The organism is Candidatus Nitrosopumilus sp. (genome assembly GCF_965262695.1).
Lineage (GTDB): Archaea > Thermoproteota > Nitrososphaeria > Nitrososphaerales > Nitrosopumilaceae > Nitrosopumilus.
In genome coordinates this window covers 552,771-608,291 of record NZ_OZ253550.1, presented here as the reverse complement: position 1 = coordinate 608,291, position 55,521 = coordinate 552,771, and the positions used below count along the sequence as shown (strand labels likewise).

The following is a 55,521-nucleotide window of genomic DNA, read 5'->3' as shown; positions in this document are numbered from 1 at the left end:
ACTGTTGCTTTGTGAATAACATCCATACCTGTAAAGTCTGCCAGTTCAAAGATACCCATAGGAAATCCTAGTTTGAATTTGACTGCTGAATCAATCTCTTCAAGAGTTGCATCTGTTCTATCTTTAACAAAACATGCTTCATGAACCATTGGAATGAACAATCTATTGATAATAAAACCTGGAACATCTTTTCTACATAGAACTGCTTGTTTGTTAACAGACTTTACATAATCTTTAGTTAAATCAGTAATCTCTTGAGATGTTTTTTCACCTGGAATTACTTCTACTAGTTTCATTAGTTGTGGAGGATTAAAGAAATGAATTCCAATGAACTTGTCTGGTCTTGATGTTGTGTTTGCAATCTCTGTAATTGGTAATGTGCTTGTGTTTGATGCAAAGATTACTTCTGGTGCTGCTGCTTCATCAAGTTCTGCATAGACTTTTTTCTTCAAGTCCATAATCTCTGGAACTACCTCAATTACCATTTCTGCATCTTTTACTGCTTCTTTCAAATCTACAACTGGTTTAATTCTACCAAAAATTGCATCCCCTTCTTCTTTTGAAATTTTTTCTTTTGAAACTAGTTTATCTAAACTCCATCTTATCTTCTCCATGGCTTTATCCAAAAATTCTTGTTTGATATCTCTAAGAACAATATTGTATCCTGCTGTGGCTGAAACTTGAGCAATTCCGTGTCCCATTACACCAGAACCCAAAACTGTGATATTTTTTATCGTCATGTTTCTCCAAAAATCACGTATCCTTTATAATGTATTTCAAAATTTTAAGAAAATATGGGTTTGTTCAAACGTAACAAAGACGATGAAAGTAAAACCAAATGTGATACTTGTGGCACAGAACTACATGATCCTGAACGTCTGAAAAGACATATGAAAAAGGCACATGGAAACGTTCCTGCAAAGAAGTTAGATCCTAATGCCGGCGATGGCGGTACCTGGTAGGATGGAACTTAGTTCAAGTCAAAAGGCTGGATTAGTTTTTGGAGGCGCTTTTGTAGTGGCAGGATTAGTATTATCTACTATAGTTTTCCCATTTTGGAATTTAATTCGAGAAGACATTTCTGAAGATGTTGAAATTTTGAGCAATGATAATGGAATATGTTATGTTGAAACAAGTGATAATATTCCTAAAACTATTGAAGATTGCACCTTAGAACCTGGTGATGTGGTGAATATTACGTATGGTGAAGGTTTGGCATGGGCAACAATTACTGAACCATGATTAATGATTTAATATTAAAAAAAATATGAAATACTATGGATTGTATCTTTTGTAAAATCATTGCAAAGGAGATTCCATGTAAAATTCTCGGGGAAACCACTACATCAATTTCCTTTCTTGATGCATTCCCTCTAGCAAAAGGACATGTTTTGGTAATTCCAAAGAACCATCATCAAAAAATTCAAGATATGTCAAATGAAGAAAATACTGACTTGTTTTCTCTTGTTCATAAGATGATTTCAAAAGTTGATTCTGTAACTGGTGCAACCCTTGTTGCAGTTCATAATGGAAAAGAAGCAGGACAAGAAGTACCTCATGTACATGTTCATTTGGTTCCAAGATCTTCTGCTGATTCTGCATCTGCAATACACAGTATGTTTGATGGTGCCTTGAAATTACCTGAATCTGAATTAGATGAACTTTATGAGAAATTGAAAATCTGATTTTAGTAAGGATACATTCGTTCTTTTGTATCAATATCTTCTACAATTATTGCCTTTGTAGGGCAGGTCATTGCTGCATCCATAATCTTGTTTACTCCTGCACCTTTTGGATCAATAACTGATGATTTTGGGTTCATCATCCTTTCCTTGTTAATTTCAAAAACATCTGGAGCAATTATTTCGCAACTGCAACATCCAATACACAGACTCTTGTCTACATCTACAAAGAGGTTAGGCTGTTTTTTGGGCTCTTTTGCCTTCTCGTATTCTCCATTTCTTCCGTCAGGACGAACTCTGGCATTATACTCTTCCCAAAAATTTTTCTCGTACTCTTTCCAAAAATCAGGATCTCCTTCTTCAAACTCTTTTGTGTATTTTCCCCAGTCTTGCTCTGGAATTGTCTCATCATCTGGTGCTCCCCATGGTTTTCTTTTAAAATTAGATTTTGGCTTTGATTGTGTTTTATGATAAACATCATTTCGCTGATGATGGTTTTTCTTAAGAAATTCATATGCTTCTGTAATTTTTTTAAATTCTAAATCTTCATTCTTGTTCTTATTTTTGTCTGGGTGATGCTCTAATGCTTTTTTTCTAAATGCTGATTTTATCTCTTCTTGAGATGAATTGGAATCTACGTCTAATACTTTGAGCGCCTGATACGTATTCACTATGTCTTTAGGGATTCACCATATTTTAAAAATAATTTCATATTGTTTTGCGTAGGAATAGTTTATTCTAGCATGATCTCATCTTCTGCTTTCCATGCTGGCTCTACAATACACAAAAATCTCAAATCTTTCCCCCCAATGTTTTCAATGTTCTGTTTGGCATTTGGTGGGACATATGCAGAATCGTCTTTCCCAATCTCTATGTTCTCCTCATCGATTCTCAAATTTGCTTTACCTTCTAGTATGTAGTAGATTTCAGATGATTTCATTTGATGTAGTTTTGATTTTTTTCCTGGTTCTAGTGTGAATTGTGCAAGGCTGTATCCTATTCCTTCTAATGTATTGTGAGGATGAAAGAATTGTTTGATACTAGTTCCTTCTGCTCCTTGAATTGACTCTATTTCTGAATTTTTTCTCAGTGACATCTTTAGATTATTGTGGTTGCTTTAGTTTTAAAATCTGATTCCCACCAAACTGTTTTGTATTCAGAATTCTTTTTTGGCAATATGTTTATCGCAATATGAGAAAATGTCTTTTTCTTATCTGTAGAGCCATGAGTGTGAAGTGTTTTTGCTGGAATGTGTATGATATCTCCTTCATTAAGAGTAATTTTCTGTGTCTTTTTTATCTTGAAATTATTTTTGCTTGTTCCGTATCTTCTAAAAATCTCTAAACTACCTTTACCCTTTATTGCAATTAATACTTGATTTCCATTATGTGCGTGTAGTTTAGTTCTGGAACCTTTTTCAAAATGAACATGATAGATGTCTTGATCTTTTGACTTTATTTTTTCAGATAACACCTTCATCCATGTTTTGGATGTAAACCAATTTGGATTTACATTTCTTTTATCGTTTGTTCCTTGAATGTTTGTTTTTTTCATGATTATATTCGTCCTAAAATTTTCTTTTTCTTTGCTTGGAATTCTTTCTCTGTAATTACCCCTGACTTTCTGAGTTTTCCTAGTTTTTCAAGTGTTGCCAAATCGTCTTCTGTGCTTGATGTAACATTTTTTGCAACACTGATTCCTTCAGTAATTTTCTTAACTCCTCTCTTCTGCAATTGTTCTCTTTCCTTTTTTGCTTGACTGCGAAGTTCTTTGCTTGCCTGTGCTGCTTGTTTTGCAGTCATTGTTCCAAATTCTACTGCATCTTCCAGTACTTCATCTGCTCTTTTTACTCCGTCTTGAAGTGCCTTGTCTGCTTTTTTTAGAAACTTTTCAATGTATCCTGATTTTTTTGCAGTCATACTTTTTGATTAATCTTAAATCTATTATTCTTTTCCTAGTAGAATTGGTTTAATAGATAGAATTGTGTACTTTGTATAGTTTTGAGCAAGACCTATGATGTAAAGACTGTAGTCCTTAGAAAAAATATTGAATTAGAAGATGCAACTGAAATTGTAGAAGAAAAGAAAACAAAACCCTTCAAATCATTGTTATCTAGACCAAAAAAAGAACAGGTTCACATTCACTCTGTCAAATTATACTATGAATGTATCTTGATGGTTTCTGGAAAATACATCGCTGATTATTACCGAAAAGCAATTCATACCATTTCTGTTCCATCAAACGTAAAAGAAGTCGAACTTGGTGATGGTGTATTTCAAATTCGCTCAAAATCTGGATTTGAGAGAGCATTTGTTGGAAAGAGAGGTAAAAACAAGATTGACATGAAATTAGAAGAGCATGTGTTTGTTGAAGAAGAAGATGAACTTGCATTTGATCATCATGGACGAGAGATAAAATTCCCATTCAAGGTTAATTCTAAAACTGTTGAGAACTATCCAAAAAGACTGTTACAAAAAAATGAACCTAATGTAAAAAGACCTGAAATGACATATGATGCTGCATTAGACAAGCTTCAATCCCTATTAAAAAAACCACTTGAAACTGATGTTAGAGAATTATCTGAAGAATTTGTATTGCGTGAAATTACCGAAGTATTTGTTCCAATCTTTGAGGCAAGAGTAATTGGTCCAAAAAAGAAAGTTGGAATAATTAGAATAGATGCAGTACGTAAAAAGATTCTATAATTTTACAATCTTTCTAAATTGATCATTGCTGTGTAATTTTGTAAAAATTGGTTCTTCTTTTGCCCATGCTCGAATAACTTTTGGGCTCACTGCCACTGCTTTTTTTAGTAATTCTAATGACTCGGGATATTTCTCAAGTGCTGCCATACTACGTGATTTTGCATAAACTACATTTACATTATCTTTGAATTTTTTGGATATTTCATCAAAAACATCTAGTGCTTTTTTGTGCTGACCTAATTCTGCTAATTGAACGCCTTTTTGGAAAAACGCATCAAGATTATTTGGATATTTTTTACAAACGTTTGAAAAACAATTCAGGGCTTCTTCATTTCTTTTGAGTTTGCCTAGAACTATTCCCTTGTAGATCATGGCATTTGGTTTTCTAGGATCAAGTGATATTGCTTTTTCTAAAACAGGTAATGCCTCTTCATGTTCTTGGAGTTTGTCTAGTAGAACACCTTTGTTGAAATAGGCTGATGCATATTTAGGGTCTGCTTCAATTGCCTTGTCATAATATTCTGCAGCTCCTTGAATGTTTCCAGTTTCTGCCATGGATATCCCTCTGTTGTTAAGGGCCTGAGCATCTTTAGGATCAATTTGTATGAGTTTATCAAAACAGGTTATCGCATCTTGATATTTTTTTATCAAGTTTAATGCCAATCCCTTTTGAAGTAACGCTTCTGTACTTTCAGGTTCTTGTTTTAGGACCTTGTTGAATAGTGAAATTGCTGCTTTTGGCTGATTCTTTTCCAACATGCCTATTGCATCATACATCAAATCTTCTGGATCTTCTTTTTTTCCAAACAATCCCATGACTTTTTACACTCTTTACTCTACTATCAAATATTACTAATTATTCAATGATTTGAATTTCTTGATTGCCTCTTTTGCCATGTCTTCTTGAGATTTTGCATCTGCATTTGTTGGGTCATCTGTGGCATAGGCCTCTTTTTCTTCTTTCTTCTTTTCCATGATTTTGGAAACCACTTATTTTATAAAAACATGCAACTGAAATTCTGATGTTGTCTGAATTTTCCTTTTTTGCAGAAAAAGTCTTTGTTCACAGATGGCCACATGATACTCCCCTGTGGAATGATTCAGTAAAACAGGAACTAGATGACACCATTTCAAAAAACCCTGAATCAAAGAAAATCACGGTTTCTGAAAAATCCATTCAAATTCAAGATTTTCAATTTTCCAATCTCAAAAAAATTGGCATCTCTGTTCCATTTTTCAAAGATGAATGTAGGATGATTTTTGAATCTCAATTTGGGGAACTGTATGCTCATATCCACATCACAGTAAAATCCTCTGAATACATGGAAATTTTTTCCAAGCTAAAATCTTGGAAATCTGAATTTTTCCCAAATGATTCTAACAAGTAAATTCTTCTGATGCCTTTACCATTTTCTTGATATCTTCTTTTGAATGAGAGTCTGATATCGCACCAAGCTTTCCTGGCAAAAAGAAGATTCCATCATGGGCTATCATTTTGAAATGATATTTTGCCAATAATGCCCCATCACATTTTGCTGCCTGAGTAGAATTGGTAATCTCTGAAATCCCATCTTTTAAGAAATGAGTCATAAACAAAGAGCCTTTTCCAGTAATTGCAACTTTCCCATCAAATGCTTTTCCTATCTCTTTTCTTGCAAATTTACCTAAATCATTAATTTTTGAGTAAACTGACTTTTTTGATTTGAGATGGTTTAGTGTGGAATACCCTGTTACCATTGAGGCTGGATTGGCTGAAAATGTGCCTCCTCCAACATAACTTCGCTCAGATTTTTTCTTGTCAGTGGTGTCTGCAAATTCCATAATTTCCTTTTTACCACACATCACACCAATTGATAATCCTCCCCCAACAATTTTGCCCAATGTGACAATATCAGGATCCAGTCTCATTGTAGGATAGAGACATCCATATCTAAATCGAAATCCAGTTACTATCTCATCTAAAATGAATAGTGAATTATTTTTCTTACAAAATTCTTGAATCCCTTTCAAGTAATCTGGTTCAGCTGGAATACATCCTCCTCCACCTAGAACTGGCTCAATAATCACCCCTGCCAAATCTTTAGAATATTTTTTCAAAATGGATAATGACTTTTCTAAATCATTATAGGGAATTGAAACAATCTGTTCTTCATTTACAACACCTGAACTTTCAGATTCTGAAAATGGCCAGTTTACTGACTTTAGCAAATCTGACGTATATCCGTGCCATCCCCCATCAATCTTGGCAATCACTTTTCTTCCAGAAACTGAACGGGCTAATCTCACTGCATACATTGTAGCTTCAGTACCTGATGTGACATAACGAATTTTCTCAGCTACTGGAACTGCTTTTGAAATTAATTCTGATAATAAAATGGTCTGCTCATTTACTGTTCCATACATCCAAGATTTTTCAATCTGCTTTTGCAAATTTTTCTTAACATCTTTTGGACCATGTCCTAAAATCAAAGCCCAATGACCCATCCAATAATCTGTATATTTGTTTGAATCAACATCAATCAAATTTTTCCCTGCAGATTTTTTTACAACAAATGGATATGGTTCATAAAATCTTATGTTGTGAGAAACACCATTGACATGCAACTTTGCAGATTTTGAAAATAGTTTTGCTGAAGTCTTTGTTTTCTTTTTGTACTCTTTAGTATAATCCAAAACCAAATTCACAAAATTGCTTCCATCATTTTAACTATCAAAAATGGCATAGTTTGGCATAGTTACTAGCCTCAATTCTAAAACTGCATAGTTTTGCATAGTTAGAACATTGTAAAAATTACAACAAATGGGGTCGATCAGGCATAATTTCTCGCATGGTTTATATGGATTCTGACATGTGATGCTTTTGCATACGTAACGCAATAGGCGGCGCTTGTGATGAAGTATGGTATTATGCCATTTTGTGATTCATGGGCCTCCAGTTACGCATACAAAAATGAGGATTTGATCAAGTGATCAATATCTGAGATGTGAAGATTATGTGCATCCGTCAATTCCAATTAAAGTACAAATGTACTTCAATAATCAAAAATCAAAAATTCAGAATCCGGTTGATCCTGCCGGACCTGACTGCTATCGGATTGATACTAAGCCATGCGAGTCATTGCAGTAATGCAAGGCAGACGGCTCAGTAACGCGTAGTCAACCTACCCTATGGACGGGAATAACCTCGGGAAACTGAGTATAATGCCCGATAGAACACTATTCCTGGAATGGTTTGTGTTCCAAATGATTTATCGCCGTAGGATGGGACTGCGGCCTATCAGTTTGTTGGTGAGGTAATGGCCCACCAAGACTATTACAGGTACGGGCTCTGAGAGGAGTAGCCCGGAGATGGGTACTGAGACACGGACCCAGGCCCTATGGGGCGCAGCAGGCGAGAAAACTTTGCAATGTGCGAAAGCACGACAAGGTTAATCCGAGTGGTTTGTGCTAAACGAACCTTTTGACAGTCCTAGAAACACTGTTGAATAAGGGGTGGGCAAGTTCTGGTGTCAGCCGCCGCGGTAAAACCAGCACCTCAAGTGGTCAGGATGATTATTGGGCCTAAAGCATCCGTAGCCGGCTCTGTAAGTTTTCGGTTAAATCTGTACGCTCAACGTACAGGCTGCCGGGAATACTGCAGAGCTAGGGAGTGGGAGAGGTAGACGGTACTCGGTAGGAAGGGGTAAAATCCTTTGATCTATTGATGACCACCTGTGGCGAAGGCGGTCTACCAGAACACGTCCGACGGTGAGGGATGAAAGCTGGGGGAGCAAACCGGATTAGATACCCGGGTAGTCCCAGCTGTAAACTATGCAAACTCAGTGATGCATTGGCTTGTGGCCAATGCAGTGCTGCAGGGAAGCCGTTAAGTTTGCCGCCTGGGAAGTACGTACGCAAGTATGAAACTTAAAGGAATTGGCGGGGGAGCACCACAAGGGGTGAAGCCTGCGGTTCAATTGGAGTCAACGCCAGAAATCTTACCCGGAGAGACAGCAGAATGAAGGTCAAGCTGAAGACTTTACCAGACAAGCTGAGAGGTGGTGCATGGCCGTCGCCAGCTCGTGCCGTGAGATGTCCTGTTAAGTCAGGTAACGAGCGAGATCCCTGCCTCTAGTTGCCACCATTACTCTCAGGAGTAGTGGGGCGAATTAGCGGGACCGCCGCAGTTAATGCGGAGGAAGGAAGGGGCCACGGCAGGTCAGTATGCCCCGAAACTCTGGGGCCACACGCGGGCTGCAATGGTAACGACAATGGGTTTCGAATCCGAAAGGATGAGGTAATCCTCAAACGTTACCACAGTTATGACTGAGGGCTGCAACTCGCCCTCACGAATATGGAATCCCTAGTAACTGCGTGTCATTATCGCGCGGTGAATACGTCCCTGCTCCTTGCACACACCGCCCGTCGTTTCATTGAAGTGAGCTTTTAGCGAGGTGACGTCTGATTGGCGTTATCGAACTTGAGGTTCGTGACAAGGGAAAAGTCGTAACAAGGTGACCGTAGGGGAACCTGCGGTCGGATCACCTCCTTAGATAAGGAAAGTGTACGGATGCACTAATCTTCACATCAAATCATCGATGCAATGCATCACGAAAGTGATGTATGAAGGATGTAGCAGGTCCCTGCCAGGGGGCTTGCAATGATCGTCGTGCATAGTCGTGTAATATGTGGCTGAATTTGCCGGTGTAAAGACGGTAATAGGTGGATTGCTAGGCTTGAGGAGAGATGAAGGACGTGGCAAGCTGCGATAAGCTCGGGGTAGGCGCACGCATCCTATGATCCCGAGATGTCCGAATGAGAATCTTGCACTTATGTGCATTCCAGTACACTAGTATTGGAAGTCGAACCGTGGGAATTGAAGCATCTTAGTACCACGTGGAAAAGAAATCAATTGAGATTTCCCAAGTAGAGGCGATCGAAAAGGAAAGAGCCCAAACTGAATCCTTCGGGAGATGTGGTGTTTTGGTATGATAATATGGAATCTTGAAACACAGCTGAAATGTTCTGAAAAGTACTGACATAGAGGGTGATATCCCCGTAAGCGAAATGGGAAGAGTCCTATTCATACCCGAGTAGTTGTCCTTGGTAGTGGGCAATGAATACAGGTGAAAGTAGCATCTGAGGCTAAATATCTCTCAAGACCGATAGTGGACTAGTACCGTGAGGGAAAGCTGAAAAGTACCCCGGAAGGGGGGCGAAAAGTGCATGAAACCTATTACTTACAGACGTGCATGGCATGGAAGGTGATTTTTTCATTTTGGAGATTCTAGCAATAGAGTTGAAGATTTGATGTTCAAGTCATCAGTGTCATGCGTTCCGTCTCGAAACACGGGCCAGGGAGCTAACTGTCATGGCAAGCTTAAATCTGTAAAGATGTAGGCGAAGGGAAACCGAGTTCTCGCAGCATTGTGAGGAGAAGCGTGTGAAAGTGCGTAGAGTCATGGCGGCTAGGCTAGAAGCCAGTCGATCTATTCCTGGGCTAGATGAAGGCGGGCGAAAGCCCGCTGGAGGTCTTAAGACGTTCTGACGTGCAAATCGTTGTTGTGACCTGGGAATAGGGGTCAAAAACCAATCTAGACTGGCGCTCGCTAGTTCCAACCGAAGCGTCTCGCAGGGCGTGCTTTGTGGAGATAGTGTTTCCGGTAGAGCACTGATAGAGCGGCGCGGGGGAGAAATCCCTCACCGCTCATTCAAACTCCGAACGGATATACATCGTAGAAGCAAGGACACGGGTTCATGTGGCGTAAGGCTCATGACCGAAAGGGGTTTAACCCAGACTGAAGTTAAGGTCCCCAAATTTTTGCTAAGTGTCAAGCTAAAGAGCGTGTTCTCGCCAAGACAGCAGGGAGGTAAGCTCAGAAGCAGCTATCCTTTAAAAAGTGTGTAACAACTTACCTGCCGAGGGGGGATGCCTCAAAAACGGACGGGGCTAAAGCAAAGTACCGATACTTTAGATAAACATCAATGGATGTTTCGTGGTAGGTTGGCGTAGTGATTGGGTCGAAGCAGGGCGGTAACGTCCTGTGGACCGGTTTCTATTGCAGATCCTGGCGGCAGTAACAGCATAGTATGGTGAGAATCCATACCACCGTAAGCGCAAGGGTTTCCAGGCAATGCGTTATCAGCCTGGAGGTAGTCGATCCTAAGATGTACCTCAACAGAGTACACCGAATGGGAAACTAGTTAATATTCTAGTACCTTGCATTGAGCGTTTGAGCTATATGGTTCGCTTCCGGATAGGGATTGTACAACCGTCGTTGTATCTAACTATTCGAGAACTGGGGAGTGTCGTAATGACGAGAACCAGTTCGAGGTAGGAATGGCTCCGCGTTAGCGGAGTTTTCTCGATTCCAGGAGACCATGAAAGACTGTGTAGTTAGCAAAGTGCAAGCTCGTACCCAGAACCGACACAGGTGCGCTGGCTTAGTAAGCTAAGGTGCTACGGGTATACCGTATGGCGAGGGAATTCGGCAAATTAGTCCTGTAGCTTAGGTATAAGGGATGCCTGCGATCTTCATGAGGAATGGGGACCGCAGGTTGCAATGACAAGGGGGTTTCGACTGTTTAATAAAAACACAGGCGACTGCTAGTCCGAAAGGATTTGTATAGTCGCTGAATCCTGGCCGGTGCCGGTACCTAAAACTTGGGTTCAACCGAGCTAAGGGCCGGTTAACGCCGGGAGTAACTCTGACTCTCTTAAGGTAGCCAAATGCCTTGTCGGGTAAGTTCCGACGCGCATGAATGGAACAACGAGAGCCCCACTGTCCCCGCCTACAACCCGGTGAAGCCACATAAGGTGGACGAACAGTCCATCGCCTTCCATCGGGGAGAGAAGACCCCGTGGAGTTTTACTGCAGCTTGTGCTTGTGGTATAGTAAGAATTGCACAGGGTATCTGGGAGCCATGCTTAACACTCTCCGGGGTGTTGAGAAGCAACGATGTAACACCAGACTCTTTTTGCAGTACCACTTATCCAGTGAAGACCGGAGACACGTGCAGGTGGGCAGTTCGGCTGGGGCGGCACCCCTTTGAAAAGATATCAAAGGGGCCCAAAGTTGAGTTCAAACGGGGCAGAAATCCGTTGAAGAGGGCAAAGCCAAAAACTCGACTGAATGGATTTCCAAACGCACGGAATTCATAGACGAAAGTCTGGCTTAGCGATCCTTCGTGTGCCCACTATTGGGGCCCGGAGGTGACAGAAAAATTACCCCAGGGATAACAGGCTCGTCGCGGGCGAGAGCTCCTATCGACCCCGCGGTTTGGTACCTCGATGTCGGCTTTTCCTATCCTGGTCCTGCAGCAGGGGCCAAGGGTGAGGCTGCTCGCCTATTAAAAGGGAACATGAGCTGGGTTTAGACCGTCGTGAGACAGGTCGGTCTCTGCCTGATGGAAGCGTGAATAACTGAGGGGAAGTTGCTCCGAGTACGAGAGGAACAGAGCAGCGTGGCCACTGGTTTACCGGTTGTCTGACAAGGCAGGCCGGGCAGCTAAGCCGTTTAGGCTAAGTGCTGAAAGCATCTAAGCACGAATCCTATCCCGAGACAAGTTATTCTTTCGTAAGATGAAGGTCGGCAGCAGAAGACTGCGTTGATAGGAAGGTGGTGTAGATCACAAGCTTCGGCGAGTGGTGAGCCAGCCTTTACTAATAGACCAACACATCGGTTCAGCCACTTACATAGAGACTATGCGCGATGAATCATTTTCATTCATCAAAGTGGAAAATATACACGACTTGTACGATGATTTATTTTTAATCACTCTTAGCGAACGCTATGCATAATTTTGTGATTTTAAAATCCCTAGTGAAAACTATACACGACTATAATGTGATTTAATCATTTTTTCTGAATTCTGGTTTTGTAATTTACTCTTCTAACTCGATATCGTTTTGAAATTCTTTTGGTAAACCAACCCACCATTCTTTTTGATTTTCAGACATCAAGAAAACAGATCGAAGGTTGCTAATAGATCTGTTGGTAAAATCTTCAAAGTAATGATTAAAGAAAATCTGACAATCTTGTGATAATTATCTCAGATTAAATTTTACGCGTAATTATCAATTTCTGAACTCTAAAACTATCTGAATCTTATATGATTCAAACCAATAAATGAAAATCTACATAATATGATAGTCATAAAGTATCATTTCCATTTTTGGCAGGCTCTGCTTAATAGCAACAGGGTTCTAGTATGTGCATGGCAAAGAGAGTCACAATAGTACTAGATGATGAATTAGATAAGAAAATAAGATCAATTCAAGCAAAACAGATTATACAATCTGCAAAATCCGTGAGTTTTTCTCGTTCATTAAATGAGATATTGCGTAAAGGTCTAAAAAATTCATAATCAAATTTTTTAAAATATGTTAATCATTAGTTAACACCAATTACAACACATTTGATTTATCTCTCTAAAATTATCAAAAATACATGAAAGCAAAATTTGCAACATCTTGTGTCTCTTGTGGTGATAAAATTCAACCAGGAAAAGAGATATCTAAAAACAAAGATGAAAAATGGGTTCACAAACATTGTGCTGAGGATTCTGAAGGATTACCCTAGAAATTAATATGACTCTGTTCAATTAATTTTGAATTTATTTTTGGTATCAATTAACCCTCTTGATGTATTATTGTGGACTTTTCGTAGAAATGAAAAAGACGTTGTCCATCTTTACAATACTTTATCCCCTGTAATGCAACTTGCAACTGGTGGTTCTATGCTAAATTTTGGATATTGGTCATCAGATCACTCTGAACCAATATCTGCTCAGGAAAATTTGTGCATGATTTTTGCAGATCTTGCTGAATTATCTTCTGCAAAACATGTAGTAGATGTCGGTAGTGGATTATCTGCTCCATCTCATCTTTGGCAACAAAAATTTCCCCATATTTCCTTGTATGATGTAAACATCAACTATTCTCAATTATCCTTTGGAAAAAAACAAAAAATTGAATTTCTAAACTCCTCTTCTACAAAACTCCCGTTTGCCAATAATTCTATGGATCGTGTCTTGGCATTAGAATCTGCACAACATTTCAAACCCCTTTCTGATTTTATCTCTGAATCAAAAAGAGTACTGACAAATTCAGGATTACTTGTAATTGCAATTCCTATAACTTTGGGACATCCTTCTCTCAAAGATTTGGGTATGCTGAAATTTACTTGGTCTTCTGAACATTATCCTTTAGATGATGTAAAAAATACCCTCCAATCTTCTGGCTTTGAAATTAAACATGAACAACTAATTGGAACTTCTGTGTATGATCCTCTTGCAGATTATTATGTGGAAAATAGAGACCGACTCAAAAAATCTATTTTAGAAAAATACCCAAACTATGTTGAAAATATACTGTACAAATCAATCATTAAAATGAAAACTGCATCTGAAAAAGGAATTATTGATTATGTCCTTCTAAAATGTACTCCAAAAAACTAGAAATGATTCTTCTCTCAAGCATGTATTCTGGGATTGAATGTATTCATCCTTGACACTTATTGACTAGGTTTTTATTTTTGATATCTTAAATTGTATTATCATGGCAAATTCTGAAGGTGCTTTGAATCTGTATGCTGAAAAATGCAAAAAACTACTAGAAGAATCTGAGATTAGATTTGCTGGAATTGTTGACAAAGATGGTCAATTGATTTCAGGTGGTTTCAAAGAAGGATTAACTCCTTATGAAGGGGATGAAACTAGACTGCAATCCTTTTTGGATTTTGTCTCAAAAGCATCTATTCGAAAAGAATATGATGAAAGTTTAGGTCCTATCAACTACTTGGCTGCAAGAAGAGACAAGGCAGTTCTTGTAAGTTTCCCATTTCCTATAACTCAAATTCTCCTGTTGATTTCTGCCGAGCCTACTGCAAACATTGAAAATTTGGCTAAAAAAGTAGTTGAAATTTTTACTGATGTTAGCAAAAAAATGACCGGAACTTAGAAAAATTCTATAATCTTTTTAATTGAAAAACCAACCTGTGTCTTTTGAACAAATAGTTTTAATTCTGTTTATGTTTTAGAATTTTTGAATTGAAAGCAACATTTGGTGCAGGATGTTTTTGGCATGTTGAGGACTTGCTTAGTAAAACAAAGGGAATAAAATCTACACAAGTTGGTTACATTGGTGGTAATCTTCCAGACCCAACTTACGAAGAAGTATGTACTGATAGAACAGGACATGCTGAAGCAGTCGAAGTGGAATATGACCCTAATGAAATTTCATATGAAGAATTATTGGATGTTTTTTGGAACAATCACAATCCTACAACACTTAATCGTCAAGGCCCTGATGTTGGAATACAATATCGCTCTGCAATTTTTTATCATGATGAAAAACAAAAAGAGGTTGCAGAAAAATCAAAGACACAACTTGATTCTTCTAAAAAATATGATAATCCAATTGTAACTGAAATAACCCCTGCCCCTACATTCTACAAAGCAGAAGAATATCATCAAAAATATTTCAAAAAGAACGGATTTTGAATTACTTTACAACTAGAACTGGAATCTTTGCAGTGTGTATGACATAATTTGATACACTTCCAAAGAACAATTCTTTTGTAGAACTTCTTCCACGTGAACCAATAACTATCATGTCGAATTTCTCTTTGCCTTGTGCAAGCTTGACAATATTGTATCCGATATCTCCTCGCATTAACTTCTCTTTGAATACTATGCCATTTTTTGCAGCCAAAACCTTGGATTCTTCCATGATTTTTTTTACCTCTCTGTTTAGGGATTTTTCAACCGATCCAATACCTCTGAATTCTGAGTGTGGGGGTGCATGAATTGAGAACACTCCTGTAATGGTTGCCCCACATTGTCTGGCTAGCATGATTGCTGTCTCTAACCCTCTTTGAGAGTTTTTAGAACCATCTAAAGGAACTAGTATTTTTGAGATTTTTTTCTTTATCACACATTAACGATAATTATGGTCCTAAAAAACATACTTGAAATCACTAAAATTTTTCTAAAAAATCCTGAATTTCAATGATCGCAAAATTAACTAAAACTTATCTACCGATAATAGTTGAAGCTAAATTAGTGAATGAAAAATTTCTCCAAATTGATGGTCATAAAATTCGCTATTTGGAATCTGGTAATTCTGAAAAAACTCTAGTGTTGATTCATGGACTAGGTGCTTCTGCTGAAAGATGGGAGCAGGTAATGCCTATTTTTGCAGAAAAATTTCGTGTAGTGATACCTGATCTGATTGGATTTGGATATAGTGATAAACCCCTTGCAGATTATACTATAGACTTTTTTTCAGATTTTCTTGGGAAATTTATGCAAACTGCAAATATTGAATCTCCTTATCTGATTGGCTCTTCTTTGGGTGGTCAAATTTCTGCTGAGTATACTGCTTCTCATCAAAATGATGTTGATAAACTCATTTTGGTTTCTCCGTCTGGAGTAATGAAACAGTCTACTCCTGCGCTTGATGCATACATAATGGCTGCATTATACCCTAATGAGCAAAATGCAAAAAATGCATTTGAATTGATGGAAGGTTCTGGTGAAAGTGTTGATCAAAGAATTGTTTCTAGCTTTATTGAAAGAATGCAATTACCTAATGCAAAACTTGCATTCATGTCTACTATACTTGGTTTGAAAAATGCTGAAGTCATTACAAAAAAACTACCTTCAATCTTGACCCAAACAATGCTAATTTGGGGTACTGATGACCCTGTGATTCCAATTCATCATGCTGATGATTTTGTCTCATCTCTTAAGGACTGTCGTTTTGTACGTATGGATGGGTGTGGTCATACTCCATACGTTCAAGATCCTCGTGCATTTTCTGAAAAAGTATTGGACTTTTTAGATGTCCATTAGGTGCACTTAAATACCTGCTAACTCCAACAGTTACCAATGAATGGCAATGAAAACCCATATGATCCAACCACTATGTTCAAAGATTGGATCCAAAAAAGTGGACGTGCTCAAGCCGAGTTTATGAAAAATTTTGGTGCTTTGATGACTAATCAAACTAGCAAAACATTCAACCCACTTGATACTCTAAAAGAAGTTTCAGATAACACTAGACAAGCTCAATCAAACATGATGGAGAACATGTCTTCTATGCAAAACAAAAGCATGGATACCATGTTTAGCATTGGACAAATGCTTCCATCCTTTATGAATTGGGGTGCATACAAAACTACCATTAGTAGTAACGGTAGAATTTCAATCCCAGAGGCCGAACGTAATGCCCTTGGATTAGGCGAAGGTGACTTGGTTCAAGTCATTGTTCTTCCAATAGCAAAAAAATCAAAAGCTAGGGAGGTGAAAAATTGAGTAAGAACGAACAGACACAATCAAATCCAAAAGATCTATTTTCTGTATATCAACAAAACGTAGATAAATTCTTCAACGGTATTAGAACATCAGTACCACAATACCATCAAGCAATTACAAACGTACAACAGGAATTCATACAAGCTTATGAAAACATTGCAGATTCAACCCTAACACTACAAAAAGAATTTGCAAAGAAAGCAGGTATTGCAGCAAACATTCCTGAAGCTACAATCAAAGTAATGCAAGATACAACAGAAGAAGTCGTAAAGGCTACATCAATTCATAACCAAGTAACACTTGCAACTATTGATGCAACACAACAAAACATCAAAACCTTTAACGACAACGCAAAATCCTTTGCTGAGTTAAATAGAAACATTCTACAATCTTGGATTTCTGCATTCACCACAAAGAACAACTAGTGGCGAATCAAATTTTTTAATTTTTTCTTTTTTTATTTTATGATCTTTCAGCTAACCATTGTCCTAGCTCAGGCAAGACCTTCTTTTGAGATAGTGAACTTGCAATCATGCCTACATGTCCTGTAGGATACATCCTCAATGTTTTGTCTTCACTACCTACTGCATAGTGGAGAGGCATACTACACTCTGGTGAAACCAAATGATCTCCTACTGCAACTTGCGTAAATATTGGCATGTCTATATTCTTCAAATCAACTAGTTGACCTTCTACATGCATCTTATTTTGAATGAGTAAATTCTCTTGATAGATATCTTTGATCCATTGTCTAAACAATTCCCCTGGTATTGGCGGTGTATCTCCTAGCCATTTTTCGACTCTTAGGAAACTATCAACAAATTTCTTGTTTTCAATATTTTTGAAGAAATTAACGTATTTTTCAATTCCTTGCTCAAATGGTTTGAGAACTGAAAAACAATAGTACATGAATTCTGGAGGCATATTTCCGATAATTTCTACCATTTTATCTACGTCCATGTGCTTTGCAAGATTGCTAATCACCGTGGTGTCTCTCCATCCGTCAATTACTGGTGCAGTTGCTATGTAATTTTTGACGTTTTCAGGATGCAGTGATGCATATGTTGTAGCAATTGTTGCCCCTGTACAATATCCCTGCAATGAAATTTTTTCAGTATCTGTTTCATTTTTGATATATTCTACATATGCATCAAGATACCCATTTACATAATCATCAAAATCAAGATACTTATCCATGCTAGTTGGCGTTCCCCAATCAAGCATGTACACATCAAATCCTTGTTGAAGTAGATTTCGCACCCAGCTTTTTTCTGGTTGTATGTCTAGAATGTGAAATCTGTTAATCAGTGCATATGAAATTAGTAATGGTGTCTTGTGTTGTTTTTCTGTAATTGGTTTATAGTGTAACAAACGTGTTTTGTCCATTTGTTGTACTACATCATGTGGTGTAACTTCTAAACTAATTTCGTCTGGTGCAGAAACCAATTTTGGAGCTTCGATTACATTTTTACTAAATTTTAAAATCTCTTCAATAATTTTTGGGTCAACTTTTGATTCACTTTGCATTTTTCTTCATCTCCTTTTTCTTTAATTCTAGTTCTAATTTTGCAACTCTTTTTTTCAATGAGTGTATCTCTTTGTATACTTCATCAATCTCTTCTTTACTTGGTAGATTTACTGATTGTAATATGACATTTGTAATATTGTTCCAATGTTTTGTTAATTCTAATTCTTTTGAAACTAGTTTTCCATAATTATCTCCAAATTTTCCTGAATCAAATAGTTCTGTAAAGTCATTATCAAAAATATCAATCCAAATTCTTTTGACTGCTTCCATCTGTTCAATGTCTTGTGGAATTTCTGGTGCTTTTAGATTGACTTTTTTTTGTGCATCTGTCCATGTATCTGCAAGTTGCTTGTAGTATTCTGTTAGGTGCTTGTTAAATTCCATCAAATCTTCATTAATCTCAATTAGTTCAGTTGATATTTTCTTAGAATTGGCTGCAAATGCTCTCATTGGACCTATTGATGCTAATGCTTGTGGTTTACTTGACATCAAATGTACAATATCTGTCCAGAATAACGAAAGATGTTTGTAATAATCAGTAATGTCTTTAGTTGATTCTGATTGCATAGACACCTATTGAAACAGATCGCAATAAATAGTTCGCTTGTATAATTAGACAAATGGACAACGTCGAAGAACTTGAGAAACTATGTCAAAAAATAACAAAACTGGATCCTAAGATGCGTTCTGCTAGGCTCATTAACAGTAGGGGTCATTTGATGGCTGGTGGAATGAAAGAGGGATTGCTTTCACTTGAGGCTCAAAAACAAGACGAAATGATGTTTATGGAATTGGCATTACGTGTTCGAATGAGACATGAATTTGATAAAGAGTTTGGTGTGGTTCATTTTTCAATGTCTTATCGTGACAAAGTAATTGTCATGAGTTTTCCATTATCTGGTGATGATGTATTGTTGGTTTCTTGTGAGAAAGATATCGATTTTGGAAAAATACCATTTAAGATTCTCAAATTAATTGAACCTCTGAAAAATTCCCCTACAAAGACATTCTAAACATAACAACTTAATTCCACTCTTTGTGGTTTTTCAGTATTGCCTCAAGATGTTGATTGGTCTGAAATTGAATCTCTTGTAAAAAGACTCTCAAATAAAATCTCAAAATTGCCTAGAACTTTTTCAAGTATTACTACTCTTAGTCGAGGTGGTCTTGTTCCTGCACGTTTAGTTGCAGATCAATTAGGAATAGAAAAAATTTTTGTTGATAAAAAGAAAATATCTTTTGATTCTTTGTTTATTGATGATATTTTTGATAGTGGTGATACATTTAATGAAATTATCAAACGAGTAGATATTCCTTCAAAATTTGTTTATGCAACGTTATTTGCAAGACGTGGAAAAAAATACCCTAAACAATTACTGTATGGCAAAAAGACAAACAATAATGCATATGTTGTATTTCCTTGGGATAAATTAGAGTTTGAACGTTCTCAAAAATGATTTCTAATCATTAATCATTTTTCTTAATCCTGCACATCTGTTTCTAATAGTAACTTCTGTTACCCCTGATGCTATGGATATGTCTTTTTGAGATTTTACTTCTCCAGTACTAATACATGCAAGATAAAGTGCTGCAGCAGCTATCCCCATTGGGTCTTTTCCTGCAACTACTCCCATCTTTTTTGCTTCATTAAGAATTGCAATTGCTTTACGTTTACTTTTCTCACTAAGTTCTGCAATACTTGCAATCCTTGAAACTCCTTTTACTGGATCAACTACTGGCATTTTTAGTTCTAATTCTCTGAAAATCAATCTGTAACATCTAGCAACATCTTTTCTTCTGATGTTGATTCCTTTTGCAACGTCATCTAGGGTTCTTGGAGTTTCTGTATTTCTACAAGATGCATAAAGACATGCTGCCACTAATCCTTGAATTGAACGACCTCTGACTAGTTTCTTCTCCATTGCCTTTCTGTAAATGTAAGCTGCTTTTTCAATAACTGCATCAGTTAATGCTAGTTTGTCTTTTAGTTTGTCCATTTCATTAAGTGCTTGTCTTAGATTTCTGTCTGCTGAAGAATGTGCTTGACTTCTACTATCCCAAGTCCTTAGTCTCTCAATTGAACTCTTGACACTTGCAGATAGCGGTTTTCCTGTTGAATCTTTGTTTGCTGCACCAATTACTGTTGATAATCCCATGTCGTGCATTGTAAGTGATGTACCTGCACCTGTTCTTGCTTTGTTCCCCTCATCATTTGAAAAAGAACGCCATTCTGCACCTGTATCTGCAATTTTATCAGATACTACAAATCCGCATTTTCCACAAAATAATTCACCTGTATTCTCATCTGTAATCATTTTTTTATCACCACAGGCTGGACATTTTGATCCTGTGACCATTTGATTTCTAAGCATAATGATTGAATTTCTGCAATTGCCTTATTATCCATTTTACATAATTTCTACCGGTTATTTGTGTGTAGGTTGAGCTAATTGTGATTTTTTAAAAAAAACATTCCTAAAGTTAACTCAATAAACAATATGCGTATGTGGGTGTAAGTGATGGATACATTATGTTGGTTTTATCATCGACATGTTTCAAACCTATAGAATGACCTAATTCATGTGTCATGATCGTTTCCACACTATACACATCATACAATTGAAAACTTCCATCACAATTGAAATCTCCTAATGTGACTTCTACAACTCCTTTACCAAGATGTGCATGTCCTAAAACACCATCACCAATATTTCGAACTACCCATGTTACCCAAACATTTGCTTCGTGTTTCTTGTTTGTAATTTCAAATTTCATTTTTGCTTTTTGACCATTAGTTGACAATTCTTGATCTTCCCAAAATGCAAATGAATTACTTAATGTGCTAACATGATCTAATGGCAATCCTGAAGGTTGTTCATTAATGTAAACTTTGTAGTAGATAATGTATGTGTCATCAATGATTTCATAAGTGGGGTCTGGAAAATTACTGGCTGCTCTTTTTGCTTCTTGTTCGAAATTCCATTTTACATAATCTCTAAGGAATTTTTTGATTACATCTTGACTAGGATTTGGATATTCTATGTATCGTTTCTCTTTTGAAATGTTGTTTGAAATATCTCTGAGATATTTTTCAAATAAATCAAATTCGTAATCCAACTCTTCTTGTGTTCTTTGTGTTGTATCTTCAACTTTGATTACGATTAATCCATTTTCTATCATGTATTGTATTCCTTGAACAAATGCATCATCGTCAATCTGATCATCTGCCCACCAACCTGCGTTATTTTTTATCCATTCTGGAATTTTTTCCTCAGAAACACTTTGAGTCTCTACTGGTGGGATTTCAATAATTTTATTGTTAATCAGGTATAGTAACGCTGAAACAAATTCTGAATCTGCAATGTTGCCTGTTGACCACCATTTTGCTATTGGTTTTACCCAATTTGGTATGGATGAAGTTGATTGTTTTTCTAACCCTTCGGGTTTCTCTGTAGGTGTGTATGGGTATTTTGAAACTACCTTGTCTATGAATTCCTTGTAGTTTTGTATGACTGTGCTATTTGGCCTCTCTATTAGAGCTCTTTCAAAATATGTGGTTGCTTCTTGATATTCTCCTAAATACCCAAATCCTACACCCATACCAGTTAATGATATGACATCATTAGGTCTATGTTGTAAAACTGTAAAGAATTGCTCTAATGATTTTTTATGATCTCCTAGATTGCTTTGTGCTATTCCCTTCATCTTTAGTGTAGAGATATTGTTTGGCGAGATTTCTAATATTTCATCATAAATTGTTATTGCTTCTTTGTATTCTCCATTAGAAAATAATCCTGTTGCTTGATTAAACATTGCTTCTGGATCTTTTATTTGAGCAAATGAAATTCCTGTAACACTCTGTGTACTTAGTATGATGATAACTGAAAGACAAGAAATTATTTTAAAATGATTTAACATGATTAGTGACTGTTTCGCGGTTTATTTCTATTTTCTACTAATTTGTACGTGTACAGTATTCTTGTTTTTTCTATCTCTTAGAAAATCTTTAATTTATTCGAAGTCTGTGTTTTGATATTGGAAAAAGTTGGGGTAGGTAACGTCATCTATGATTTACGTAAAAAAATACAGCAGGCACAAGCTGATTTAGCACAATTGGGTGAGCCTGTATCTGATATTCCTGAATTAGTTGAGACTGCAAATCTCATACGATCTAATGAATATCTTCAGAAAGCAAATCTCAAACAAAATGAATTACTTGATACGTACGAAAAGTATTCCGATGCTCTTGAAGAACTACTTTCTACCGTGTTTGAAATACAAAACGATTTAAAAGAAATTGTGAAAGAACAGTCTTCATTACTTTCTAAACCAAAACGTACTGTGTCTAAAAGAAAAACAAAGGCCTCAAAAAAATAATTATTTTGCTACGTGGATAATATCTCCAGCAATCACCCTGCTTGTATTCTTGTTATTAGATACAACGAGTGCTCCATCCTCATCAATTTTGAGTGCTTTTCCCTTTATTTCTCCATCAACGGTGTTTAGTTTCACATTTTTTCCAATAGTTGATGATCTTTTTGTCCATTCAGCAATAATTTTTTTTGTTTGTTTTGAATCTAGTAATTTGTAGATTTTTTCTAATTCTATCAAAAATGATTGTACCAATTCCACTGGTCTGATTTTTGTTTTTTGTTCATTTAGTGATGCTACTCCGTAAAAGTTTGGAGTTCCTTTGAGATTTTTTTCAATTTGTTTTATATCCACATCAAAATTTATCCCTACACCTAAAACTAGATTTTGAATCTTGTTTGACTCTAATGATACATCGACTAACATACCTGCCAGTTTTTTTCCTTTGATTGTAATGTCATTTGGCCATTTTAGTTCTGGAGAAATTTTGAATGTCTTCTCTAATGCTATTGATAATGCTAATGCTGACGCAATCGGAAATAATGTTGTTATGGATATGTCAAATCTTGGATGTAAAATAATGGAAAACCATATTCCTCCTTTTGGAGAAACCCATTTTCTTCCAGATCTTCCTCTTCCTCCAGTTTGCTTTTCTGCTACTACTATTGCTCCATTCTTATCTGACTCTTCTGCCATTTTTAATGCCTGATTTTGTGTAGAATCTGTTGAATCAAAGTAAAATGCTTGTTGTCCAATTGTTTTTGTTTTCAATCCTGTAGTAATTTCCCAAGGAAGTAACGAATCAGAGTTTTTTGTTAATTTGTATCCTAGTTTTTGCTTTGATTCTACGGTGTACCCTAGTTCTTGAATTTTTTTGATATGTTTCCATACTGCAACTCTGCTAATTCGTAGGACGTCGCTCAAATCTTGTCCCGAAAGATATTCTGTATTGTGAGTTTGCAAAAATGTTAGAACTTTGACAAGTCCTGGATTATCAAAAGAATTGTAAATCAATTGTAATTTGTTTTTGTTTCAAGTATAAAATTTACACTAGAAACCAATGTCGATGTCAAAACCACCATCGTCCATACCACCATCGTCCATACCACCATCGTCCATGCCTCCATCAGCACCATCGGGCATACTTTCAGCTGGAACATAATCTCCCATACTAGCACCAATCATACTAAACATCATACTAAACATCATGATGTCTATGACTCCAAAAAACATCATCATTGGGAAAAATGATCTGTTGTCATCCATAAACCCTTGAAGCTTTTTCTTATCTCCACTTTGATACAATGCTTGCATTTGATTCCATTTGTCTTTAATTTCATGTAATCTATGGTCTAATTCGTTTGAACCTTTTTCAGTAACTTTTAATTCAATTTTCTTGCCTAACCACCCTTTCTTTTCTTCTACTGTAATGAATCCATTTTCTTCTAATTTTTCTAAAATTGAATTAAGCTCTTCAGGTTTAATCTGAGTTGATCTTTGAATTTTATCAAATTTCTTCTCTCCTCGTCTAATTGCTCCTAAAACAATGACATCTTTTGCCTCTTCTTCCATGTGGTTTGTTTTAATTTCCTATTAAAAAATTCTTTGCGTAATTTTTCAAAAATTATATTCATGATGATTGTAGATTTACTATGGAACAAGACGATCATTCTGACAAACAAATTCAAGATATCTTATCTCTAAAAAAAGTGGCAGTTATTGGAATGTCGCAAAATTCGTCAAAGGCTGCTCATTATGTACCTAGATATCTATCTGAAAATGGATTTGAGATAACTCCTGTGAATCCTTCTGCTGATGAGATTTTAGGAAAAAAATGTTATGATTCTGTATCTGATATTGATGACGATATTGACATCGTAGATGTCTTTAGACCTTCTGATGAAGTCTTACCATTTGTTCAGGAGGCAATCACGAAAAAACCTAAAGTCATTTGGCTTCAAGAGGGAATTCATAATCCTGAAGCAGAAAAACTTGCTAGAGATGCAGGTATTGATGTTGTCTTTAATCGATGCATGTTGGCAGAACACCAGAGATTATGTTGATATGGAAAACTTTGAAAATTTTTACCATGACTTGCTTGACTTGGCAAAAAAATACGAAACAAAAAACATTCCTCTAAAAGTTGAAAAAGATCTTGAAAATGATATTGTCAAAATATTTGGTGAAAGAATCACTTCATTGGCAAGAGCAAAAAATGGTCTTAATGATGTAACAGAGTTATCATATACAACTGCAGAACATCACCCCTATTGGAATTTACTGTATAATTGTTCAGAAATCGCTACTAGTGTTTTAGAAAAATGGAAAGATTCTCTTTCTGATGAAGATTTGTCTGATATAGAATGGGCAATCAAAGAACTGACTCAGTCACTTGAAAAAATCAAAAACAAAAATAATGTTGATTCCTAGGCAGAGATAAATATTCTGAGATGAAAATTAGTACATGCCAATCAAACTTGGATTAATTGGTAAAACCAATACTGGTAAAACCACTTTCTTTAACTCTGCAACTTTATCATCTGAAGAAATTTCATCTTACCCATTTACTACAAAGTCCCCTGTTTCTGGAATTGCCAATGCAATTACTCTTTGCGTACACCCTGAATTTAAAATCCAAGACAATCCAAATAATTCAAAATGTGTTGAAGGCTGGAGATACATTCCAATTGAATTAATCGATCTTCCTGGACTAATCAAAGATGCATGGAAAGGAAAAGGATTAGGAAATCAATTTCTTTCTATTGCGGCACAATCTGATGCATTGCTACATGTAGTTGATGCTTCTGGTGGTATAGACTCTACAGGAAAAATCACCGAAGTTGGAACTGGTGATCCTATTTCTGATTTTGCCGATATCGAAGAAGAATTGATCATGTGGTATCATAAAATCCTTGAAGGAAATAGGGAGAAAGTATCCAAGTTAATCAATTCTGGTTCAGAGTTTGTTGATGCAGTAACTGATCTTTATCGTGGTATAGGTGTGAATAAATCTCATGTCAAAGAGTCTCTTGTTACAACTGGACTTGAAGAGAAGAACTTTGATGATTTTGATATGGTTGATAGTAAAAAATTTGCGTCCTATTTGAGAAAAATTTCAAAACCAACTTTGATTGTGGCAAATAAAATAGACGTTGATGGGGCAGACAAAAATTTTGCACGATTAAGAGAACGATACAATGATTCTATTGTCATTCCTGTTAGCGGTGATAGTGAATTTAGTCTAAGACGTGCAGAACAAAAGGGACTAATAAAATACTCTCCTGGTTCTGAGCAGTTTGAGATACTAAAATCTGATGAATTAAATGAAAAGCAAATCAATGCTTTGAATTTTATCAAAAAAGGAATAATGGGTGAATACATGCGTACTGGAGTTCAATTTGCAATCAATGTTGCAGTCTTCAAATTGCTTAAAATGAACTCTATTTACCCTGTTGCTGATGAAACAAAACTTGCCGATAAGAAAGGAAGGATTCTGCCTGACTTGATTTTACTCAAAGACGGTGCAACAATTAGTGATCTTGCAAAAGAAATTCACACTGATTTAACAAAAGGACTTCTTTATGGCAAAGATTTGAGATATAATCTACGATTACCTGTGGATTACCAACTAAGAGACAGAGATGTTGTATCTCTAGTTAGTGCTACAAAAAAATAACTACTTTTTCTTACTTCTTGGTTTTGTTCTAAGCACTGCTTTACAACACATACATCTTGCGTCACATGTTGACATGAATATTCCACAAAACGTACATCTTTTTTGTCCAATCTCATATCTGATTTTGTTTGGTGCTGGCACTGCTTGATGCATTTCACAAATACCTCTACATGTTCTACCCATTAACTTCACCTCCTGTCTTCTTCAAAATTTCCTTTGTTCTGTCTCTGATTGTTACAGCACTAATTCCTGATACTTTGGAAATTTTTAGTTGAGAAATCTTTTCATTATTCTTTACAGATGCAAGATAAGTTGCAGCAGCTGCCATTGCCATTGGATTCTTACTTTCTAATACTCCGTTTCTTGCAGAAAGATCTAAAATTCTAAATGCTAACCTTTCAGTTTTCTCAGAAATATCTGCCGCTTTTGCGATTCGTGTTACAAATTCAGTTGGATGATAAATCTCAGGAGTAATGTCTAATTCTCTAGCAAGGAATCTATACGTTCGTTGGATGTTTTTCTTGTTTACATTTCCGGCATTTGCAACATCTTGAAGTGTTCTTGGTGTATTTGTCATCCTACATGTGATGTAAATTGTAGCACAAAGAATTCCTGCAGTAGATCTTCCTGCAAGAATCTTTTTTGCAGCAATTTTTCTAAATAGATAGGCTGTTTGCTCTACAACTGGTTCCGGCAGTCCTAATTTTGCACTAATTCCATCAAGCATGGTGAATGCCTTTTGGAATGATTTTAGGGAATTTGCAGAACGGCTATTCCTATCCCACATTCTTAGGCGATAAAACATTCTTTTATTCTCATTTGACAGCCCCTTTCCTGTTGCATCCTTATCCTTGGATTCAATGATCGTGGATAATCCCATATCTATCATTTTTAATGAAATTTTTCTTCCTACCCTGCTGTTAGCTTGATATTCTTCTCCTGACATTCCTAGACTTTCAGGACCACTGTCTACTGCCCTTTCAGATAACACAACTCCACAATTTGTACATGCAATTTCTCCTGTATTGAGATCAGTCACAATTTTATTTTTTTTACAAGTTTTTTGATGAACTAATTTTGTTATCATTTCTATAATGAAAATTGATTTTGAAAATATTTAAAACAAAAATAAATTTTTGACTAGTGCTAATTGTGATTTTTTCTTAAAATTTTTGGAATTTCTTCTAAACTTTCATTTTGAATAATCTCTCCTGCAAATTTAGGTGTGCTATTTGTTTGTAATGCATACCCTCCCACTAATATTGGAATGTTCACGTGTTCTTTTATTTTTTTGACTAATCGTTGCCCTGCTGCAAGATTATCTTCTAATGTTATTGAAACCAAAACTATGTCTGGATTATTGTTATCAATAAAACTCAGAATTGATTCTGTTGGTATTGATGTTCCCATATTGTAAATTTTAAATCCTTTGATGGTAAGATATGTTTCTAAAACATCACATCCAAGATGATGCTCTTCTCCTAATGGAACACAAATGAGAATCTTTTTCTTTTTTCCTGAACCTGTTACTTTATCCATGATTATTCTAACTAGTGTTTGAGCAATGTTACTTGCAACATGTTCTGTAGCTATGTTGATTTTTCCTGTTGCCCATTCGTCTCCAATTCTATACATTACTGGTTTTAGAATTTTATCAAAAAAATCCGTTGAACTAAACACATTTGTATATTCATCATAAGTTTTCAAACTTTCATGCAAATTTCCCTCTGTGAGTTTTTTGTATAATTTTTGTTTAGACTTCTTTGTTGCATCTTCTCTTTTTTTGATGTCTTTTGGGTTATATGCTGCTAAAACAGAGAGTACTTTTGGATCATTTCTATAATCTATCGGAATATCGTCTTTTACCACATCTGAGGCTTTACCAAGATATTTGATTATTTCCTGTTTTGATGTACTTTTTTTGGAATCCCAGACACTTTTTACTAAATACAGGTATTGATCTGACTTGACTTTCTTGGCTCTGATGTATACCATGCGTATTTTTTACATAAATATTATTTAACTAATGCTAAATTTACTTTCTAGTGCTAATTTGTACAAACGAATCACTTGAGAATACCTTCCTATCAAATTTGTCTGGATGAATAATACTTGCAAGTATCTCTACCCCCTCAATTGTCCTTATACTGGGTTTACTAAAAAATGAATTTGCATCAACTGCAAAGATTGCATTATTTTTTACTGCCTTGAGGTTATTCCACTTTTCATCTTTTTCTAGAATGTTTTTGTATTCTGAAACTGTACGTTTTGTGTCAAACCCACATGGCATGAGAATAATAATATCTGCATCAGAGTTTGATATCTCTTCAAAACCCATACGCCGTGAATGCTCTCCTATTTTACTTATCAAATTTGTTCCTCCTGCAATTTCTATCATTTCTGGAACCCAGTGGCCAGCTGTAAAAAAAGGCTCTACCCATTCAATTGCTAGGATTTTTGGTATGTTATTATGTTGGACATTTTTTATTTTTTGAATTCTTTTTTGCAATGTATTTGAAATCTCTTTTGCTCTAGTGGTTTCTTCTAGAATTTCTCCTAATTTTATTACTGAATCTAAAATCTCTTGTATGTTATGTGGATCCATAGAATGGATTATCGGTTTTTTATCAAGAATTTGAAGTGCTTTGTTTACCTGATTAGTGTATGCCGCACATACTTCACAAGTTTCTTGCGCAATGATCAAATCAGGATTGGCATCTTTTAGATCTTTTTCGTTCAAAATGAAAATGTCTTTACCTTCGTTTAGAAGTTGACATGTCTGTGTATTGATTTCATTGCTAGATAATTTATCAGAATCTATTACAGAATTAATCACATGAGGTTTAGAACTTGCTTCTTGTGGAAATTTACATTCATGTGTAACTCCATAAATCTTATCTTGAATTCCAAATTCGTAAAGTAGTTCTGTTGCACTAGGCAAGAATGAGACTATTCTGTTTATTGACATGGGAATTCTAGATATTTGGGAATAACAAGTGTTTACCTATCGTCAATTTCAACGATTAGTCAAGTTATTAGGCACAAATTAGGCATAAATTTCAATGTCTTCTGATTCTCAAGATATCCGCCGTTCAATTTTAACAAAATGGCATGAGACATTATCCAAATACGGAAATTTATTTTCCTCTGATTCTATCAGTGGAACTAGTCCCCCATCAGTGTTTGTTGGATCATACAATTACCCCAAAGTCTTTGTTGGCCCAATGGTCCCACCAATTCATGGCGATACAAGTTTACTTGACAGTCCTGAAAGATGGACAGGAAAGTCTTTAGAAGAAATTGTAAACTTTAGATTAAATCTAATTCGTGGCACTCAAAAATTATCCATTGACCAAACTGATGGACGATACATTGAAAATCTTCAAGAGGTTACAATGTCTTTAAAACCTACTGACTCTGATTTGATCTTTCAAAAATCTGTTTCTTCAAATATTTCTCTAGATGGAGAAAGTGCGCCATTTGGACCTGTTGGGGAAATTAAATCTGCAAAATTTTCTGGAACCTCTTCAGTAAAATCAATTGAAAGAACATTTTATGATAAAGATTTGAAGGCACAAGATGCAGTTATGAATTTATATAATTCTGGAATTGAGATTTCAAAAATTCAAAAATGCTTTAGTATTGGAATGCTTGGCCAAAAACGAAAACTTGTTCCAACTAAATGGAGTATTACTGCAACTGATGATATTATTTCAAAATCTCTTGCTAATGAAGTACTAGATTATAGTCTAATTGATTCCTGTAAGATTTTCTCATATGCTCATTTGGGCAATCATTTTTCTGTTGTTTTATTTCCACACAGATGGATATACGAAATGGTTGAGGCATGGTATTCTAATGGTATTCTTGGTTTTGGTTCTGATTATGAAGATGCTAGAGGTATTGATCATCCTCCTGCAATAGCCGGAGCCTATTTTGCTGCAAAATTAGGTGTATTAGAATATTTGAATGAGAAAAAAATTCAATCGGGAGTCATAATTTTAAGGGAAATTCGACCTGAATACGCAATACCTGTGGGTGTATGGCAGGTTCGTGAAGGAATTCGAGAAGCAATGAAACAAACTCCTATCATTGCAAACAATTTTGATCATGCTTTGAATTTGGCTTCAGAAAAAATGAGTATTAGTAAATCTGAATGGCTTTCTCATGGAAATATTTCAAAACTAATGAGACAAAAAACACTTTCAGATTTTTTCTAGGGTTATTTTTGTGATAACATCTGAAACAAGTTTCCTGCTTGTGGATCTGAGTACAGAAGAAAATATGTTTGACTTGCAAGGTATGTGTTATTGAATCGATAAATAATTGGATTTAATTCTGATAGAATTTTACCCACTGTTATTTCTTCTTTCTTGAACTCATTTAGTAATTTGAAAAACTGTTCTTTTTCTGGTTGACTAAAGTTTTTTGAAAAATAACCAAAAATATGCATTATCACATTAGAATGTGATTTGATAGTTGGTGGTTTTCCCAGTGCAACTTTTAGGTGCTTTTCATATTCTGACATTATGTCTAATAATGAAATTTTTTTGTAACTGGCAACGATATTTCCTAAAATTTTTAATTCGTTTTGATCATGTGCCATAATCATGTATTTGTTCATAGCTTGAAATGATACTAATTTTTTGATTTTTCTTTGTTTGACATCTTCAAATCTTTCTAAGACATATTCTTTGATATTTTCCTCAGATAATCTTGGTGCGCTTGTTATCTCTTGTTTTTCACTCACTTTCAAAGATCAATTTTGTTTGCATATAAAGAAGAACAATTTGAAATTTGTTTACCACTAGTTTTGATAAACACTTTCCATAATTTAGCACTAGAACCATTATTTAGCACTAGCTTATATACAATGAGAGCAAAAATGTATTAATGAAAACCGCAATAACTGCAATCGCCGTAATTTTACTGGTTACAACAACCGCCTCTTCTGCTTATGCAGATGTTCCTGGTTGGGTTAAGAACAATGCAGGTTGGTGGGCAGATGGAGTCATATCCGAGTCTGAATTCCTTACAGGAATTTCATTTTTAATTTCTGATGGAATTATTTCAGTTCCTGCCACTGCTGTGTCTTCTGAAACCGCAGATAATGTACCAGCTTGGGTTAAGAATAATGCAGGTTGGTGGGCAGATGGAACAATTTCTGATGGTGAATTTGTTAATGGTATCCAACATTTGATTCAATTTGGATTACTTTCTGTTTCTGTACATTCAGAACAACAAATGGTATCTGATGAACCAAAAAACATTGATTCAAAATTATCCGCATTAGAATCTGAATTAGAACAATGTTCTGAGATTACCAAAGCCTACAAAAGACTTGATTGTGAAAAACCTCTCAAACAAGCAATCCAAATACATGAATACAAATCTGATGCTCAAAAATTAGACTTGGGTCCAATCACATACTATTGGACTGGAGTTGGTTCTGAAGGAAATGAGTTTGAGATTACTGCTACTGGCCAACCCCTCTTGTCTATCCGAATGCTTGCTGAGAATACCAGTTCTGAAATTGCTGCGCTAAACTGTACTAGTCCACAAATATGTGCATATGATGTATGGGATGGCTCAAAGGCCTTCAAGTACTCTGGCATGGACTTTACCAGTGGGCAAATTGTGCTAAATCCTGGTGATGCAAGAGAATTCAATATTCTCTTTGGTCCAAATATTGGATATGGTGGAACCGAGTTTGAATATGATTCTTCAAAAGACTATGTCTTTAGAATCAGTGAAGATTTTGGTAGCGCAAGTATTCCTCTAAACATAGAGTAATCCCCACATTTTCTTATTTTTTCTAAAATTTTGAAACTGAATTCTTGATCTCTCTAAATAAGAGAGCATAAATTCTAGATTTCAAGTAAAAAAATGAAACAATGAGTGATGCTGAAAATTCTTTTTCAAACTATGGGCTGTATGATGTAAATGACTCTCTTGAGATCTCATTACCAAACACTGAGATCAAAATTGAGAGAATTGGAGAAAATGCTTTTTCATATTTTAGAAAAGACTCTGAAGGAAACATTGTTGAAAAGATGATTCCTGCAAAATCAAATGACATCAAAATTGAGGTAGCGCCAATAAGACCTCTTAATCATCCAGCTAGAAGGACAGGATATGTCTTTTTGAAATTTGATAAGGAAATTTACCTTAGTGAGAATTCTGCTGCAAGTATTTTTGTTCATTGCCCCATAGAAATTGGAATATTTCTGGTTCATAACTCTCATCATGATTCACTTGATTGGATTACTTGCAATCCATTAAATTCTAGATTTGGCCTTTATGGTCCTCCTGATACTGGAACCCTTTGTAAGTATGCACAAGTTTCATTGGCTACTGACTATAGTGATTCTATTCCTTACATTGAGGGCGTCATGAAGATTGTAATTGAAAACACTTTGGAATCTGGTCAAACAGTTAGTAAAGTAATTTTTCCCATAACTGATAATTCGTTATACTATGAAAATTCTAAAGCAATAATTGATGGAATTAAAGTTACTATGAAAAAACGTGCTGTGGTTAGTATTGCTGATGTAAAAACATCCCCTGTTTCAACTGATTGGATAAAGTCACCTACATGGGAAGATACCACTGTTAGTACAAGTATGGAGATGGGATTGGAATAATGCCTGTAGAATTCTTACAAAATCTTTCTGAGATGCAAATTGTTGGAACTCTAACTGTTCTTTCATTGTTAATTGGCGGAATAATTATGGCAGTGGGAGTAATTGTTGCAAAAATTGTTAAAGTATTATTTTACAAGTATTATGCCCCAACATTACCAAAAGACACTGCACAAAATCTTAGTAAATTAATCTATTTTGGAATAATAATAATTTCATTTCTTGCATTTACATCAAGTCAAGGAATTGATTTGTCTGGTTTGCTTGTTGCAGGAGGAATCTTTGCCGTAGTTATTGGATTTGCAACTCAATCAGTAGTTTCTAATTTGATTTCAGGCATTTTCTTGATGTTAGAAAAACCTGCAAAACAAGGAGACACAATACAAATCCCTGACATGTCTATTTCGGGAACTCTGTTAGACATTGGAACGTTTTCTAGTCGTGTAAGGAAATTTGATGGTACGGTAATTAGAATTCCAAATGAGAAATTCTTTACATCAAATATTCGATCCCTTACTGTTTCAACTGTCAGACGTGCTGATATTATGGTTGGAATATCTTACAAAGACGATATTGAAAATGCTATTTCTGTTATCAAAAAAGAGATTGAATACACCATGCCATTTGTCTTAAAAGTTCCTGAACCTGAATTTCGGATAGAAGAACTGGGTGATTCAAGCGTAAATATCCAAGTTTTAGTATGGCATCCTAAAGATGATTGGAGCCAAGCTCAGCCAATCCTGCTTACCACTGTAAAACGTGCTTTAGACAAGGCTGGAATAGAGATTCCATTCCCTCAACGCGTTATCTGGGAAGCAAAAGATTAGGTTATGCTGCTTTTGCCGCAAGTTTCTTTTTTGATTGTCTTTTCTTGAGTAGACTAAACATTATCATTCCAACATTTACAATTGAAATTATTTCAATCAAATCTACTCCGTACAAGAACCAATCAATAACTGGGTGAACTCTTGAAACAAGTCCTGCCTCTAACATGATGTCTGCATTCCATACCATGTGAGGTACTTGAATAAACTGAATAATTGCAATTACAATTATACTTCCAAGAATTTTATTCTCATACCATTTCCAAAATTTATTCCATGCATTCATAGATTAATTTTGTTTTTAATTCTATTAAACAACTCGAAAATTAGATGAAACTAATTAGACTGAACTAATTTTTTTAGGCACAAAAATAATTAGTACAAACTAATTTTTATTTCTCAGCTTTGATGTTTTCTTTTTTCATCCAGATAGTTTTTCCTTTGTGATCAATTAACTCCACATTCATCTCGTTGAGTTTGTCCCGAATTTGATCTGCTTCTTGGAATTGTTTTTCTTGTCTGAATTTTTCTCTGTTTGTAATCATGGTGTCTATTTCTTGTTTCAACTCTTTTGTCATCTCTGGAATATCTAGTCCTAAAATTTTCAACATTCTTTGAAATTCTGGTTTGATTATTCTTGCATCCTCTTTTCCCAACTTTTCTTCAGCTGCTAACCTGTTTGTTTCTTTGACTAGTTGGAAAAATGCTGATAGTGCTAGGTGTGTGTTAAAGTCGCCTTCTAATGCTTTATCAAATTCTGAGCCTAGATTCTGAACAATTTCAGTTACATTTTCACTATTTTCACTATCTGAATGAATCAACTCATAGTAGCACGTTTCTGCTTGTCTCCATTTGGTTAGATTCTCTTTTAGTAATTCTTCAGAATAGTCAATTGGTTTTGAATAGTGTCCTGACAAACAGAATAGTCTGATGATGTTTGGCCCCCAGTTTTCTAATACATGTTTGATTGATTTGATATTTCCAATTGATTTTGACATTTTTTCTCCATCAATTGTAACCATTCCTACATGCATCCAGATTTTTGCAAACTGATTTCCTGTAAATGATTCAGATTGTGCAATCTCATTTTCGTGATGAGGAAATATCAAGTCTCTTCCTCCTCCATGAATATCAAAATTCTCACCTAGATACTTTGTACTCATTGCAGAACATTCTATGTGCCATCCTGGTCTTCCTTTCCCCCATGGACTATCCCAAACAGGTTCAACCTCTGAGAACTTCCATACTGCAAAATCAAGTGGATTGTTTTTTGCCTCATCGACTTCAATTCTTGCACCTGACTCTAATTCACCAATCTTCTTTTTTGATAATTTTCCATATTCTGGAAATTTTGAGACTGCAAAGTACACTCCGTTCTTTGAGACGTATGCAATTTGTTTTACAATTAATTTTTCAATAAACTTGATAATATCATCAATGTGTTCTGTTGCCTTTGGATAGTTTGTTGCATGTTTAACATTTAACCCATCAAAATCTTTGAAATAATTTTCAATGTATCTTGTACTGATTGTCTCAGCATTAGTGTTTTCAGTTTGAGCACGATTAATTATTTTATCATCAACATCTGTAAAATTTTGTATAAATTCTATCTCTATTCCCTTGTCTTCTAGGTATTTTCGAAGAACATCAAAGACTATGATTGTTCTTGCATGCCCAATATGGGATTCATCATAAACTGTGACTCCACAAAGGTAAATTTTGACTTTTTTTGAAATGTCTAATTCTTGTTCTACATTTGATAATGTATCTTGTAGTTTCATCTTTATTCTCTATCTGGCTTTTGAGCTGGCAATCTTTTATGTTCACTGTTTTTGTTTAATTCTTGGATCTTTACTATTACAGAAACTTCAATTCCTGTTAATTTGTGAGTCTCATCAATAGAGAGTTTTTTGTCAAATAGACAATAAAGAATAGAGTCTACTTCTTCATATGATACTCCGAGTTCATTTTCTGCTTCATGATCCTTCCACAAATGTGGACTGCTCTTTTTTGCAATAACATTTTCTGGAATTCCTAAATATTTTGCAATCTCTCTTACTTGGAGTTTGTATAGTGATACTATTGGAGTAATATCTGATGCACCGTCTCCAAATTTTGTAAAATACCCAATCAAGTATTCACTTTTGTCACTTGATCCTAACACTAGATAGTTTTTGGCATTTGCATAATAATACAAAATGTTTGTTCTGACTCTTGCTCGGAGATTCCCCTTTGCTCTTTCATTTGGCTCTAGATACATAGAATATTCGTTGACTATTGGATTGATGTCAATTAGCTTGTATGGCATTCCTGTTAGTGAAATCATCTTTAGTGCATCTTCTGTTTCAGTTTTTGGTGTGATTGATGTATCTGGCATAACTATTGCAGTTGTCTTGTCTTTGAATTTTCTTTTGCAAATGTATGCTAAAACTGCAGAGTCTACTCCACCACTTAATCCTAGAATAAGTCCATCTGAATGATTTTTTTGCATTTGCTCTTCTAGAAAATTTTCAATTGTACTGGTAATGGATTCATAATCTTGATTTTTTATCTCATCAATAATTTCTTGGTTCAATGATTCATTTGTAAAAACTGAGAATAAAAATTGTGCCTACTGTTTTGATAAAAATCTTTGAAAATAATGTATATTCTCACTTTTTCAATCGTAAATTCCTTCAAATTGAATTTTTAATTTGTTTTTGGTTTTTAATATTATTTGTAATGTTTATTCTCATTTTTAAAAATAAAATATTTTGTAATGGCTCTATTTTTTTGAAATTATTTTTTTATGTATACTAAATATCCGCCAGATAACGCCCCTGTTAAACTTGCGGCTGCTAAGAATGCTGAATTTTTGTCAACATCTAATTCTGGTGCCAAAAGAAATGTTACAATTCCTATTCCTAGAAAGATTACAAATATTCCAAAATTTTTGAATGGCAGTGGTCTTCTTGCTGATTTCACAATTTTTAATTTAGGTTTGTCCTCAACTATTAGAATTTTTTCTGCGATTAATTCCTCTAACAATGACTTTGATGGTGATATGAAATAGGTCATCAATTTAATTAAATATGATTTTACTTGAGGAATATTTTGTTTATTACTGCTTTCAATAATTGGATAAATTTTATTGTCTAAAATATTCACTAACTCATTGATTGGATTAACGAATGGAATAATCCATTGTACTTTATCATCTGTATTGTCAATTTTTGATTGAATCTCTTCAATCAAATCTTCTAATTTCTCTTTTGCATTAGTTAGGTATTCTTCAGGCGCTTTTTCTCTTTGATATTCGATAATGTTTTCATATACAATTAATGTGTAAATTGCCCATTCTTGATTTGCTCGTATTTTGTATTTGCTGGCTTTTTTTGAAAGAATATACGCAACAATAATTCCTGCAAGAAATCCTATTCCCCCATATGGGGCATAAGGAGAAGTTGTGATGTCTAATTCTCCCTCCTCATTTTCAGTTGATGTTGGAACAAGAATTGCTATTGGAATAACTATTGCTAGTATTGTAATAATCATCGCTGGACGATTAAATTTTTTAAAAGTTCTGTCATTTAGTTGAAAATCTCTACATTTACCTACTATTTCATTTTCACTATGCATGATGAACTATTACTCTATTGACTATAATGTTTAACTATTGTTCATATTTCAATATTCTATGAACTTACAAGAACTGTTTGATGAATGTAAAAGAATAGATCAAAAACTAAAACAGATTAGGGAAAATTCAAATTTTGAAGATGATGATAATCGTAAACATGTTTTTGGAGTTTTACGCTCTCAACTAATTCATTATGAAATAATGGTACATCTGATGCATGCTAGACAAAATCAATCATTGCAACCTCCTGAAGTTTTTACAAATGTAATTGGAATTGGATATGATGAACAAGTTCAATGGGAAGAATTTCAGGTAATTAGTAAATTAACTCTCTTAACTATGTCTCATTTTGTGATTGAAAATTGTCTAAAAACACTTTTGTCCGCTCTAGATTCTTCTCAAGATCCTCCTTCTGGATTTTATAATATTGCAAAAAAATTATTGGATACAATTACTGTATCTGATAAAGTAAACAGTTTAGAAATTCTAAATATTCTTGCTATTGTTAGAAATTCATTACATAATAATGGCAATCATGCCCCTCTTCACCCTTCTTTGAATTCTGTCTCTAAAACTATTGGAACTACTCTTTTTGAATTTGAAAAAGATGAAAAAACCGAAATATCTGAATCTAAAATGGTGGTACTACTTGATGCTGTGGTTGACGTATTAGATGAAATTATTACTACTTCCGAAATTCAACAACTATCAAATGTGGAAAAAATATTCAGTCCTAGATTTTAATTCTGAGACTATTCTTCATTTGACATAAACTGAGAATTTGAATTATTTTCGTGAGTATTTACCTCAACAAAGTGCCTAAAAATTTCTAAACATCTACGTAAATGCCGTCATCTCTTGCTTCAACAGGATATGTTTCTAATTTTACATCTTTGAGATAATCAGTCAACTCACCTGTTTTGATGTTGTAATGCCAAAAGTGTAATGGGCATTCTACTATGTCTCCATCAAGTTTACCTGGTGCAATTGAACCGTCTTGATGTACACATAGATCGTCTATTGCATGATATCCGTCTTGATTAAAAATTGCAATCTGTTTTCCGTCAATTTCAAAGGCTTTGCCTTTACCTGCATCAATATCTCCTTTCTCTGCAATTTTCTTCCAGGCCAATGGTTTTTTGTTAATTTTGTCATTTATTTACATTCGCATGATAGGATTTTATATCTGAAAACGAGGGCTTGTTTATGAGCAAAGTAAAGTCTAGCCCAAAACTGATCAAAGAAGGAAAACTATCCTATGAATGGGCAAGATCTCATATGCAAATTCTAGATAACACAATTAATCGACTCAAAAAATCAAAACCTCTCAAAGGTATTACACTTGGATTTTGTCTCCATGTCACAAAAGAGACATCCGTACTACTAATGGGCGCAAAAGAACTTGGTGCAAATGTTGCATGTTGTGGTGGAAATCCGCTCACAACTCAAGACAATATTGCGGCATTTTTGGCATCTCAAGGAATTCATGTTTATGCATGGCATGGTCAATCTGTAAAAGAATATGATTGGTGTATTGATCAAGTCCTAAAACACAAACCAACAATTCTCACTGATGATGGAGCCGACATGAACGTCAAGGCTCACTTTGATAAACGATTCAAAGATATGGAAATCCTTGGAGCAACTGAAGAAACTACTGCTGGTGTAACTAGAATCAGAGCAGTTGAGAATCAAGGAAAATTACGTTACCCTGTAATCTTAGTAAATGAAGCATATACCAAACACATGTTTGATAATAGATACGGCACTGGTCAAAGTACAATTGATGGATATCTACGTGCAATGAACTTGCTTATGGCATCAAAACGTGTTGTAGTTGTAGGTTATGGTTGGGTTGGACGTGGTGTTGCATCAAGATGCCATGGAATGGGCTCCAAAGTAATTGTAACTGAGATTGATCCTGTAAAAGCTCTTGAAGCTCACATGGATGGCTTTGAAGTAATGCCAATGTCTCAAGCTGCAAAGCTAGGTGACATCTTTATCACTTGTACTGGAATGACTAGTGTAATTAGAAAAGAACACATTCTAAAGATGAAAGATGGCGCAATCATGGGAAATGTTGGTCACTTTGATGTTGAAATTGACAGTGAATTTTTGTTAAAGAAATCAAAATCTGTTAAAGAAGTCAGACCTGCACTTGATGAATGTGTTCTCAAGAACGGCAAGAAAGTCTATCTAATTGGACAAGGTCGTCTTGCAAACTTGGTTGCAGCTGAAGGACATCCTCCAGAAGTTATGGCACAATCATTTTCAAATCAGATTTTATCTGTGATGTATATCCTCAAAAATCACAAAAAGATGGAAAACAAAATCATCAATGTCCCTCAAGAAATCGATACTCAAGTTGCAGTTGATGCACTAAAGGCTATGGATGTAAAAATTGACAAACTTACTCCTGCGCAAGTAAAATACGCAAACAGTTGGTAAAACTTCTTAACCCTAATACTGCTTTTGAGAATATCTAATGAACAAAAAAGCTATCATTACTAGTGCATTACCTTATGCAAACGGTGAGATTCACTTAGGTCATGTTGCATCTACTTATCTGCCTGCAGACGTTACAACCAGATTTCTAAAACAAAATGGAGTTGAGGCATATTACGTATGTGCATCTGATGATTTTGGAACTCCAATCTTAATTCAATCTGAAAAAGAAGGAAAGACTCCTGCAGAATATGTTGCTCATTGGAATAAACGTGATTATGAGGATTTTAGCTCATTTGACATTGATTTTGATTATTTTTACAAGACTAGTTCTCCTGAAAATATTGAATTTGTTCAAGATGTGTTCAAAAAACTCAATGATGCTGGCCACATTTACGAACAAGAAATAATTCAGTTCTATTGTAATAATGACAAAAAATTCCTACCTGATAGATATGTCAAAGGCACATGCCCGTACTGTAAGGCTGAAGACCAATACTCTGATCTTTGTGAGAGTTGTGGTAGAGTTCCTGAAGAGATCACAAATCCAAAATGTTCTTTATGTGGTCAACCTCCAACAAAAGAAAAGACAACACACTATTTCTTTAAACTCAAAAACTTTGCAGAACCTCTATCAAAATGGTTAGATGAAAATGAACATCTACAAAAAGATGTAAAAAAATACGTACAAAATTGGATAAAATCTGGCTTAATTGATTGGGACATTACTCGAGATATTACTTGGGGTGTTCCTGTTCCACTTGATGGTGCAAAAGACAAAGTGTTCTATGGTTGGTTTGATAACCACTTGGCATACATCTCAACTGCTCTAAAATTTCTAAACGATAAAGGTATTGACGGAAAAGAATTTTGGAATTCTGCTGACATTTATCATTTTATTGGTAAAGACATTGTCTATCATCATTATCTGTTCTTACCTGCAATGAGGCTAGGTATTGAAAGTGAATACAAACTACCTGATTACATTCCAACAAGAGGCCATCTGACACTTCAAGCAAAAAAAATCTCAAAGAGTAGAAATTGGTATATCGGTCTTAAAGAGTTCTTAGAATATTATCCTGCAGATTATCTGAGATTTTATCTTGTGTCCATTAATCCGTATTCTCAAGATGACTTGAACTTTGATTGGGATGATTTTACAACTAGAATCAATTCTGAACTAATTGGGAACCTTGGAAACTTTGTTAATCGTGCATTAGGATTTACAAAAAAGACATTTGATGGAAAAATTCCTGACCCTGAGGATTTTGATCAAAAAGATTCTGAGGCAGAACAAAAAATAAAATCACTTGCATCTGATGTTGGTGCTTTGATGGAACAAAATCATCTTGATAGGGCATTAAAGAAAATTATGGAGTTTTCATCTTACTTTAACCAATATTTTCAGCACAAAGAACCTTGGAAGAAAGGTCCAGGAACTGCAAGTTGTGTCTATCTTGCAGTTAATGCAGTTCGAAGTTTGGCAATTGCGGTATTTCCATTTATTCCAAAATCTGCTCAAAACATATGGACTCAACTTGCACTAGATGGCAAAATTAATGAACAAAACTGGAATGATATGTCTGTTTTAGGAGTCTCTTCAGGTCATACACTTGGTGATGCATCTCCCTTATTTGCCAGAGTTGAACCTACAGACATTGAAAAATACAAAAAACAACTAGGACCTTCAGAATAAAATGAAACCTGTTCCTAGAATTTCAACTCGAGGATACTATGATCTGAAAACTGGAAAAACTCTAAAGAAAAACAACTATTACCTTTACCCAAAAAAAGATTTTCAGAAATTAATTGATTCAAAAGAATTAACCATAATGATTCATGGTTTGAGAAATGATAATGCCGGTGCCATTGCAAAAGCAGTTTTGGCACGTAACAGATTGCGCAAATTAGGATATTCTCATCCTGTTATTGGATTTAGTTATGATTCAAACACTACTGGTGCACATTTAATCAAACATGCAAAACATGCTTTGGCTGTAGGGCAAAATATTGCAAAAAAGAATGGACGAAATCTAGGAAAATTCATTGAAGATTTTAAAGAATCTAGTCCAAAAACAAAGATACGATTAATGGGACATTCGTTAGGCTCTCAAGTTATACTAAGTACAATCGAATATCTTGCAAAAAAGAAACAAAATTCTGGGATTTTAGAAAGTGTCTATTTCTTTGGTGCATCAATTACGGAAGATGTTCCTACATCTCCGATATATCGTAACATGTTAAATCAGATTGTCAACAAGAAAATTATAAACTATTTTGCACCTTCAGATGAGGTTTTGTACTGGGCAAATAAATCTGGCATGGTAAAAGGGCCACTTGGTTTAAATGGTGCTATTGGAAAACCTATCAAAAAGTATCGTCAAAAATTAGTCAAACCAAAAAATCACAGATTTGCAAGTTATGCTGCTGTGTTGAATACATTTCCATAGGAACATTTCGTATAGTTTTTAGTGCCTAATTCTAAAATTTCATTGTGGTAAAATCAATTAATTTTGTAGTTTTGGGCAAACAAGACATTGCATCTGAATTTGGAAAAAAAGGAACAGAAACTGATCTAACTCTTTATGATAGAAAAGAATCTGACATCATCAAAACATGGGTTGCGCCAAGTGGATTCCCTGACAAAATACAACCTTTGTTTCAGGCAATTAATCTTGCAGAATACGTAATATTTCATGTTGATAAATTAGATAAATTCACAGGAGAGCAAATCATCGCACTTGATTCTTTAAAAAAAGATAAAGGAATTTTATCTCACACGTTTGAAGTCGACGAATCAAAACTAGATGCAATGATCAAAGGTACTGTCGTTGAAAAGTATGTCAAAGTTGATCAGGAAAAAATTAAAGAAGAGATGGATAAACTTGAACCTATTTCGACTGATGGTATTTCTGAAATGGTCATAGACCATTGTTTTGATGTAAAGGGTGTTGGAACTGTAATCTTGGGCAAAGTCACAACTGGCAAAGTAAAACAATATGATAATCTAAAACTCTATCCTGCCGGAATTGATGTACTCATAAAATCAATTCAAATGCATGATGATCCTGTGGAGGAATCCCTATGTCCTGCAAGAGTGGGATTGGCAGTAAAAGGAGCAAAGCCTGATGAAGTTGGACGTGGAGATGTCATTTGCGAAGAAGGAGCAGTAGTCATCAAAACAGAAATTGAAATTGATTTTCAAAAAAGTCCTTTCTACAAAAGTGAAATTGCAGAAAACCAAGGCTGTTTAGTTAACATAGGCCTGCAGATCAAAGCAGCAAAATTTACTTCTATATCTCCACTTAAACTCACATTTGAAAAACCAATTGTATGCAAATCTGGACAAATTGCAATTATCTTAAAACCCGAATCTCCTACAATCAGAATACTTGGCAGTGGCCAAATAAAATAGTCTTATTTAATTAAATCAACTTTATTGATTCATTATGCGTGGATTGATGATGGGAAGGTTTCAGCCTTTTCATTTGGGTCATTTAGAATTAGCTAAACAGATTCTTGACCAATGTGATGAAGTAATTATTGCTATTACTAGTGCTCAATTCAATTATTTAGAAAAAGATCCTTTCACTGCGGGTGAAAGAATTGAGATGATTCACAATTCTCTAAAAGAAACAAACTTGGATTTGAAAAAATGTTTTGTCATATCTATTGAAAATCAATTTAACATTGCAACATGGAGTTCGTATTTGAAATCTGCACTGCCTCATTTTGATAAAGTGTATAGTGGCAATGATTATGTCTCTATGTTATTAGCTGATTCTGGAATTCCAGTTGTAAAACCTGAATTTTTAGACCGAAATCAATACAATGCAACTAAAATCCGTTCTATGATAATCTCTGGTGAAAATTGGAAAGACTCTGTCCCAAATGCAGTTCATGAGTTTTTAACAAAAATTGATGCCAAAAACCGATTATCCGTAATTTCTAAATCTGATACTAATCCTACTAAACACTGATGGAACCTGTACGTGCTTGTCCTATTTGCCCTGAATGTGGTTCTAAACGATTCATTAGATTACCTGGAGAAAAAGTCACTGTAAAATGCCGTTCATGTGAAAAAATCATCGAAATCTAGGTTTCATAGTTAATATTTGCAAAAGATTTTGCCAAAACCATGGCACAAACATGGAAAGATACCGATATCAGTCTTGATCCAATAAAAGATCAAACCATTGCTGTAATTGGTTATGGAATCCAAGGTGATGCACAAGCAAACAACATGAAAGACTCTGGTCTCAATGTTATAATCGGTCTCAAAGAAGGCGGTAACAGCTGGAAAAAAGCCGAAGCTGATGGTCACAAAGTAATGTCAGTAGCAGATGCCACAAAACAGGCAGACATTATTCACATATTGATTCCAGATATGATTCAAGGTCAAGTATACAAAGATGAAATCGGACCAAATCTTTCTGAAGGAAAAGCATTGTCATTTTCTCATGCAGCTGCAATCTATTGGAAATGGATTGAAGCGCCAAACAATGTTGACTTAATCATGATTGCACCAAAAGGACCTGGTTCCAAAGTGAGAGAAACCTATCTTGATAATTTTGGAACTCCTGCTATTGTTGCAGTTGAACAAGACTTTACAGGAAAAGCTTGGGATAGAACATTGGGAATTGCAAAAGCAATTGGAAGTGCAAGAGCTGGATTAATCAAAACTGCTTTCAAAGAAGAAGTAGAAACTGATTGGTTTGGTGAGCAAGCAGACCTTTGTGGTGGTGCAGCTTCTATGGTAACAAATGCATTTGAAACTCTAGTTGAAGCAGGATACCAACCAGAAATTGCATACTTTGAAGTCTTACATGAACTCAAACTCATTGTAGATATGATTCAAAGATATGGTATCAATGGAATGTGGAGACGTGTAAGTGAGACTGCCAGATATGGTGGTTTGACACGTGGCCCAATGGTTATGGATGCTGCAAACAAAGAGAACATGAAAAAAGTTCTAACCATGATTCAAGATGGTACATTCAACAACGAGTGGATTTCTGAATATCAGAAAAACGGTAAAGATGCATTTGACAAACACATGAAACAATATGACGAACACCAAATTGAAAAAGTTGGTAAAGAAATGCGTAAAATGATGTGGCCTGATTCCACAGAATAATTCTTTTTTCTTATATTTTTCTTAATTTACCTACGCCTGTATTGATATGATTGATAATTGTAGGTAATGGTGTTCCTGGCCCAAATACGTGGTCAACTCCTCCTTTAATCAAATCTTTATGATCAATTTCTGGAATTACTCCTCCTCCAACTACTAGGACATCATTGATCTTTTTCTTTTTGAGGGCTTTGACTACTCTTGGGAATAATGTTCCATGTGCACCATTAAGCAAACTCATTGCAATTGCATCGACATCTTCATCTTCTGCAATTTGTGCTACTCGCTCTGGTGTTGCAAATAGTCCTGAATAGATAACTTCCATCCCTGCATCTCTAAATGCTCTACACAAAACAAGTGCTCCTCTATCATGTCCATCAAGGCCTAATTTTGCAACTAGAATCTTGATGTTTCTTGCTTGTGCTTTTTGCTTCATGATGTTATTCTTTATTTTGTATATTTTAAATGCTTTATTTGATTTTCTGATTTGCATTTTAATAGAAAATCTACTTAAAGAGTATCAAAATGACCTGAATCGTGGACGTCAATCCCATAAATTATGAGTTAACATTTGAGCCAGATCTTAAAAAATTCATATTTTTGGGAACTGAAACTATTACAGTTTTTTGTAAAAAAGCAACAAATCTAATTTCCATGGATTGTGCAGAAATCAAAATCAAATCTTGTATTGTAAAGTCTGGCTCTAAAACCATAAAATCTATCCCGAAAACTGATGAGAATAAAGAAAGACTATCAATCAGATTAGGTGAAAAAATCAAAGGCAAGGCAACAATTCATCTTGAGTTTCAAGGAATTCTAAATGATAGATTATTGGGATTTTATCGCAGCCAATACAAACAAGGTGGAAAAACAAAATATCTTGCAACTACTCAATTTGAGGCAGCAGACGCTAGACGTGCATTTCCCTGTTGGGATGAGCCTGAAGCAAAGGCCACATTTGAGATTTCAATCATTGCAGACAACAAGTTTACTGCCATTTCGAACATGCCCATTTCAACCAAGAAAAAAATCAAAAATAAAACCCTATACAAATTTGGAAAAACCCCTGTTGTTTCAACTTATTTGATTTATCTTGGTGTTGGTGAGTTTGAATATCTAACTGGAAAGACAGGCAAAGTACAGATTAGAGTTATAACAACAAAAGGTAACAAATCAAAAGGAAAATACTCTTTAGAACTTGGAAAGAAATTACTGACATCCTATGAAAAATATTTTGGAATAAAGTACCCATTACCTAAATTAGATTTGATTGCAATTCCTGACTTTGCAGCAGGTGCAATGGAGAACTGGGGTGCCATTACATTTAGAGAAACAATCTTGCTTTATGATCCTAAGACATCTTCTACTAGAACAAAGCAATTCATTGCCGAAGTAATTTCTCATGAGATTGCACATCAATGGTTTGGCAATCTTGTTACCATGAAATGGTGGAATGACTTGTGGCTCAATGAAAGCTTTGCAACATTTATGGCAACAAAGTTTGTTGACAAATTTTATCCTGAATGGAATCTCTGGGACCAATTCATTGAAGATGCAATGAATACTGCAATGGGATTGGATGCTCTAAAAACAACTCATCCAATTGATGTTACTGTCAACTCTCCTGCTGAAATTCGTGAAATCTTTGATGCAATCTCATATGACAAGGGTGGATGTGTTTTGAGAATGCTTGAAAATTATGTTGGTGAGAAAAATTTTAGAGCAGGACTCAAGAAATATCTTTCTGCATTCAAGTATGGAAATGCCAAAGGACAAGACTTGTGGGATGCAATTGGCAAAGCCTCAAAAATGCCTGTCAGTTCCATGGTTAATTCGTGGCTAAAACAGCCTGGATTTCCTCAAATTGACATCTCTCAAAAGAATAATGATTTGGTTATTAAACAAAACCGCTTTTTGATGGAACCTACAAAGAAAACCCAAAAAGGATTATGGCATGTTCCAATTACTTATGGTTTGGGAAAAGAAACAAAGACGAATCTATTAACCAAAAAATCTACTACTGTTAAAGCACCAAAAGGACCTGGATTTGTTGCAAATATTGGACGCACTGGATTTTATCGTGTAAAATATGACGATGGAATTTTACTTGATCTCAAAATGTTAGTTGATCAAAAACAAATTACTCCTGTTGATAGATGGGCAATTCAAAATGATTTGTTTGCATTGTGTGTTGCAGGAAAAGAAGACGTGGAAAATTACTTGGATTTTTCTGATGCATATTTTGATGAAGACTCTTATCTTCCCCAAACAAATGTTGCAAACAATCTGAACTTTTTAGCATCATTGACTTTCTTTGAGGATTTCACAGAACAAATTAGAAGTTATGCTATCAATTACTTTAGAAAGATTTTATCTGATCTTGGTTGGATTCCTCAAAAAACAGATAGACACACTGATGCGTTTATGAGAGGCTATGCAATAATTGTGTTGGGTAAATTTGGTGACGAACATGTACTTGAACAAGCGCAAATTAAATTCAAAGAATTTTTGAAAAACCCATCATCACTTCATCCTGATATTAGAGAACCTGTTTTCTCACTTGTTGCTCGTACTGGTAATGCAAAGACTCACTCTCAATTTGTAACCTTATACAAAAAAGCAAAAACAACTGAAGAGAAATTAAGATTCTTAGGTGCAATGTGTAGTTTCAAGAATGAAAAATTATTGATCAAAACCCTGCAATTCTCTCAAACCTCAGAAGTACGTTCACAAAACATGCAGTTACCAATCATGAAGATTGCCGCAAATCCTTATGGCAAGAAGATTCTTTGGCCTTGGCTAAAGAAGAATTGGGGCAAATTAAGCAAAAAAGTAGGTTATGGCAATCCTTTGTTTAATAGAATTGTTGCAAGTATTGCACTAGTCGCAGATGATTCGATGGAAAAAGAAATCAAATCATTTTTCAAATCTCATCCCACACCTGGCACTGAAAGAACTCAAGCTCAAACATTAGAAAAAATACGAATTCACTCCCGATTCTTACGCCAAATGAGAAAAGAATTCAAATAACTATGGCAAGAAAACTTCTCTCCCCTATCTTTCTTGGAGTATTTACTGTTCTTGCAATATTCTTTTTGACTGGTGGAGCTGATGATGACAAGGATGAACTCCGTCAAACATTTCAAGTAAATGCAGTATACTATGATACAGGGCATGTTGAAGTTGCATTTTCTGATAAATCTGAAAAAACTGATTCTGTAGTTATGGAAATTCTTGGAATGGAAGAGACATATCAAAAAACATTCTCTAGTCCTGCATTCATTGAAATTGTTCCATTTCCAGGTGAGCCAAAATATGGTTGGGAAATCCACCCTGTCGTTTTAGAAATAGAACATCCAGAACTAGGACATGTTCAACTAAAAACAGAGATACACGAATTAGGTGATCCTATACCTCCTGTAATTTATTCAAGACCTTAGATCACATACAAGATTTTATTGCACCTCTAAAGATTACTTTGTATTGGATTTGCTTGTTGATTTAAAGAAAGGAAAACGTGGAGCAATTGCAAAAGCTATCACTGTAGTTGAAAATGATCAAAAAGAATCAAAAAAACTCTTAAAGAAAATTTTCAAAAATACTGGAACTTCTATTATTATTGGAATTACTGGTCCTGCAGGAGCTGGAAAAAGTTCTTTGATAAACAAAACAGCAGTGGCAATGAAAAAACTAGGCACAAAACCTGCTGTTTTGGCAGTAGACCCAACTAGCCATCTTACAGGAGGTGCAATTTTAGGTGATAGAGTTAGGATGACTGAGTCTACTGATTCTGGAACTTACATTCGTAGCATTGCATCTAGAGGTGCAACTGGCGCAGTATCTCGTTCTCTACGAAACAGCATTCGTGTTTTGGAATATGCAGGATTCAATCCAATTATTATTGAAAGTGTAGGAGCTGGACAAACTGAAGTTGAAATTTCTAACATTGCAGACATTACTGTTGTAGTCTTTAATCCAAATACTGGTGATAGTATTCAAACAATCAAAGCTGGTCTTACTGAAATTGGTGATGTGTATCTTGTCAACAAGAGTGACCTTAGTGGAACAAACCAACTATTTGATGCAGTACGTGATTTTATTGGGGATTCTGATAGAAACCCTGTAATTCTCAAGACTTCGGTAAAAAAGAACACTGGAATTGCTGAATTTGCAAAGACTCTCAAAAATATGATGGCATTAAAAAAGAAATCAAAGGAACAAAAGGACCAAGAACGATTAGAGGCAGAACTAAAAGATATTGTTTTAAATAACATGCGAGAAAAGATTGATGACATGTTGGATTCTGATAAAACATTTACAAAATACCTAAAGAAATTACAATCAAAAGACATTGATCCATTTGATGCAGGAGACAAAATTACAAAATCCATGTTAAAGTGATGAATAATGGCCGCAAAAAAATCAAAACCAAAACAACCTGAAAAGAAAATCTTTACTGACTCTAATTTTACAGTAAAACGAATTTACCAAAAATCCTCAAAGAAAAGGACCGTAGAGGATTCTGGTAAATACCCATTTACCCGTGGAATTCACCCTGGAATGTTCCGTGATAGATTCTGGACTATGAGACAATACTCTGGATTTGGTGATGCCAAGCTTACAAATGAGCGATTCAAGTTTATGCTTGAAAAAGGTCAAACCGGACTCTCTATGGCATTTGATCTTCCTACCCAAATTGGATATGATTCTGATTCTCCTCAAGCAGAAGGAGAAGTTGGCAAAGTTGGAGTTTCAATTACGTCCATTAAAGATATGATGACTGCATTTGATGGCATTCCATTAGGAAAGGTCAGCTCTTCAATGACAATTAATTCTACAGCATCAACATTACTTGCATATTATATTGCAGTTGGAGAATCCCAAGGATTCAAAAGCCATGAACTACGTGGAACAACTCAAAATGATATCCTCAAAGAATACATTGCAAGAAATACCTACATCTATCCCCCACAACCTTCAATGAGATTAATTGGTGATATGATTGGTTATTGTGCCGAAAAAGTTCCTTCATGGTATCCTGTATCTATTTCTGGTTACCATATGAGAGAAGCAGGATGTACTGCAACACAAGAAGTTGCATTTACTTTGGCAAATGCAATTGCTTACATTCAAACATGTTTAGATAAAGGACTAAAGATTGATGACTTTGCACCACGTTTGTCATTTTTCTTCTGTTGCACCATAGAATTCTTTGAAGAAGTTGCAAAGTTTAGAGTTGCAAGAAAAGTTTATGCAAAAATTCTCAAAGAAATGTTTAATGCAAAAAATCCAAAATCATTACAACTAAAATTCCATACTCAAACTAGTGGTGAATCATTAACTGCACAACAACCTGATAACAATATCATTCGTGTAGCAATTCAAACCATGGCAGCAGTAGCTGGCGGTACTCAATCTCTTCACACAAACTCTAGAGATGAAGCACTGGCACTTCCAACACAGGAATCTGCAAAAATAGCCTTGAGAACACAACAAATTGTTGCCCATGAGAGTGGAATCACAAAGACTGCAGATCCACTTGGCGGCTCTCACTATCTTGAGGAGTTATCTGATCAAATTGAAGATGGTGTTTGGAAATATCTTAAGAAAATTCAGAAAATGGGTGGTTCAGTAAAGGCAATTGAGAAAGGATTCTTCCAATCTGAAATTAGAGCAAATGCATATCGTTTGAAGAAAGAGGCTGATGATGGTGAAAGAATTCTAGTTGGTGTTAACAAGTATGTTGAAGAAGAAGAGCAGCCAGAACTACTTAGAATTGGCGGTAAAGTTGAGATTCAACAGAAAAAAGCATTAAAACAATTACGTGCATCTCGTGACAAAAAGAAATGGGAAAAAGCATTATCTGCAATGCAAAGTGCAGCTGATACTGATGAGAATCTTATGCCTTACATAATCACTGCAGCGAAATCTTATGCTACTACTGGTGAAATCAGCAATGCATTTCGTGAAGTCTTTGGTGAATATCGTCCAAAGGAGGTATTTTAGATGAAGATTGATCATATTGCAATAGCAGTAAATGATGTTGAAGAATCCGCCAAAGTTTACCAACAAGCTTTGGGTGTTGATTCTGTAGAATTTGAAACAGTAGAATCTGAAGGTGTCAAAGTTGCAATTATTCATTTAGAAAATGGCCGTGTTGAATTAATGCAACCAACAAATGATAACAGCCCCATCAAAAAATTCTTGGAGAAAAAAGGTCAAGGACTACATCATATGGCCCTTGAAACTGACAATATTGAAGGTGAAGTAGAAAGAATGGAAGGATGTGGCATTCAATTTTTAGGACAGATTAGACCTGGTTCTGCAGGTACCAAAGTCACTTTTATCCATCCAAAATCACTCCATGGCGTTTTGGCTGAACTTTGTGCTCATCCAAAATAGTTTGAAAAAACTATTCCATCATCTTTAATGTGTCTGAAGCTGTAATGATTCCTACAACTTTTGATTTCTTTGCTACAAGAATACATTTTGAATAACGAATCAATGGAACTAGGACATTTGCAGGTGTTTCAAAATCAACTATTGGTGGAACAGGATCCATTGTATCTGCAAGCTTTGCATTTTTCAATTCTGCTTCTCCAACATCTGCAAGGTGTTTAACAATTCCATCTTCTGATACAACCCCTGCTATCTCTTTTCCATCAAACACTGGAATCTGACTGATTGACAACTCATGCATTTTTTTGATTGCGTCATGCAATGTATTGGATGGTTTTAGTTTTACAATATCTTGACTACAAAAATCTCCTGCTTTATGAGATGATGATCTACTTTCCAAGTTTGACAAATTTTCAAAAATCTTTTTTGCAGTCTCATAACTTGGCTGACTTCTTCCTGACTCTATTTGATTAATCATAGATGTACTAACGCCTGTCATACTGGCAAGTTTTTTTTGGGTAATTCCCAATTTTTGCCTCATTTGCTTTATTGATTCTACATTTGGAAGCATTTTGGGTTTAGTAGAACTAAATCTCTATTAAACTATACTGGATTATTTTCTTTTTGGTTGCTCTATTGCAGCCTGAGCTGCTGCAACAATTGCAATAGGAATTCTGTGTGGTGATGCACTAACATAACTTAGTTTTGCTGCATGACAGAATTTTATTGAATCAGGATCTCCTCCGTGTTCTCCACAAATACCAACTTCCATATTCTTTCTTATTCCGCGACCATTAGCAATTCCAATTTTAATTAGACTTCCAACACCATTGACATCAATTGATTGGAAAGGACTTCTTTCAAGTAATTCTTTTTCCATGTATTCTGGAAGGAATTTCCCTTCTACATCCTCTCTACTAAAACTAAATGTCCCTTGAGTTAGGTCATTTGTGCCAAAACTAAAGAATTCTGCCGTAGTTGCAAGCTCATTTGCAGTTAATGCGGCTCTTACTACTTCAATCATTGTTCCAAAGTTAATGTTTAATTTCATCTTGTGTTTTTTCTCTGTTTCTTTCTTTATGGAGTCATAAATTTTCTTGATGTGATTTAATTCTGCAATGCTGCTGATTTGTGGAATCATGATTTGAGGATGTGCCTTTACCTTTCTTTTAGTTAATTCTACTAATGCGTCAAACACTGCTTGAATTTGCATCTCATAGATTTCTGGATATGTTACCCCCACTCTTACTCCTCTATGACCCATCATTGGGTTTACTTCTGCAAGTTCTCTTGCTCTTTTTAGAACAATTTCTGCTTTTTTGATTTCTTTAGTTGCCTTCTTTGCTTTTAATTTCTGAATTTTCTCTGATAATTCTTCAGGGTTTGGCAAGAACTCGTGCAAAGGTGGATCTAAGAGTCTAATTGTGACTTCATAACCTTCCATTGCTTTTAGAATTTGAATAAAGTCACTTTTTTGTAATTGCCCTAATTTCTTTAGCACTTTTGCTCTTTGTTCGATATTTTCAGCCATAATCATGTCTACAAACAACCCAATTCTGTCATTTGCATTGAACATTCTCTCTGTTCTACACAAACCAATACCTTGGCCTCCAAATTTCCTTGCAAGTTTTGCTGCCTCTGGAGTGTCTGCGTTTGCTCTTATTCCTAGAACCTTGGTTTTTTGAGCCCATTCTAAAATTTGCTCAAAGTCTTTAGTGACTTTAGGTTCAACAGTTGGAACTTGTCCAATGAAAACAGTTCCTACACTACCATTAATTGTAATTATCTCTCCCTCTTTTACGGTTTTACCGTTTGCAGTACATGTGTTCTTGTCATAATCAATTTTTAATTCTGAACATCCTACGATACATGGTTTGCCCATTCCTCTTGACACGATAGCTGCATGAGATGATTTTCCTCCCAAACTTGTCAAGACTCCTTCTGATGAAAAGAATGCTGGAACGTCTTCAGGTTTTGTTTCTTTTCTAATTAGAATTATCTTCTTTCCTGCTTCACCCCATTCTATTGCTTTTTTAACATCAAAGACTGCAATTCCACTTGCTGCACCTGGTGATGCAGCAATTCCTTTTGCTAATTGCTTGAAATTCTTTAATTTTGATTCATCCATTGTTCTATGGAGTAATGCTTCTAATTGTTGTGCTGGAATTCTTGTAAGTGCTTTATTTTTATCAATTAATTTTTCTTTTACCATGTCTACTGATGTCTTTACTAGTGCTCCTGCACTCATCTTTGCAGTTCTAGTTTGAAGCAAGTAGAATTTTCCTTGTTCAATTGTAAACTCGATGTCTTGTGGTTCTCTGAAGTGTTTTTCTAATTTTGAACATGCATTGCTTAATTCTTTATGAGATTTTGGCATCTCTTTTTTTAATAATGCAACATTCTTTCCCGTTCTAACACCTGCCACAACATCTTCACCTTGTGCATTGATTAGATACTCTCCCTCGATCTCTTTTTTACCATTATGTCCGTTTCTTGTAAATACTACTCCAGTGGCACTGTCGTCTCCCATGTTTCCAAATACCATGGTGACTACATTTACTGCGGTTCCATTTGCAATATCTTTTGTAATGTTATTTTTTTCACGATAAACTATAGCTCTTTCTCCCATCCAACTTTTGAAAACTGCCTTTATTGCTAATCCTAGTTGTTCATTAGGGGAATCTGGGAATTTTCTTTTGGTATGTTTTTCACAGATTTTTTTGTATTCTGATACAATTTTTTTTAGAGATTCTACACTTAGTTGACTATCATCTTTTACTTTTTGTTTAGTTTTTGCAGAATCTAAAACGTGATCAAATTTTTCGTCATTTACTCCAAATACAACTTTTCCAAATAACTGAATAAATCTTCGATATGAATCCCATGCAAAACGTGGATTCTGTGTTTGTGTGGCTAACCCTTCTACTGTTTTTTCATTTAATCCTAAATTCAAAATAGTATCCATCATCCCTGGCATAGATATTGCTGCACCAGAACGTACTGAAACCAGTAATGGATTCTTCGTTGAATTCCATTTCTTTCCTGTCTTTTTTTCGATTTTTTCGATGTTTTTCATTACTAATGGCATGACATCTTTTGGAAGCTTTCTGTTGTTTTCATAATACTTGTTACAAACCTCAGTTGTAATCGTAAATCCTGGTGGTACTGGGAGTTTTAGTCGAGTCATCTCGCTTAATCCTGCTCCTTTCCCGCCTAGCAGCATTCTTTTTTTGCTATCTGCCTCTTCAAATGCATAAACTGGTTTTGTTTTTGCCATGCAAAAATGCGTAAATTTTTTGGCTTTTTAAACTAATGCCTTGGCAAATTCAGAAATTATTTTGTCCCAATTTTTTGCTTTGATTATGCCACTTGCTACAAGGATCCCTTTTGATCCTAGTTCTGCTGCCTTTGAGACGTCTTGTCCAGAAACAATTCCTGCTCCACAAAGAAGTTTTGTATTATTTTTTGCGCTTTTTACAGCACTTGCTGCCTTTGTTATCAATTCTGGTCTCTCAGTTGACACTGCTTTTCCTGAACCAATAAGCTCTGGAGGCTCTATTGCAATGTAATTTGGATTTAGTTTGGCATATTTTCTAGCTTCTGCAACATCTTTTACACAAACAATTGATGTCATTTTTAATTCCTTTAATTTCAAAACCAATTTTTTGATCTCATCTGATGAAATTCGATGTTCACTGTGATTGATTAATGATCCATTGACTTTTGATTTTTTTAACAATTCTGGAATTACGAAACCTGTTGTACTGCCAACTTTAGAGTTATCTACATGTTGTGCAAAAATTGGAATTGAACTATTTGATACCGTCCCAATCAAATGTTGAGGTGGACAAATTGCAATTTTCACTTTGAATTTTTTAGAAACTTTTTCAGCAGTTTTTACAAATTTGATAATCTTTTCTCCTGAAATCTCTTCATAATTTTTACAATTAATTACAAACATCGTTCTTTGAACCTTCTTGTATTATATTTAATCTTTAATTTAACTTCTTAATCTTTTATCGTATATCTTCTTCATAGCTAATACTATCATCATCAAAGCAATCGCAGCTACATTTGTTCCAATGATAAAGACGTCTTCTACTATTACGCCATAAATCAACCACAAAATTGCACCTGCTGATATGAAAATCATCAAAAATTTTGAGACATCTTTGAGGCTTTTTGTCTTGTATCCTTTGT

65 protein-coding genes and 2 rRNA genes (2 of these 67 running past the window's edge) are annotated in these 55,521 nt (G+C 35.2%); 37 read left to right on the top strand and 30 right to left on the bottom strand.

Features of this window, described 5'->3' with window-relative positions:
• Positions 1-740, bottom strand: partial view of a 3-hydroxyacyl-CoA dehydrogenase NAD-binding domain-containing protein gene (locus tag ACQY2P_RS03920; RefSeq protein ID WP_428327093.1) — the 5' portion only. 400 nt of this gene lie to the left of the window's left edge; the window shows 740 of its 1,140 coding nt (coding positions 1-740); it begins with the start codon at positions 738-740; the stop codon falls past the left edge of the window.
• 54 nt (positions 741-794) lie between these two features.
• Between ACQY2P_RS03920 and ACQY2P_RS03915 the strand changes: the two genes are divergently transcribed.
• The 3 genes from ACQY2P_RS03915 to ACQY2P_RS03905 are packed head-to-tail and all read left to right on the top strand — an operon-like array spanning position 795 to position 1,685.
• Positions 795-962 (top strand): hypothetical protein, encoded by a 168-nt coding sequence (locus ACQY2P_RS03915; RefSeq protein WP_428324017.1) that lies wholly within the window; start codon positions 795-797, stop codon positions 960-962.
• A 1-nt stretch (position 963) separates the two neighbouring features.
• Positions 964-1,242, top strand: a complete 279-nt coding sequence (locus ACQY2P_RS03910; protein ID WP_428327092.1) for a hypothetical protein — start codon at positions 964-966, stop codon at positions 1,240-1,242.
• Positions 1,243-1,277: 35 nt separating this feature from the next.
• Positions 1,278-1,685, top strand: coding sequence for an HIT family protein (locus ACQY2P_RS03905; RefSeq protein WP_428327091.1), 408 nt, complete (start codon positions 1,278-1,280; stop codon positions 1,683-1,685).
• Between the two features lie 2 nt (positions 1,686-1,687).
• Here the strand turns inward: ACQY2P_RS03905 and ACQY2P_RS03900 are convergent, their stop codons facing one another.
• From ACQY2P_RS03900 to ACQY2P_RS03885, 4 genes are all read right to left on the bottom strand, one after another.
• Positions 1,688-2,353, bottom strand: a complete 666-nt coding sequence (locus ACQY2P_RS03900) for a DnaJ domain-containing protein (RefSeq protein WP_428327090.1) — start codon at positions 2,351-2,353, stop codon at positions 1,688-1,690.
• 62 nt (positions 2,354-2,415) lie between these two features.
• Complete coding sequence (locus ACQY2P_RS03895; RefSeq protein ID WP_428327089.1) at positions 2,416-2,778, bottom strand: cupin domain-containing protein; 363 nt, start codon at positions 2,776-2,778, stop codon at positions 2,416-2,418.
• Positions 2,779-2,780: 2 nt separating this feature from the next.
• A complete protein-coding gene (locus ACQY2P_RS03890; protein ID WP_428327088.1) occupies positions 2,781-3,236 on the bottom strand; it encodes a cupin domain-containing protein in 456 nt (151 codons plus the stop codon).
• A gap of 2 nt (positions 3,237-3,238) precedes the next feature.
• Positions 3,239-3,601 (bottom strand): SHOCT domain-containing protein, encoded by a 363-nt coding sequence (locus ACQY2P_RS03885; RefSeq protein ID WP_428327087.1) that lies wholly within the window; start codon positions 3,599-3,601, stop codon positions 3,239-3,241.
• A gap of 81 nt (positions 3,602-3,682) precedes the next feature.
• Here ACQY2P_RS03885 and ACQY2P_RS03880 point away from each other — a divergent pair, with 81 nt between their 5' ends.
• Positions 3,683-4,387, top strand: a complete 705-nt coding sequence (locus tag ACQY2P_RS03880) for a hypothetical protein (protein ID WP_428327086.1) — start codon at positions 3,683-3,685, stop codon at positions 4,385-4,387.
• Here the strand turns inward: ACQY2P_RS03880 and ACQY2P_RS03875 are convergent.
• On the bottom strand, positions 4,382-5,203 hold the full coding sequence (locus tag ACQY2P_RS03875; RefSeq protein ID WP_428327085.1) for a tetratricopeptide repeat protein: 822 nt from the start codon (positions 5,201-5,203) through the stop codon (positions 4,382-4,384). The genes ACQY2P_RS03880 and ACQY2P_RS03875 overlap by 6 nt on opposite strands.
• A gap of 36 nt (positions 5,204-5,239) precedes the next feature.
• Complete coding sequence (locus ACQY2P_RS03870; RefSeq protein WP_428327084.1) at positions 5,240-5,362, bottom strand: hypothetical protein; 123 nt, start codon at positions 5,360-5,362, stop codon at positions 5,240-5,242.
• A 47-nt stretch (positions 5,363-5,409) separates the two neighbouring features.
• On the opposite strand from ACQY2P_RS03870, the gene ACQY2P_RS03865 reads away from it, so the two are divergent.
• Positions 5,410-5,775: a hypothetical protein gene (locus ACQY2P_RS03865; RefSeq protein ID WP_428327083.1), complete on the top strand. Its 366-nt coding sequence runs from the start codon at positions 5,410-5,412 to the stop codon at positions 5,773-5,775.
• Here ACQY2P_RS03865 and ACQY2P_RS03860 read toward each other — a convergent pair.
• Positions 5,765-7,066: an aspartate aminotransferase family protein gene (locus ACQY2P_RS03860; RefSeq protein WP_428327267.1), complete on the bottom strand. Its 1,302-nt coding sequence runs from the start codon at positions 7,064-7,066 to the stop codon at positions 5,765-5,767. The two genes, ACQY2P_RS03865 and ACQY2P_RS03860, sit on opposite strands and share 11 nt — an antisense overlap.
• A gap of 379 nt (positions 7,067-7,445) precedes the next feature.
• Between ACQY2P_RS03860 and ACQY2P_RS03855 the strand changes: the two genes are divergently transcribed.
• The 7 genes from ACQY2P_RS03855 (at position 7,446) to msrA (ending at position 14,869) form a co-directional block, all read left to right on the top strand.
• Positions 7,446-8,916 (top strand): 16S ribosomal RNA (locus tag ACQY2P_RS03855).
• A gap of 147 nt (positions 8,917-9,063) precedes the next feature.
• Positions 9,064-12,053 (top strand): 23S ribosomal RNA (locus ACQY2P_RS03850).
• The 16S and 23S rRNA genes sit together here, the layout of an rRNA operon.
• A gap of 530 nt (positions 12,054-12,583) precedes the next feature.
• Entirely contained in the window at positions 12,584-12,733 is a 150-nt protein-coding gene (locus ACQY2P_RS03845) for a hypothetical protein (protein ID WP_428327082.1), read from the top strand.
• A gap of 83 nt (positions 12,734-12,816) precedes the next feature.
• Positions 12,817-12,948, top strand: a complete 132-nt coding sequence (locus ACQY2P_RS03840; RefSeq protein ID WP_255430772.1) for a hypothetical protein — start codon at positions 12,817-12,819, stop codon at positions 12,946-12,948.
• Between the two features lie 40 nt (positions 12,949-12,988).
• Positions 12,989-13,825, top strand: coding sequence for a class I SAM-dependent methyltransferase (locus ACQY2P_RS03835; protein ID WP_428327081.1), 837 nt, complete (start codon positions 12,989-12,991; stop codon positions 13,823-13,825).
• Between the two features lie 100 nt (positions 13,826-13,925).
• Positions 13,926-14,327, top strand: coding sequence for a DUF6659 family protein (locus ACQY2P_RS03830; protein WP_428324031.1), 402 nt, complete (start codon positions 13,926-13,928; stop codon positions 14,325-14,327).
• 89 nt (positions 14,328-14,416) lie between these two features.
• Positions 14,417-14,869, top strand: coding sequence for a peptide-methionine (S)-S-oxide reductase MsrA (gene msrA, locus ACQY2P_RS03825; RefSeq protein ID WP_428327080.1), 453 nt, complete (start codon positions 14,417-14,419; stop codon positions 14,867-14,869).
• 1 nt (position 14,870) lies between these two features.
• Here the strand turns inward: msrA and ACQY2P_RS03820 are convergent, their stop codons facing one another.
• Entirely contained in the window at positions 14,871-15,302 is a 432-nt protein-coding gene (locus ACQY2P_RS03820) for a universal stress protein (protein WP_428327079.1), read from the bottom strand.
• Positions 15,303-15,376: 74 nt separating this feature from the next.
• On the opposite strand from ACQY2P_RS03820, the gene ACQY2P_RS03815 reads away from it, so the two are divergent.
• Genes ACQY2P_RS03815 through ACQY2P_RS03805 form a run of 3 tightly spaced genes read left to right on the top strand, consistent with a single transcriptional unit; the run spans position 15,377 to position 17,109 of the window.
• Positions 15,377-16,222, top strand: a complete 846-nt coding sequence (locus tag ACQY2P_RS03815) for an alpha/beta fold hydrolase (protein WP_428327078.1) — start codon at positions 15,377-15,379, stop codon at positions 16,220-16,222.
• A 36-nt stretch (positions 16,223-16,258) separates the two neighbouring features.
• A complete protein-coding gene (locus ACQY2P_RS03810) occupies positions 16,259-16,684 on the top strand; it encodes an AbrB/MazE/SpoVT family DNA-binding domain-containing protein (RefSeq protein WP_428327077.1) in 426 nt (141 codons plus the stop codon).
• Entirely contained in the window at positions 16,681-17,109 is a 429-nt protein-coding gene (locus ACQY2P_RS03805; RefSeq protein ID WP_428327076.1) for a hypothetical protein, read from the top strand. The genes ACQY2P_RS03810 and ACQY2P_RS03805 overlap by 4 nt, the downstream gene beginning before the upstream one ends.
• 37 nt (positions 17,110-17,146) lie before the next feature.
• Here ACQY2P_RS03805 and phaC read toward each other — a convergent pair whose 3' ends face one another.
• On the bottom strand, positions 17,147-18,211 hold the full coding sequence (phaC, locus tag ACQY2P_RS03800) for a class III poly(R)-hydroxyalkanoic acid synthase subunit PhaC (RefSeq protein ID WP_428327075.1): 1,065 nt from the start codon (positions 18,209-18,211) through the stop codon (positions 17,147-17,149).
• Positions 18,201-18,779: a poly(R)-hydroxyalkanoic acid synthase subunit PhaE gene (locus ACQY2P_RS03795; RefSeq protein WP_428327074.1), complete on the bottom strand. Its 579-nt coding sequence runs from the start codon at positions 18,777-18,779 to the stop codon at positions 18,201-18,203. The genes phaC and ACQY2P_RS03795 overlap by 11 nt, the downstream gene beginning before the upstream one ends.
• Positions 18,780-18,832: 53 nt before the next feature.
• Between ACQY2P_RS03795 and ACQY2P_RS03790 the strand changes: the two genes are divergently transcribed.
• Both ACQY2P_RS03790 and ACQY2P_RS03785 read left to right on the top strand, forming a co-directional pair.
• Entirely contained in the window at positions 18,833-19,225 is a 393-nt protein-coding gene (locus ACQY2P_RS03790; RefSeq protein ID WP_428327073.1) for a DUF6659 family protein, read from the top strand.
• Between the two features lie 39 nt (positions 19,226-19,264).
• Positions 19,265-19,669: a phosphoribosyltransferase gene (locus tag ACQY2P_RS03785; RefSeq protein WP_428327072.1), complete on the top strand. Its 405-nt coding sequence runs from the start codon at positions 19,265-19,267 to the stop codon at positions 19,667-19,669.
• A gap of 3 nt (positions 19,670-19,672) precedes the next feature.
• On the opposite strand, the gene ACQY2P_RS03780 is transcribed toward ACQY2P_RS03785, so the two are convergent.
• Complete coding sequence (locus ACQY2P_RS03780; RefSeq protein ID WP_148680318.1) at positions 19,673-20,584, bottom strand: transcription initiation factor IIB; 912 nt, start codon at positions 20,582-20,584, stop codon at positions 19,673-19,675.
• Between the two features lie 109 nt (positions 20,585-20,693).
• Positions 20,694-22,130, bottom strand: a complete 1,437-nt coding sequence (locus ACQY2P_RS03775) for a M57 family metalloprotease (protein ID WP_428327071.1) — start codon at positions 22,128-22,130, stop codon at positions 20,694-20,696.
• Positions 22,131-22,247: 117 nt separating this feature from the next.
• Between ACQY2P_RS03775 and ACQY2P_RS03770 the strand changes: the two genes are divergently transcribed.
• A complete protein-coding gene (locus ACQY2P_RS03770; RefSeq protein ID WP_428327070.1) occupies positions 22,248-22,589 on the top strand; it encodes a hypothetical protein in 342 nt (113 codons plus the stop codon).
• On the opposite strand, the gene ACQY2P_RS03765 is transcribed toward ACQY2P_RS03770, so the two are convergent.
• Together ACQY2P_RS03765 and ACQY2P_RS03760 are read right to left on the bottom strand one after the other, a co-directional pair.
• On the bottom strand, positions 22,590-23,597 hold the full coding sequence (locus tag ACQY2P_RS03765; protein WP_428327069.1) for a biotin--[acetyl-CoA-carboxylase] ligase: 1,008 nt from the start codon (positions 23,595-23,597) through the stop codon (positions 22,590-22,592).
• 36 nt (positions 23,598-23,633) lie between these two features.
• Positions 23,634-24,155, bottom strand: a complete 522-nt coding sequence (locus ACQY2P_RS03760) for a hypothetical protein (RefSeq protein ID WP_428327068.1) — start codon at positions 24,153-24,155, stop codon at positions 23,634-23,636.
• 80 nt (positions 24,156-24,235) lie between these two features.
• Between ACQY2P_RS03760 and ACQY2P_RS03755 the strand changes: the two genes are divergently transcribed.
• The 3 genes from ACQY2P_RS03755 to ACQY2P_RS03745 are packed head-to-tail and all read left to right on the top strand — an operon-like array spanning position 24,236 to position 26,259.
• The gene (locus ACQY2P_RS03755) at positions 24,236-24,646 is read left to right on the top strand and encodes a CoA-binding protein (protein WP_428327067.1); all 411 of its coding nucleotides are present in this window, start codon (positions 24,236-24,238) and stop codon (positions 24,644-24,646) included.
• Between the two features lies 1 nt (position 24,647).
• The gene (locus ACQY2P_RS03750; protein WP_428327066.1) at positions 24,648-25,013 is read left to right on the top strand and encodes a hypothetical protein; all 366 of its coding nucleotides are present in this window, start codon (positions 24,648-24,650) and stop codon (positions 25,011-25,013) included.
• Positions 25,014-25,047: 34 nt separating this feature from the next.
• Positions 25,048-26,259, top strand: a complete 1,212-nt coding sequence (locus ACQY2P_RS03745) for a redox-regulated ATPase YchF (RefSeq protein WP_428327065.1) — start codon at positions 25,048-25,050, stop codon at positions 26,257-26,259.
• Here ACQY2P_RS03745 and ACQY2P_RS03740 read toward each other — a convergent pair whose 3' ends face one another.
• The 4 genes from ACQY2P_RS03740 to ACQY2P_RS03725 form a co-directional block, all read right to left on the bottom strand.
• On the bottom strand, positions 26,260-26,442 hold the full coding sequence (locus ACQY2P_RS03740) for a hypothetical protein (RefSeq protein ID WP_428327064.1): 183 nt from the start codon (positions 26,440-26,442) through the stop codon (positions 26,260-26,262).
• Positions 26,435-27,298, bottom strand: coding sequence for a transcription initiation factor IIB (locus ACQY2P_RS03735; RefSeq protein ID WP_428327063.1), 864 nt, complete (start codon positions 27,296-27,298; stop codon positions 26,435-26,437). The genes ACQY2P_RS03740 and ACQY2P_RS03735 overlap by 8 nt, the downstream gene beginning before the upstream one ends.
• A gap of 107 nt (positions 27,299-27,405) precedes the next feature.
• The gene (locus ACQY2P_RS03730; RefSeq protein WP_428327062.1) at positions 27,406-28,254 is read right to left on the bottom strand and encodes a cobalamin B12-binding domain-containing protein; all 849 of its coding nucleotides are present in this window, start codon (positions 28,252-28,254) and stop codon (positions 27,406-27,408) included.
• Between the two features lie 40 nt (positions 28,255-28,294).
• A complete protein-coding gene (locus tag ACQY2P_RS03725) occupies positions 28,295-29,227 on the bottom strand; it encodes a cobalamin-binding protein (protein WP_428327061.1) in 933 nt (310 codons plus the stop codon).
• Between the two features lie 94 nt (positions 29,228-29,321).
• Here ACQY2P_RS03725 and ACQY2P_RS03720 point away from each other — a divergent pair, with 94 nt between their 5' ends.
• Positions 29,322-30,479: a hypothetical protein gene (locus ACQY2P_RS03720; RefSeq protein WP_428327060.1), complete on the top strand. Its 1,158-nt coding sequence runs from the start codon at positions 29,322-29,324 to the stop codon at positions 30,477-30,479.
• 2 nt (positions 30,480-30,481) lie between these two features.
• On the opposite strand, the gene ACQY2P_RS03715 is transcribed toward ACQY2P_RS03720, so the two are convergent.
• Positions 30,482-31,009, bottom strand: coding sequence for a DUF1722 domain-containing protein (locus ACQY2P_RS03715; RefSeq protein ID WP_428327059.1), 528 nt, complete (start codon positions 31,007-31,009; stop codon positions 30,482-30,484).
• Positions 31,010-31,152: 143 nt separating this feature from the next.
• Between ACQY2P_RS03715 and ACQY2P_RS03710 the strand changes: the two genes are divergently transcribed.
• The 3 genes from ACQY2P_RS03710 to ACQY2P_RS03700 all read left to right on the top strand — a co-directional run bounded on the left by ACQY2P_RS03710 (position 31,153) and on the right by ACQY2P_RS03700 (position 33,727).
• Positions 31,153-32,052 carry a peptidase gene (locus ACQY2P_RS03710; RefSeq protein ID WP_428327058.1) on the top strand — a complete coding sequence of 300 codons (900 nt, stop codon included), beginning with the start codon at positions 31,153-31,155 and terminating at the stop codon, positions 32,050-32,052.
• Positions 32,053-32,153: 101 nt separating this feature from the next.
• Positions 32,154-32,903: a DUF432 domain-containing protein gene (locus ACQY2P_RS03705; RefSeq protein WP_428327057.1), complete on the top strand. Its 750-nt coding sequence runs from the start codon at positions 32,154-32,156 to the stop codon at positions 32,901-32,903.
• Positions 32,903-33,727, top strand: a complete 825-nt coding sequence (locus ACQY2P_RS03700; protein ID WP_428327056.1) for a mechanosensitive ion channel family protein — start codon at positions 32,903-32,905, stop codon at positions 33,725-33,727. The genes ACQY2P_RS03705 and ACQY2P_RS03700 overlap by 1 nt, the downstream gene beginning before the upstream one ends.
• Before the next feature lies 1 nt (position 33,728).
• Here ACQY2P_RS03700 and ACQY2P_RS03695 read toward each other — a convergent pair whose 3' ends face one another.
• The 4 genes from ACQY2P_RS03695 to ACQY2P_RS03680 all read right to left on the bottom strand — a co-directional run bounded on the left by ACQY2P_RS03695 (position 33,729) and on the right by ACQY2P_RS03680 (position 37,342).
• Entirely contained in the window at positions 33,729-34,010 is a 282-nt protein-coding gene (locus ACQY2P_RS03695) for a hypothetical protein (protein WP_428327055.1), read from the bottom strand.
• A 106-nt stretch (positions 34,011-34,116) separates the two neighbouring features.
• Complete coding sequence (gene cysS / locus ACQY2P_RS03690) at positions 34,117-35,505, bottom strand: cysteine--tRNA ligase (RefSeq protein ID WP_428327054.1); 1,389 nt, start codon at positions 35,503-35,505, stop codon at positions 34,117-34,119.
• A gap of 2 nt (positions 35,506-35,507) precedes the next feature.
• The gene (locus ACQY2P_RS03685) at positions 35,508-36,299 is read right to left on the bottom strand and encodes an NAD+ synthase (protein WP_428327053.1); all 792 of its coding nucleotides are present in this window, start codon (positions 36,297-36,299) and stop codon (positions 35,508-35,510) included.
• Between the two features lie 203 nt (positions 36,300-36,502).
• Positions 36,503-37,342 carry a hypothetical protein gene (locus ACQY2P_RS03680; RefSeq protein ID WP_428327052.1) on the bottom strand — a complete coding sequence of 280 codons (840 nt, stop codon included), beginning with the start codon at positions 37,340-37,342 and terminating at the stop codon, positions 36,503-36,505.
• Between the two features lie 58 nt (positions 37,343-37,400).
• Between ACQY2P_RS03680 and ACQY2P_RS03675 the strand changes: the two genes are divergently transcribed.
• Positions 37,401-38,087, top strand: a complete 687-nt coding sequence (locus ACQY2P_RS03675) for a hypothetical protein (protein ID WP_428327051.1) — start codon at positions 37,401-37,403, stop codon at positions 38,085-38,087.
• 85 nt (positions 38,088-38,172) lie between these two features.
• Here the strand turns inward: ACQY2P_RS03675 and ACQY2P_RS03670 are convergent, their stop codons facing one another.
• Positions 38,173-38,475 carry a Rieske (2Fe-2S) protein gene (locus ACQY2P_RS03670; protein WP_012215348.1) on the bottom strand — a complete coding sequence of 101 codons (303 nt, stop codon included), beginning with the start codon at positions 38,473-38,475 and terminating at the stop codon, positions 38,173-38,175.
• A 74-nt stretch (positions 38,476-38,549) separates the two neighbouring features.
• Between ACQY2P_RS03670 and ACQY2P_RS03665 the strand changes: the two genes are divergently transcribed.
• The 6 genes from ACQY2P_RS03665 (at position 38,550) to ilvC (ending at position 44,925) form a co-directional block, all read left to right on the top strand.
• Positions 38,550-39,791 (top strand): adenosylhomocysteinase, encoded by a 1,242-nt coding sequence (locus tag ACQY2P_RS03665; RefSeq protein ID WP_428327050.1) that lies wholly within the window; start codon positions 38,550-38,552, stop codon positions 39,789-39,791.
• Between the two features lie 37 nt (positions 39,792-39,828).
• A complete protein-coding gene (gene metG / locus ACQY2P_RS03660) occupies positions 39,829-41,484 on the top strand; it encodes a methionine--tRNA ligase (RefSeq protein WP_428327049.1) in 1,656 nt (551 codons plus the stop codon).
• A 1-nt stretch (position 41,485) separates the two neighbouring features.
• Positions 41,486-42,238: a DUF726 domain-containing protein gene (locus tag ACQY2P_RS03655; RefSeq protein ID WP_428327048.1), complete on the top strand. Its 753-nt coding sequence runs from the start codon at positions 41,486-41,488 to the stop codon at positions 42,236-42,238.
• 44 nt (positions 42,239-42,282) lie between these two features.
• The gene (locus ACQY2P_RS03650) at positions 42,283-43,203 is read left to right on the top strand and encodes an EF-Tu/IF-2/RF-3 family GTPase (protein ID WP_428327047.1); all 921 of its coding nucleotides are present in this window, start codon (positions 42,283-42,285) and stop codon (positions 43,201-43,203) included.
• Positions 43,204-43,237: 34 nt separating this feature from the next.
• Positions 43,238-43,768 (top strand): nicotinamide-nucleotide adenylyltransferase, encoded by a 531-nt coding sequence (locus tag ACQY2P_RS03645; protein ID WP_428327046.1) that lies wholly within the window; start codon positions 43,238-43,240, stop codon positions 43,766-43,768.
• A gap of 158 nt (positions 43,769-43,926) precedes the next feature.
• On the top strand, positions 43,927-44,925 hold the full coding sequence (gene ilvC, locus ACQY2P_RS03640; protein ID WP_428327045.1) for a ketol-acid reductoisomerase: 999 nt from the start codon (positions 43,927-43,929) through the stop codon (positions 44,923-44,925).
• 10 nt (positions 44,926-44,935) lie between these two features.
• On the opposite strand, the gene ACQY2P_RS03635 is transcribed toward ilvC, so the two are convergent.
• The gene (locus ACQY2P_RS03635; RefSeq protein ID WP_428327044.1) at positions 44,936-45,358 is read right to left on the bottom strand and encodes a cobalamin B12-binding domain-containing protein; all 423 of its coding nucleotides are present in this window, start codon (positions 45,356-45,358) and stop codon (positions 44,936-44,938) included.
• 101 nt (positions 45,359-45,459) lie between these two features.
• Between ACQY2P_RS03635 and ACQY2P_RS03630 the strand changes: the two genes are divergently transcribed.
• The 5 genes from ACQY2P_RS03630 to mce are packed head-to-tail and all read left to right on the top strand — an operon-like array spanning position 45,460 to position 51,324.
• Positions 45,460-47,952, top strand: a complete 2,493-nt coding sequence (locus ACQY2P_RS03630) for a M1 family metallopeptidase (protein ID WP_428327043.1) — start codon at positions 45,460-45,462, stop codon at positions 47,950-47,952.
• Positions 47,953-47,954: 2 nt separating this feature from the next.
• Complete coding sequence (locus ACQY2P_RS03625) at positions 47,955-48,362, top strand: hypothetical protein (protein WP_428327042.1); 408 nt, start codon at positions 47,955-47,957, stop codon at positions 48,360-48,362.
• A 43-nt stretch (positions 48,363-48,405) separates the two neighbouring features.
• Complete coding sequence (gene meaB, locus ACQY2P_RS03620; RefSeq protein ID WP_428327041.1) at positions 48,406-49,323, top strand: methylmalonyl Co-A mutase-associated GTPase MeaB; 918 nt, start codon at positions 48,406-48,408, stop codon at positions 49,321-49,323.
• Positions 49,324-49,329: 6 nt separating this feature from the next.
• Entirely contained in the window at positions 49,330-50,928 is a 1,599-nt protein-coding gene (locus ACQY2P_RS03615; RefSeq protein WP_428327040.1) for an acyl-CoA mutase large subunit family protein, read from the top strand.
• Positions 50,929-51,324, top strand: a complete 396-nt coding sequence (gene mce, locus ACQY2P_RS03610; RefSeq protein WP_428327039.1) for a methylmalonyl-CoA epimerase — start codon at positions 50,929-50,931, stop codon at positions 51,322-51,324. It begins immediately after the preceding gene.
• 10 nt (positions 51,325-51,334) lie between these two features.
• On the opposite strand, the gene ACQY2P_RS03605 is transcribed toward mce, so the two are convergent.
• The 4 genes in view from ACQY2P_RS03605 to ACQY2P_RS03590 are tightly spaced (at most 42 nt apart) and all read right to left on the bottom strand, a layout consistent with a single transcriptional unit that may run on beyond the window.
• A complete protein-coding gene (locus tag ACQY2P_RS03605; protein WP_428327038.1) occupies positions 51,335-51,892 on the bottom strand; it encodes a helix-turn-helix domain-containing protein in 558 nt (185 codons plus the stop codon).
• Positions 51,893-51,934: 42 nt separating this feature from the next.
• Complete coding sequence (gene ppdK / locus ACQY2P_RS03600; RefSeq protein WP_428327037.1) at positions 51,935-54,598, bottom strand: pyruvate, phosphate dikinase; 2,664 nt, start codon at positions 54,596-54,598, stop codon at positions 51,935-51,937.
• 27 nt (positions 54,599-54,625) lie between these two features.
• Entirely contained in the window at positions 54,626-55,282 is a 657-nt protein-coding gene (gene tpiA / locus ACQY2P_RS03595) for a triose-phosphate isomerase (protein WP_428327036.1), read from the bottom strand.
• Between the two features lie 39 nt (positions 55,283-55,321).
• On the bottom strand, positions 55,322-55,521 hold the 3' portion of the coding sequence (locus ACQY2P_RS03590; protein ID WP_428327035.1) for a SemiSWEET family sugar transporter. It continues 82 nt past the right edge of the window; only the last 200 of its 282 coding nucleotides appear in the window; its start codon lies off the right edge, out of view; it ends in the stop codon at positions 55,322-55,324.

Excerpts from the sequence above, each read along its gene's own strand:
- ACQY2P_RS03915 (WP_428324017.1), top strand. The coding sequence starts at position 795 with ATGGGTTTGTTCAAACGTAACAAAGACGATGAAAGTAAAACCAAATGT.
- ACQY2P_RS03910 (WP_428327092.1), top strand. The coding sequence starts at position 964 with ATGGAACTTAGTTCAAGTCAAAAGGCTGGATTAGTTTTTGGAGGCGCT.
- ACQY2P_RS03905 (WP_428327091.1), top strand. The coding sequence starts at position 1,278 with ATGGATTGTATCTTTTGTAAAATCATTGCAAAGGAGATTCCATGTAAA.
- ACQY2P_RS03895 (WP_428327089.1), bottom strand. The coding sequence starts at position 2,778 with ATGTCACTGAGAAAAAATTCAGAAATAGAGTCAATTCAAGGAGCAGAA.
- ACQY2P_RS03890 (WP_428327088.1), bottom strand. The coding sequence starts at position 3,236 with ATGAAAAAAACAAACATTCAAGGAACAAACGATAAAAGAAATGTAAAT.
- ACQY2P_RS03885 (WP_428327087.1), bottom strand. The coding sequence starts at position 3,601 with ATGACTGCAAAAAAATCAGGATACATTGAAAAGTTTCTAAAAAAAGCA.
- ACQY2P_RS03875 (WP_428327085.1), bottom strand. The coding sequence starts at position 5,203 with ATGGGATTGTTTGGAAAAAAAGAAGATCCAGAAGATTTGATGTATGAT.
- ACQY2P_RS03870 (WP_428327084.1), bottom strand. The coding sequence starts at position 5,362 with ATGGAAAAGAAGAAAGAAGAAAAAGAGGCCTATGCCACAGATGACCCA.
- ACQY2P_RS03865 (WP_428327083.1), top strand. The coding sequence starts at position 5,410 with ATGTTGTCTGAATTTTCCTTTTTTGCAGAAAAAGTCTTTGTTCACAGA.
- ACQY2P_RS03845 (WP_428327082.1), top strand. The coding sequence starts at position 12,584 with ATGGCAAAGAGAGTCACAATAGTACTAGATGATGAATTAGATAAGAAA.
- ACQY2P_RS03840 (WP_255430772.1), top strand. The coding sequence starts at position 12,817 with ATGAAAGCAAAATTTGCAACATCTTGTGTCTCTTGTGGTGATAAAATT.
- ACQY2P_RS03830 (WP_428324031.1), top strand. The coding sequence starts at position 13,926 with ATGGCAAATTCTGAAGGTGCTTTGAATCTGTATGCTGAAAAATGCAAA.
- ACQY2P_RS03815 (WP_428327078.1), top strand. The coding sequence starts at position 15,377 with ATGATCGCAAAATTAACTAAAACTTATCTACCGATAATAGTTGAAGCT.
- ACQY2P_RS03810 (WP_428327077.1), top strand. The coding sequence starts at position 16,259 with ATGAATGGCAATGAAAACCCATATGATCCAACCACTATGTTCAAAGAT.
- phaC (WP_428327075.1), bottom strand. The coding sequence starts at position 18,211 with ATGCAAAGTGAATCAAAAGTTGACCCAAAAATTATTGAAGAGATTTTA.
- ACQY2P_RS03795 (WP_428327074.1), bottom strand. The coding sequence starts at position 18,779 with ATGCAATCAGAATCAACTAAAGACATTACTGATTATTACAAACATCTT.
- ACQY2P_RS03790 (WP_428327073.1), top strand. The coding sequence starts at position 18,833 with ATGGACAACGTCGAAGAACTTGAGAAACTATGTCAAAAAATAACAAAA.
- ACQY2P_RS03780 (WP_148680318.1), bottom strand. The coding sequence starts at position 20,584 with ATGCTTAGAAATCAAATGGTCACAGGATCAAAATGTCCAGCCTGTGGT.
- ACQY2P_RS03775 (WP_428327071.1), bottom strand. The coding sequence starts at position 22,130 with ATGTTAAATCATTTTAAAATAATTTCTTGTCTTTCAGTTATCATCATA.
- ACQY2P_RS03760 (WP_428327068.1), bottom strand. The coding sequence starts at position 24,155 with ATGGAAGAAGAGGCAAAAGATGTCATTGTTTTAGGAGCAATTAGACGA.
- ACQY2P_RS03755 (WP_428327067.1), top strand. The coding sequence starts at position 24,236 with ATGGAACAAGACGATCATTCTGACAAACAAATTCAAGATATCTTATCT.
- ACQY2P_RS03750 (WP_428327066.1), top strand. The coding sequence starts at position 24,648 with ATGGAAAACTTTGAAAATTTTTACCATGACTTGCTTGACTTGGCAAAA.
- ACQY2P_RS03745 (WP_428327065.1), top strand. The coding sequence starts at position 25,048 with ATGCCAATCAAACTTGGATTAATTGGTAAAACCAATACTGGTAAAACC.
- ACQY2P_RS03740 (WP_428327064.1), bottom strand. The coding sequence starts at position 26,442 with ATGGGTAGAACATGTAGAGGTATTTGTGAAATGCATCAAGCAGTGCCA.
- ACQY2P_RS03730 (WP_428327062.1), bottom strand. The coding sequence starts at position 28,254 with ATGGTATACATCAGAGCCAAGAAAGTCAAGTCAGATCAATACCTGTAT.
- ACQY2P_RS03725 (WP_428327061.1), bottom strand. The coding sequence starts at position 29,227 with ATGTCAATAAACAGAATAGTCTCATTCTTGCCTAGTGCAACAGAACTA.
- ACQY2P_RS03720 (WP_428327060.1), top strand. The coding sequence starts at position 29,322 with ATGTCTTCTGATTCTCAAGATATCCGCCGTTCAATTTTAACAAAATGG.
- ACQY2P_RS03710 (WP_428327058.1), top strand. The coding sequence starts at position 31,153 with ATGAAAACCGCAATAACTGCAATCGCCGTAATTTTACTGGTTACAACA.
- ACQY2P_RS03705 (WP_428327057.1), top strand. The coding sequence starts at position 32,154 with ATGAGTGATGCTGAAAATTCTTTTTCAAACTATGGGCTGTATGATGTA.
- ACQY2P_RS03700 (WP_428327056.1), top strand. The coding sequence starts at position 32,903 with ATGCCTGTAGAATTCTTACAAAATCTTTCTGAGATGCAAATTGTTGGA.
- ACQY2P_RS03695 (WP_428327055.1), bottom strand. The coding sequence starts at position 34,010 with ATGAATGCATGGAATAAATTTTGGAAATGGTATGAGAATAAAATTCTT.
- cysS (WP_428327054.1), bottom strand. The coding sequence starts at position 35,505 with ATGAAACTACAAGATACATTATCAAATGTAGAACAAGAATTAGACATT.
- ACQY2P_RS03680 (WP_428327052.1), bottom strand. The coding sequence starts at position 37,342 with ATGCATAGTGAAAATGAAATAGTAGGTAAATGTAGAGATTTTCAACTA.
- ACQY2P_RS03675 (WP_428327051.1), top strand. The coding sequence starts at position 37,401 with ATGAACTTACAAGAACTGTTTGATGAATGTAAAAGAATAGATCAAAAA.
- ACQY2P_RS03665 (WP_428327050.1), top strand. The coding sequence starts at position 38,550 with ATGAGCAAAGTAAAGTCTAGCCCAAAACTGATCAAAGAAGGAAAACTA.
- metG (WP_428327049.1), top strand. The coding sequence starts at position 39,829 with ATGAACAAAAAAGCTATCATTACTAGTGCATTACCTTATGCAAACGGT.
- ACQY2P_RS03655 (WP_428327048.1), top strand. The coding sequence starts at position 41,486 with ATGAAACCTGTTCCTAGAATTTCAACTCGAGGATACTATGATCTGAAA.
- ACQY2P_RS03645 (WP_428327046.1), top strand. The coding sequence starts at position 43,238 with ATGCGTGGATTGATGATGGGAAGGTTTCAGCCTTTTCATTTGGGTCAT.
- ilvC (WP_428327045.1), top strand. The coding sequence starts at position 43,927 with ATGGCACAAACATGGAAAGATACCGATATCAGTCTTGATCCAATAAAA.
- ACQY2P_RS03635 (WP_428327044.1), bottom strand. The coding sequence starts at position 45,358 with ATGAAGCAAAAAGCACAAGCAAGAAACATCAAGATTCTAGTTGCAAAA.
- ACQY2P_RS03625 (WP_428327042.1), top strand. The coding sequence starts at position 47,955 with ATGGCAAGAAAACTTCTCTCCCCTATCTTTCTTGGAGTATTTACTGTT.
- ACQY2P_RS03615 (WP_428327040.1), top strand. The coding sequence starts at position 49,330 with ATGGCCGCAAAAAAATCAAAACCAAAACAACCTGAAAAGAAAATCTTT.
- mce (WP_428327039.1), top strand. The coding sequence starts at position 50,929 with ATGAAGATTGATCATATTGCAATAGCAGTAAATGATGTTGAAGAATCC.
- ACQY2P_RS03605 (WP_428327038.1), bottom strand. The coding sequence starts at position 51,892 with ATGCTTCCAAATGTAGAATCAATAAAGCAAATGAGGCAAAAATTGGGA.
- ppdK (WP_428327037.1), bottom strand. The coding sequence starts at position 54,598 with ATGGCAAAAACAAAACCAGTTTATGCATTTGAAGAGGCAGATAGCAAA.
- tpiA (WP_428327036.1), bottom strand. The coding sequence starts at position 55,282 with ATGTTTGTAATTAATTGTAAAAATTATGAAGAGATTTCAGGAGAAAAG.